The organism is Burkholderia sp. MSMB2157WGS (assembly GCF_001532755.1).
GTDB lineage: Bacteria > Pseudomonadota > Gammaproteobacteria > Burkholderiales > Burkholderiaceae > Burkholderia.
Map to the genome: position 1 here is coordinate 287,315 of NZ_LPJG01000021.1, position 53,868 is coordinate 341,182.

Genomic DNA, 53,868 nt, shown 5'->3' on the forward strand with positions numbered 1-53,868 from the left:
CGGCTGTCGCGCGGCAACGGATGCATGATCAGCGTGTCGGGCTTGCACACCGAGTCGACGAGCGCCTGGTTGATCTGGAAATCCGGCGTGTAGCCTTCGAACGACTCGTCGGTGAAGCGCTCCTTCTGGATCCGCGTCGCGTAGACGACGTCCGCTCCGCGCAGCCCGGCCGCGAGGTCGTTCGTCTGCTCGACCACATGGCCATTCGTCGCGATCTGGTCGACGATGTACGCCGGCATCTCGAGCGTCGGCGGCGACACGAGCGTGAACTTCAGCCCGCGGTACAGCGCGAGCAGCTTGACCAGCGAGTGCACGGTGCGGCCGTACTTCAGGTCGCCGACCAGCGCGATGTGCGCGCCGTCGACGATCTTGCCGAGCCGCGAAAACTCGCGCTGGATCGTATAGAGGTCGAGCAGCGCCTGGCTCGGGTGCTCGCCGGGGCCGTCGCCGCCGTTGATCACCGGCAGGTTGGTCGCGCGTGCGAATTCGGCCACCGAGCCTTTTTCCGGATGGCGGATCACGAGCGCGTCGACGTAGCCGGCCATCACGCGGCTTGTGTCGTAGATCGATTCGCCCTTGGCCATCGACGAGAACGTGAAGCCCGTCGTGTCGCACACCGAGCCGCCGAGCCGGCAGAAGGCCGCGCCGAACGACACGCGCGTGCGCGTGCTGGCTTCGAAGAACAGGTTGCCGAGCACGGCGCCTTCGAGCACCCGCGAAATCTTGTGGCGTCGCGCGATCGGCTGCATGACGTCGGCCACGCGGAACAGCGCCTCGACCGAATCCCGCGAGAACTGGTCGACCGAGATCAATTGCGGCTTGCCTTCGAACAGGAATTGCTTCGCGAGCCCTTGTTTGTCTACGCTTTGCGTATAGTTTTCGCCGTCCGGCGCCGAGCGTTCGACGATTTCCGACACGAAGCGCTCGACGATCTCCGGCATGCCGCGCGATTCCTGCGAATCGTCCGGAAGCAGCCAGGTATCCAGCGCGCGTCGGCTGACGCCGATGCGATTCGCGAATGCCTCGCGGGTCATGTTGAGGCGGCGCATCGCGTCGCGGAGGAAGGCTTGCTGGGGGACGGTCATCGGCGGCTCCTGGGCGGAAAATATACGCGATGCGTATATTAGTGGGTGGCGCGATGAAGTCAAGAAAAATCTGCGAGCGCGCGGGGCCGTACTGGCGCGCGCCTCCTTATAATCAGGTCAGGCCCCGTGTCCGGCAGCGTGCCGGGCGCCACGCCACAAACGATTCGCCCGGTCGGGCTTGTTAATTCGAAGGAGAATGAGAATGACGCGTACGATTGCTGCAATGCTGCTGGTGGTGACCGCCGCGCTCGCCGGTTGCAACACGGTCGCAGGCATGGGCCAGGATATTTCGAAGGGTGGCCAGGCGATCAGCGATTCGGCCGAAAAGGCGAAGTAAGCCGATCGGTTCCGGAATGCAGAAGGCGCCGGGTCTTTCCGCGATTGCGGGAAGGCCCGGCGCCTTTTTTGCGCCCGACGCGACGTCGGTGGCGTCAGGCGCGTTCCACGAACGCGTAGCGGCCTTCGACCTTGCGCGGCGTGAACCAGCCGTAGTCGGGGAACAACCGGTTGCGGACGAACCACACGTAACCGACGAGCACGGCCGTGATCGCGAGGCTCGGCAGCGCGGACGACGGATCGCGCCCGAGATCGGCGACGGTCTTCGGCATCTGCAGCAGCGACAGCAGGATGAACGCGTGATACGCACCGACACGATGGGTCGCGAAGCCCCAGATGAACAGCAGCGACAGCGGGACGGTCAACGCAAGGAAGACGGTGACGAGGACGCCGCCGGCGCCGGACGCGAAGAAGTAGTACGCAAGCATCAGGCTGATGACCAACTGGGCGACGCCGAGGCCGATCAGGATCCGGATGTGCACCTTGTTCTTGCGGCAGCGTTCGGGATCCGGGCGCGACGCGATCAACTGCGCGAGCACGCGATCCTTGAGCCCCTGTCCGGACAGTTCGGCCAGCGCGTCGGCCTTCCTCGTTCCCGCGGATAGCAGCACCGCGATTCTTGTTTTGGCTTCCTTCCTGTTCATTGCGTGGGGATTGTCGTTCGATGGTTGTCAAAGGGCCCGGCCACGCGAATATTGCATCTTGCGCAGTCGCGCGCAACGGTTTTGCGGTGCGCGGACACATTCCTACAGGCGCCGGCCGTGTCGCGCGAAGGCGGGATCGACCGGCGACGCGACGGGAGGGCCGCCGCCGTTTCCGCGGGCGCGATGAACGCGAGTCAGTCGGTGGCGGTCCGCGCGGCGAGCGTCGTGCGTGATTCGACGGGCCGCTCGCGCCGTCGCGTCGCGCCGACGAGCATGCCGGCGACGACGAGCGCGATGCCCGCGACACGCGTGCCGGTCAGCGTTTCGCCGAACAGGACGACCGCGAACAGCACGGCCGAAACCGGCGCGACCGCCGTGAAGAGGGCCGCCTCGGTGCCGCTCGTGCGCGCCGAACCCGCATACCAGCACAGATAGCCGAGCACGGTCGGAATCAACGCGTAGTACGCGATCGCCGACACCGCGCCGACGGTCCAGCCGCTCGCCAGCGCATGCCATTCGAACGCGGCCGGCACGAGTGCGAGCACGAAGCCGAGGCCCGACATCGCGGTGGAAAGCGCGAGCGGCGGCAACGGCGCGGCGAGCCGCCGGTTGAGCAGGATGAAGACCGCTTCGCATGCGACGGCCGCCAGCACCAGCGCATCGCCGGCAAGCGTCTGGAGCGACGGCATCGCGTGGCCCGGCGCGAACGTGACGAACAGCACGCCGGCCGTGGCGAGCGCGGCGGCCAGCCAGTCGCGCGGCGTCTGCCGCTCGCGCAGCACGACGGCCGCGATCAGCGTCGACATCGCCGGCAGCGTGCCGAGCATCACGCCCGCATCGAGCGGCGACGACAGCTTCGTGCCGCTGATCAGCAGCACCGTATAGCCGACGCCGCCCGCCGCGGCCTGGATCACGAGCAGCACGGCGTCGCGTGCGCAAATGCGCGGCCAGCGCATGCGCTGCGCGTGCATCAGCGCGAGCAGCAGCGGGGTCGCGATCAGGAAGCGCAGCGCGGTGGCCGCGAACGGCGGCAGGCCGCCGGCCGCGAGACGGCTCGCGATGACGGTGCTGCCGACGCCTGCCATCGCGGCGGCGAGATAGAGATAGCCGATCAGTCGTGTCTTCATGTGCCGCATCGTCGCGCACCGGCTAGCGCGCGTCTTGAACGAAATTGCAGCGCGGAGGGGTGTCGATGCGGTGTGCCGTCGATGTGGACGGACGCAATGGGGCGCGGCTGCCGTCGGAGCGGCAATCGCCTGCGAATGCAGGGCGCTCGACGGCCTCGAACTGCGCGGACGACAGCGCGACTCAGCCCGCCTGTGTGAACCGCCCCGGCGTGATCCCGAACTGGCGCGCGAACGCGCGCGTCAGGTGGCTCTGATCCGCAAAGCCGGCCTCGGCTGCGGCATCGGCGATCGGCAGGCCGCCGGCCAGCAGCGCACGTGCGAGCCGCGTGCGCTGCTGAACCAGATAGGCATGCGGCGTGATGCCGAGCTCGCGCGCGAAGCCGCGCAGCAACTGGAAGCGGCTGACGCCGCTCAGGTCGGCCAGCTCGGCGAGCGACACGGGCGCGCCCGGCGCTGCGTCGAGCCGCTCGCGGGCGACGCGGACCGCCGGCGCGACGCCCGCCGCCGGCAGCGTGCGGTTGGCATGCCGGGCGAGCAAACCGGCGACGAGCATCACGAGCGCTTCGTCGCGGGCCAGCGGCTGGGTTTCGCCTGCGACGATGCGCGCATGCAGCCGGCCGACCGCGGCGGCGAGCCGCGCATCGCGCACGGCCGGGTGCGCAAGCTCGACGCCGCCGAGGCCTTCTTCCGCCGCGATGCCCGCGACCAGCGCGGGGGCGAGGTACAGCATCCGCCAGCGCCGGCCGGCGCCGGCCTCAAGCGGCGAGCCGTCGTGCATCTCGCCGGGGTTGACCATGATCGCGTCGCCGGCCAGCGCGTCGACTTGCCCGCGGCCGCTCCACGACCGGTGCGCACCGCTGACGATCACGCCGACCCCGAATTCGTCGTGCGCGTGGCGCGGAAACGCGCGATCGGATTCGAGGCTGATTGCCTCGATGCCTTCATCGCTGCGTCGGTAATGGATGACACGGTGCATGTGCGCTCCTCGCGCCGGTCGCGGCGCGGATCACGTGCACTCTAGCGCGTTCCGGCGCCGCGCGCCCTTCATCCTTTTGGCGGATACCGCGCGGCGCACGCCGCCCGCACCATGTGCGCATGAGCAGCGTACACGGCCCGCCGGGCTTGAAGCTGCGCGGGAGACGGCAGGTGGAACGACAGGATCCGGTATTCATTCAGGTGGGCGCACTGGCGGACGGCTTCGCGCCGGAAGCGAACGTCCTCGCACCCGTCGACGCGCTCGTCGGGCGGACGCTGGCGCTCGGCGACGCAGCGGGCGTGTGGCGCGTCCATACGTTCGAGCCGGGTGCGCTGCAGTGGCGCGATCCGGCGACCGATACGCGCGGCCGCGCGCCGTGCCGCGTGACGCGGCTGCGCGACGGCCTGTACTTCGTCGACTACATCGATGCCACAGCTCGCGCGACATCGGTGAGTCTCGTGATCGATCTCGACACCGGCGTGTGGACGTCGGTCGTCGGGACCCTGCCGACGGAAGCCGACACGCGCATCGATGCGTTCACGCGCGTCGCGCGCGGGCTGCCGTTGACGGCCGTCGATGCGCAATTCCGGCACGGCACGCTCGGCGGCCACGCCCGGCCGGGGCCGCTGCATGCGCCCACGCGCGAGCTGATCGGCAAGCGGACGATGTACCGCTACAGCCCGACCGAATGCTACGAGCACATCTATCTGAACGAGAATTTCTACGCATGGCAGTGCCTGCAGGGCGTCGAACGCGGGCTGGCCGACGTCGACCGCTGTCATTACTTCAGGATCGCGGACGAGCTGTATCTGTTCGTGTGGCGCGAAAAGGTGGTGCCGACGCTCGGCGTCGTGCTGATCGATCTCGCGCAGCGCAAGACCGACGGCAAGATCTTCGGCTATCAGGGCGGCGATTTCGGCACGCTGTCGAATTTCCCGATCGGCGCTTACGCGCAGGTGCTGAACGAAACCGTGCACCCGCTCGGCGGCGAGGGGCAGCGATGACTGCCGTGCCGGGCAGCGGCCGCGTGCGTGCAGATTTCAGCGGGCGTGTCGTGCTCGTCACGGGCGCCGCACAAGGGATCGGCGCGGCGATCGCCCGCCGCTTCGCGGAATCCGACGCGTTCGTCGCGCTCGCCGACCTGAACGGCGACGCGGCAGCCGCGCAGGCCGACGCGCTGGCCGGTACGGGCGGCACGGCACGCGCGTATCGGGTCGATGCCGCGCGCCGGGATGAACTGGCTGCGCTCGTGGCGGCGGTCGAGCGCGATGGCGGCCGGCTCGATGTCGTCGTCCACAATGCCGCGTATTTTCCGTTGACGCCGTTCGCACGGATCGACGAACCGACGCTCGAGCGCACGCTGTCGGTCAACCTGTCGGCGCTGTTCTGGCTCGCGCAGGCCGCGTTGCCGGCGTTCGAGCGCGCGGGGGCCGGGCGGCTGCTCGTCACGTCGTCGGTGACGGGGCCGCGCGTCGCCTATCCGGGGCTTGCGCATTACGCGGCGTCGAAGGCCGGCGTGAACGGCTTCATTCGGGCGGCGGCGCTGGAGCTGGCGCGCCGCAACGTGACGGTCAACGGCGTCGAACCGGGAATGATCCGCACGCCGGCGGCCGCCAATCTCGGCGACGCGTCGGTCGCGGCGCAAATCGCGCGCGACATTCCGCTGGCACGGATGGGCGAGCCCGAGGACATCGCGAACGCAATGCTGTTTCTCGCATCGGCCGACGCGGCGTACATCACCGGGCAGACGATCGTCGTCGACGGCGGGGCGACCTTGCCGGAGAGCGGGGCGGTGCTGGGGGACGGGTAGCTGGCGGTGGTTGCGGCGAGGCCGCGCCGGCGTTGGCGTGCGGCCCGCGCGATGCGGGGCCGTGCCGGCCGCTGCCTCCGCCGCGACTACAGCCAGCCGTTGCGGATGAATTCGACGATCGAATAGCGACGTTGCTCGAGCTCGTGCTGCCGGACGGCCTCGACGATGCGCGATACGCCGTCCGCATAGGGCGTCGCACCGGATACGCGCGATTCGAACTGCAGGCTGCATGCGCCGTCGTCGATGCGTATCCGGTGAACCGCATGGCGGCCGAGCTGATCGTCGGGGATGCCGAATTCGCTGCGCTGCACGGCCGGGTCGCGCACGGAGCGGATGGCGGCCGGCTGCACGCCAAGTGCCTGGGCGATGCCGACGGCCGTGCCGGGGACGGACGTCTTGCCGGCCTGATGCGACTCGGTCACGCTGATTGCGCAGTCGCGAAACAGGTGGCCGCTGGTTTCCAGCATGCTCATGAACTTGAGCATCAGGATGTTCGTGTTCGGACACAGCACGACCGGAAAGCCGTACGTCCCGGTTTCGAGGTCGGAGCCGGTCGACAACTCGACGAGCGGCGACGCCGTGGCCTGGCAGAACGCGATCGCCACGGCGAGTTCGCGGCCGGAGCCGGCATGGACGACGATCGACCGGGCGTCGGTCCGCGTGCTGTCCGACCACGGCATCACGCGACAGGTGGCCGGGTCGAGCTGGTGCGAGCCGAGCAGCTCGTGGGCGAGCTTGCCGGTTCCGATGACGAGTACTTGCATGGGATTGACGGGTTGAGGTTCGGGATGCGAGAGCCGGCGGCGACACGGGCCGTCGGGCAGGCCGGCCCGGCTGTCGTGCCGCGCGCCGCGCGTGGCGGGCATCGCGCATTATGCCCGGCCGTCCGACTGCGCGCTTGTCGGGTTTCGCCGGCGATGCACGGGCTTGCGATCCGTCTCGCGATGCCGCAGCCGGCCGGTGCCCGATAATCACGGCGAAACGACGGCCCAACCGTATCGCTGCACCCTCGTCGCCGGGCGCACGAACGCGTGAACGGCGCTACGCTGTCGGCATTTGATCCAATCACCCTCGATCCGGGAGAACACATCGATGGAACACGACCTGAAAGGCAAGGCAGTCGCGATCACCGGCGGCTTCGGTCATCTGGGCATCGCGACGGCCGCGTGGCTCGGCGAGCGCGGCGCACGCGTCGCGCTGATCGGCCGCGGCGCGGCCCCGGCGGCGCAGGCGCTGCCCGGCGTGCCGGCCGATGCGCTGCGCATCGGCGGCATCGATCTCGTCGATCCGCAGGCCGCCGTGCAGGCGCTCGAAACGGTCAACCGCGAATTCGGCCGCGTCGACGCGCTGCTGAACATCGCCGGTGCATTCACGTGGCAGACGATCGCCGACGGCGACGCCGCCACGTGGGACCGCATGTACGAACTGAACGTGAAGACGGCGCTGAACGCGTCGAAGGCCGCGCTGCCGTACCTGGCGGCGAGCCGGGCCGGCCGCATCGTCAACATCGGCGCGGGCGCGGCATTCAAGGCCGGCGTGGGGATGGGCGCGTATGCGGCCGCGAAGGCGGGTGTCGCGCGGCTCACCGAGGCGCTGGCGGCGGAACTGCTCGATCGCGGCGTGACCGTGAACGCGCTGCTGCCGAGCATCATCGACACGCCGCCGAACCGCAAGGACATGCCCGACGCCGACTTCTCGCGCTGGGTGCGACCCGAACAGCTCGCGGCGACGATCGGATTCCTGCTGTCGGACGATGCGCAGGCGATCACCGGTGCGTCGATTCCGGTGAGTGGGCGCGTCGCGTAGCGCGCGGGGGAGGGGGCTCGCCAACGCCGGCCGTGCGTACAATGTCGCACCGGATTGCGCGACCCGACCCCGAGACCATGACTCAGCCCACCATTCTGATCGTCGAAGACGAACAGGCGATCGCGGACACGATCGTCTACGCCCTCGGCACCGACGGCATGCAGACCGTTCACTGCACGCTCGGGCAGGCGGCGCTCGACCGCCTGCGCGACACGCGTGTCGATCTCGTGGTGCTCGACGTCGGTCTGCCGGACCTCAGCGGCTTCGAGGTATGCCGGCGGCTGCGCACGTTCACCGATATTCCGGTGATTTTCCTGACCGCGCGGCACGACGAGATCGACCGGATCGTCGGGCTCGAGATCGGTGCCGACGATTACGTCGTCAAGCCGTTTTCGCCGCGCGAGCTGGCCGCGCGGGTGCGCGTGATCCTGCGCCGCTTCCACCGGGCGGCCACGCCGGAACCGGCGCCCGCATCTGCATCCGTATCCGCATCGGCGCATGTGTCTGCACCGGTCGCCACCGGCTTCGCGCTCGACGCCGACGGTGCGCGCGTGTCGTGGCTTGGCCACGCGCTGGACCTCACGCGCTACGAATTCGGGCTGCTGGCGCTGCTGGTCCGGCATCCGGGGCGCATCTATTCGCGCGAACAATTGATGGATCTCGTGTGGCACGAGGCGCTCGATTCGACCGACCGCACGGTCGACACGCACGTCAAGACGCTGCGCGCGAAGCTGCGTGCGATCGATCCCGAGCGCGACCCGATCCGCACGCATCGCGGGATGGGTTATTCGCTGCAACCGTAACGACCGGCACCGCCCATGCATATCGGCCTGCGCATCTTCTTCGGCTTTTTCCTGATCGTCGGCCTGGCCGCGCTGATCACGCTGCGCGTGTTCGTGCAGGAGGTGAAGCCCGGCGTGCGCGAAGCGATGGAGGACACGCTCGTCGATACCGCGCAGGTGCTGGCGACACTGGCCGCCGACGACATGGCGAACGGCCATATCGCCGACGGTGCGTTCGCACGGCAGCTCGGGAAACTGCACGAGCGCCCGGTCAGCGCGAACGTGTGGGGCATCCAGAAGAACGCGATCGGCTACCGTCTCTACATTACCGACGCACACGGCATCGTGCGCTACGACTCGGCCGGCCGCGCGGTCGGGCAGGACTATTCGCGCTGGAACGACGTGTACCGGACGCTGCGCGGCGAATACGGCGCGCGCAGCACGCGCAGCGATCCGAACGACGACAGCAGCACCGTGATGCACGTGGCGGCGCCGATCCGGCGCGGCAACGAGATCATCGGCGTGCTGACGATCGCGAAGCCGAACCAGACGGTCGCGCCGTTCATCGCGCGCAGCCAGCGCAAGATCATGCTGTACGGCGCGTTGCTGATGGGCGGCGCGATCCTGATCGGCGCCGCGTGCACGTGGTGGCTGGTGCTCGGGTTGCGGCGCCTGCAGCGCTATGCGCGGGCGATCGCGGCCGGCGAGCGCGCGTCGATGCCGCTGCAGGGCGCGAACGAGCTGGCCGAGCTCGGACGCGCGGTGGAAAGCATGCATCAGCGGCTGGAAGACCGGCAGTACGTCGAAACCTACATCCACACGCTCACGCACGAGATGAAAAGCCCGCTGGCCGCGATCAGCGGCGCGGCCGAGCTGTTGCAGGAGGACATGCCGGTCGCGAACCGCAGGCGTTTCACCGAGAACATCCGCCGTCAGGCCGGCCGCCTCGAACAGATGATCCGCAAGCTGCTCGCGCTGGCCGAGGTCGAGCAGAAGCAGCGCCTGTCGGTGCACGAGCCGGTCGCTCTGCGACCGGTGCTCGAGCAGCTCGTCGACGATATCGAGCCGCGCGCGCGGCAGCGCGGCGTGAGCCTGCGCATCGATGCGAACGATACGGCCGACGGGGGCGGTGCGGCGGTCGTCGACGGCGATCCGTTCCTGCTGCGGCAGGCGCTCGGCAACCTGCTCGATAACGCGCTGGATTTCGCGCCGCAAGGCAGCACGATCCGGATCGCGCTCGAGCGGCATCCGGCGGGCCGGGCGCACGTCGCGGTCGTGCGCGTCGCGGACGACGGTCCGGGCGTGCCCGACTATGCGCTGTCGCGCGTGTTCGAACGTTTCTATTCGCTGCCGCGCCCGGACGGGCAGGATCGCAGCACGGGCCTGGGGCTGTGCTTCGTCCGCGAAGTCGCGATGCTGCACCGTGGCCAGGTCGCGCTCGCGAACCGCGCGGAAGGCGGCGCGTGCGCGACGCTCACGTTGCCGTCGGCGGGCTGACCGCGCGCTTCACACCCGCCACACATTCGCTTCACGCCGGCTTCAATCGCGCTTCACCGGGGCCGCTCATGCTGGCCGTACCTTCCACTCCGGTACCTGCCAGCAATGAATCGAGTCCTGTTGTTCAAGTCCATGATTACCGCGCTTCTCGCGCTGGCGATCCTGATCCCGCTGCAGATGGTCCAGAGCATCGTGCGGGAACGCGCCGACTATCGGCAAAGCGCGCTGCAGAGTATCTGGGCGAGCTATGCGGGGCCGCAGACGGTGACGGGGCCGGTGCTCGTCGTCCATTACACGGAAGTCACGCGCGTGAGCGAAGACGTGCGCGCCGGCGGTAAGGCGAAAACCACCCTGAAAAGCGAGGAGAAACGGCTGCTCGTGTTCCCGAAGACGCTGAACGTCGACGGCACGCTGTCGGTCAGCGTGCGCTATCGCGGCATTCACAAGGCGCTCGTGTACGGGCTCGACAGCCGGATGACGGGCACGCTGCCGCTGCCGGACCTGAAGAAGCTGCCGCAAACCGACGGCCACGTGAGCTTCAAGGTCGACGACGCCTATGTCGCGCTCGGCATTGGCGACCTTCGCGGGCTGAAGGCGCAGCCCGATCTGCGTGTCGGCGGCAAGCGGATCGACGTGGAGCAGGGCACGCGGCTCGACGGCCTGCGCCAGGGCGTGCATGCGAACGTCGATCTCACGGCGCTGGCGGACGCAAACGCCGGGGCGACGGTCGTGCCGTTCAGCATCGGCCTGCCGCTAGCGGGCGCCGAATCGGTCGCGTTCGCGCCGGTGGGCGACCAGAACGACTTTTCGCTGAAATCGACGTGGCCGCATCCGAGCTTCGGCGGCGAATTCCTGCCGGCGGAGCGCACGATCGATGCGCGCGGCTTCGTCAGTAACTGGCACGTGACGTCGTTCAACACGAAGGCGCGCGAGCAGGTGGCGTCCGGCAACGGCGACGGCGGGATCGAGATGGCGTCGGTATCGGTGATCGAACCCGTGAACGTCTATCTGCAGGCCGAGCGCGCGACGAAGTACGGCGCGCTGTTCGTGATGCTCACGTTCGCGAGCTTCTTCATGTACGAGCTCGTGAAGCGGCTGCGCATTCACCCGATCCAGTACACGCTGGTCGGCCTGTCGCTCGCGCTGTTCTTCCTGCTGCTGCTGAGCTTGTCCGAGCACATTGCGTTCGGCTATGCGTATCTCGCGGCGAGCGGCGCATGCATCGGGCTGCTCGGCTTCTACCTGTCGTTCGTGCTGCACAGCGTGAGGCGCGGCGCGACGTTCGCCGCGCTGCTCGCGATGTTGTACGCGGCGCTCTACGGGCTGCTGCTGTCGGAGGACAATGCGCTGATACTCGGTTCGCTGCTGCTGTTCGCGATTCTCGCCGGCATCATGACGCTCACGCGCCGCGTCGACTGGTATTCGCTCGGCGCCGCGTGGCAGCCGCTGGCCGACAAGCCTGGGGCGGTGAAGCCGGGCGCGCCGGCGAAATAAGCGAGCGGGTTCCGCGCAAGCGCGCGCCGGTTGGAAATGCCGCGACCGGCGCGCGACTTCATGTGGGGCCGGCGTCTTTCACGCGGCCGTCTCGGGACGACGAAACCGCGCGAGCGGAATCTCGGCGATGGCCGCGATCTCGATCAGCAGGTCAGGATGGTAGAGACGCTCGACCTGGACGGTCGTCGTCACCGGATAGGGGGCGGCGAAGTACGTGTTGCGGAGGTTGCCGGTCTGCATGAACGTATCGATGTCGGTGGCGTAATGGACGAGCGAGATCACGTCGCGCATCTGCCCGCCCAGTGCGGCCAGCACGTCGCGGATGTTGTCGAGCGTTTGCCGAACCTGGGCGCGCATGTCGCCGGCGCCGACTACCTGCCCGTCGCGGTCGAGCGCGACCTGTCCCTTCAGATGCACGATCCGGCCATCGCCCTGGATCACGGCCATCGAGAACGCGCCGAACGGCGCCCAGACTTCCGGTGGATTTACGGCTTCGGCCATCGCGCAGCTCCTGTTGAACGGAAAATGGGGGCGAACGCAGCGGCGCACGGTACCCGACGAACGCACCATGACGGACGCGTTCGTCGTCGCCCGTCCGGCCTGCCGAATGGGGCGGCTACCCGGATCGCCCTATACTGACTACTCCACATTACCGGACCACGCCGTGCCGAACCAAGCTTCCGGAGATCCGTCCGTCGACGATCCCCGTCCGACCCCGCCTATCCAACCCGAACTGGAAGACTGCTGCAACAGCGGCTGCTCGCCGTGCGTCTTCGACCTGTACGACGAGGCGCTCGCGCGCTATCGCGTCGAGCTGGCCGAATGGGAGGCGCGGCAGGCGCAGCGCGAGCCTCACCGATGAGCCGGAGGCCGGCGCATCGCCGCGCATGCGCCGCGTTCGTTTTACGCGCCTCGACAGTACGGATTCCGTCGCGTGTCAGCGGTCACGCATCCGCATGCAGCCGCCGATGCAGCGGCCCGAGCGCCGTCGACAGCGCAATGCAGACCAGCAACACGACCGTCAGCGTGAACATCGACGTCCGGAATCCCTGCACGTAATCGAGCGCGGCCGGATGCACGCCGAGCCGCGCGAAGAACACGCCGCCGATCGTCGCGGCGCCGACCGCTGCGCCGATCTGCAGCATCGCGCTGACCATCCCCGACGCGACACCCGCGCGGGCCGCATCGACTTCCGCGAGCACGATCCGCACGACCGACGGCAGCACGAGCCCTTGCCCGATGCCGATCGCCGCGATGCCCGCATAGAAGCCGGGGCCCGGCGCGCCGTCGCGGGCGAGCGCGGCGGCGCTCGCGACGCCGGCCGCGAGCATCGCGAAGCCGAGCGTGAGCACACGATAGCCGCCGAAGCGGGCGACGAGGCGCGGCATCAGCAGCGGGCTCGCGAGGAAGCCGAGCCCGAGCGGCAGGATCGCGAACCCGGACGCGAGCGGCGACCAGTTCAGGCAGCCCTGCAGATAGATCCCGTAGCTCAGGAAGAACGCGCTCAGCATGTAGAACAGGAACGCGAGCAGCAGCCCGAGCGCGACGACCGGGTTGCGGAACAGGCGCACGTCGAGCAGCGGATCGTGGCCGCGCGCGAGCCGGCGCGCTTCGACCGTCAGCAGCGCGCCCAGCATCGGCAGCGCGCCGACGCCGCACGCGATCATCCACAGCGGCCAGCCGGCTTCGCGGCCGTGCGTGAGCGGGTACACGAGCATCAGCAGGAACAGCGACATCAGCACCGTGCCCGGCACGTCGATGCGCTGGCCGCGCGGCGCGCGGTTTTCCGGAATGAAGCGCCAACTGCCGATCAGCGCCAGGATGCCGATCGGCAGATTGACGAGGAAGATCGCACGCCAGCCGAGCCCGAACGGATGCAGGCTGATCAGTGCACCGCCGCCGAGCTGGCCGATCACGGCCGCGAGGCCGAACGCGAACCCGTAGAAGCCCATCACGCGCACCTGCTCCTGCGGGCTGAACACGCTGCGGATCGTCGCGAGCACCTGCGGCGCGAGGATCGCGGCGAACAGGCCCTGCAGCACGCGGCCGCCGACGAGCACCGTGCCGTTGCCGGCGAGCCCGCACAGCGTCGACGCGAGCACGAAGCCGGCCATGCCGATCATGAACATGCGTTTGCGTCCGTAAAGGTCGCCGAGGCGCCCGCCGGTGATCTGGACGACCGCGTTCGCGCACGCATAGGCCGACACGACGAGTTGCAACTCGGCCTGACGTGCGCCGATGCCGTCGCGAATGGCCGGGAGCGCGAGGTTCACGATGAAGTAGTCGAGCGGCGGCAGAATGGCGCCGACCAGCAGGACCACGAGCGCCCAGCCGTGGTGGCTGCGCGGCGTCGCGGCAGCCGCGCCGGCCGGCGCGCAGGGGGCAAGGGTGTTGTTGGTCATGGAAGCAGAATCCGAAAAAATGAGGGCCCGATGGATGAGGGACCCAGGCAGGCCATTGCCCCATTATTCTGAGCATCGGTCATGGTTCGGAAAAGCGGGAAAGAGTGGTAGCATCCATCGGGTTAATCGATGGATAAGGAATGACGATGCGCGGTTTCGATCTGGATCAGTTGCGCACTTTCGCGGCGGTCGCGGATGCCGGCAGCCTGACCGCCGCCGCGCCGCTGCTGCACCTGTCGCAATCGACGGTCAGCGAGCAGGTGCGCAAGCTCGAATCGCGCGCCGGCGTGCCGTTGTTCGTGCGGAGCAAGCGCGGCGTCGAGCCGACGCCGGCCGGCTCGCGGCTGCTGCAGCACGCGCGACGCATCGTCGCGTTGAACGAGGCCGCGTTCGACGAGTTGCGCGGGCAGGCGATCAAGGGCGAACTGCGTGTCGCGATCACCGACTATTACCGCACGAATGAAGTGGCGGGCATGCTGGCGCGGCTGCGCGAGTGCTACCCGCAGTTGAGCCTGCACGTGAGCGCGATGAAGAGCGTCGATATCGAAGCGGCGCACGCGCGCGGGCAGATCGACCTCGGCGTCGTGATGAACATGTCGAGCGGGCCGTTCCGGCCGGCGTCGGCCGACACGCGTTGGGTGCTGCGGCGCGAACCGCTGTCGTGGGTCGCATCGCCCGCGCTCGCCGAACAGTTGCCCGAACCGCTGCCGCTGGTGCTGCTGCCGGACGACTGCATGATGCATCAGGTCGCCGTGCGTTCGCTCGACGAACGACACACGCCGTACGTGCTCGTGCACAGCGCGTCGGGTGTCGCGGGCTTGCAGTCGATGCTCGCGGCGGGGCTCGGGGTCGGCTGCCTGTGCGCGTCGGCGATCGGCGACGGCCTGATGCGGCTCGGCACGAAATACCGGCTGCCGCCTTTGCCCGACACGGTGTTTTCGCTGACGCCGCCGTTGCCGGGCGAGCGCGAGACCGTCACCCAGGCGCGCGAGGTGCTGTCGCGTCAGTTGCTGATGTAACACCATGCCGCGCGTCACCTACGGGCGCGCCAGGGGGCTACGGGCATGAACGACGACGAACTGAAGAACCAGATGGCCGCGAAGCTGCAGCATGCGCTGGAGCGCGTGGTCGACGAGCGCTCGCTGGTCCACTTCCTGCGTGTGCTCGGCCATGACTGGCGCACGGAGCGGCAGCTCGAGGCCGATGCGCTGCTGTCGCCGTATGCCCACGCGGCGCTCGGCTGGGAAAACCGTTCGATCGGCGAATACCTGGAGGCGATGATCGACTGGGCCGAGGCGTCGGAAGACGGGCTGGGCTGCTACGACATGCCCGAGAACCCGTGGCGGCGCATCGCCGACATCCTGTTCGCCGGGAAAACCCACGAATGACGCGGCTCGCGCGATTCACGCACGCCGCTTTCTACTCGGCGACTTCATCGGCCGCGGACGCATACGCACGCAACCCGTTGGCCAGTGCATCGAACACGGCCCGGCAGCGCGGGCTCGTCCGCAGGTCTTCGTGCATCACAACCCAGGTTTCCAGCCGCATCGCGGGCCCGCCCGGCAGCACGCGCACGAGCCGCGCGTCGCGTTTCGCGAGCGCCGTCTGGCAGAAGCCGATCCCGTAGCCGGCACGGATCATCGCGAGCTGCGCGAGATTGCTGTCGGTGCGCAGCGCGAACGCGTCGCGCTTCCACATCGGCATTGCGCGCCCCGCGGAACGAATGAACGGCGTGACCGTATCGAAGCCGATCAGCGCGTGATGCGCGAGCGCGTCGATCGTCGCGGGCGCGCCGTGGTGCGCCAGGTAATCGTCGCGCGCGTACAGCCCGACCTCGATTTCGCCGACGCGCCGCGCGACGAGCGCGTCCTGCGCGGGCGGCGCCATCCGGACCGCGATATCGGCCTCGCGCTTCAGCACGTCCTGGATGCGGTCGGTCGGCACCAGCTCGATCACGAGCCCCGGATGATCGCGTCGCAATTGCGCGAGCATCGGCGGCAGCACCTCGACGGCGATCACGTCGCTGGCCGAGATCCGCACGATGCCGCGCACGCCCGCGCCGTGGCTGGCCGCCGCACGCTCGAACGCGGCCGCCGCGCTGCGCAGCGCCTCCGCATGGCCGCGCAGCGCGAGCGCGGCCTCGGTCGGCAGCAGGCCAGACGGCGAGCGTGTGAACAGCGTCTGGCCGAACGCCGCTTCGAGCGCCGCGACATGGCGGCCGGCCGTCGGCTGCGTGATGCCGAGCGCGCGCGCCGCGCCGGACAGCGAGCCTTCCGTCAGTACCGCTAGGAAGGTGCGGTAGCGTTCCCAGTTCAGGTCGGTGGTCATGCATAAATGTATAGCCGATCGTTTGGGTTAGGCAATTCCTTGATAGTCGCCGGCGCGCCAGAATGCGTGTCGTGATGGTTCCATTCAAGGGGAGCGGCAATGGCGAAGAACACAGGCGGGACGCAACGGCTGGCACTCGTGCTCGGCGCGAGCGGCGGAATCGGCGGGGAAGTCGCGCGGCAGTTGCGCGATGCGGGCTGGCAGGTGCGTGCGCTCAAGCGCGGGCTCGCTGCCGAGACCGTGGCGCGCGAAGGCATCGCATGGGTGCGCGGCGACGCGCTGGATCGCGATGCGGTGGTGCGCGCCGCACGCGGCTGCAGCGTGATCGTGCATGCGGTGAACCCGCCCGGATACCGGAACTGGGCTACGCAGGTGTTGCCGATGGTCGACAACACGATCGCGGCGGCCCGGGCCGCGCAGGCAACCGTCGTGCTGCCGGGCACGGTCTACAACTTCGGCGCCGATGCGTTTCCGGTGCTGCGGGAAGATGCGCCGCAGCATCCGGCGACCCGCAAGGGCGCGATCCGCGTCGAGCTGGAGCGGCGGCTGCAGGACGCCAGCGCGCACGGCGTGCGGGCAATCGTCGTGCGCGCCGGCGATTTCTTCGGGCCGCAGCTCGGCAACAGCTGGTTTTCCCAGGGGTTGGTCAAGCCGCGGCGGCCCGTCGCGACCGTCCGCGTGCCGAGCCGCGGCGTCGGCCATCAGTGGGCGTATGTGCCCGACGTGGCCCGCGTGATGGTCGAGTTGATCGAGCGGCGCGAGACGCTGGAGCCGTTCGCGCGATTTCATCTGGGCGGGCATTGGGACGAAGACGGCATGCAGATGGCGCTGGCCGTGCAACGCGTCGCGCAGCGGCACGGCATGCGGCCGGCGCTGCGCGATTTCCCGTGGTGGCTCGTGTGGGCAGCCGCGCCGTTCGTCACGACGCTGCGCGAATTGCTCGAGATGCGTTACCTGTGGCGCGAACCGATCCGGATGGACAACGCGCGCGTGACCGCGGTGCTCGGCCGGGAGCCGGTGACGCCGCTCGATACCGCGGTGGAGGCGACGCTGGCGGGGCTCGGGTGTCTCGGGTGAGCACGGGCGGGCAGCCCGGGCTGCGCCCGTGCACGGCAACGTGTCACGGCGAACCCGAGAACGCCCGGGACCACAATTCTCCACATACCCGCGTGCGTCCGATGCGCATCATGTCGATCGACACAGATCGGGCGGAAACGGGGGCGCGATGCGGTATTTCGGATGGAAAATGTCGGTTGCGGGGGCAATCGTGTTCACACTGAGCGGGTGTGCGAACCTGGCCGGTGTGCTGTACTGCGACAACTCGCAGTTCAACTTCCCGGACTACCACTGCTTCGAGTCGTACCGGTAGGAACGGGCGCGACGGCTGAAAGCCGTCGTGCCCGTGTTCCATGCGCTTTCCGCTCGCCGTTACGCGACGACCGGCAACACCTCGACCGCATACCGGTGTCGCAAGCTGCGTCGGAGCACCGGATCGTGCAACTCCATCTCGAATGCATCGCCGTCGTCCATCGCCGCGATCGCGCCGTGCACGGCGACCGTGCCGCCGTACATCGCGCAGCGTGCGGGCATCGTGCGGCGATCGTCGAACCGCTGCCACAGCACGTCGGGCGCGAGCAGGCCGCTGACCGCGCCGTGCTGGTACGCCACCCGTTCGCCATCGCGCGCAATCAGCCACGAACGCATCTCGAGCGTATCCCAGTGATCGGCGACATCCGCATAACGCCACGCGTCGCGGCCGAGCGGCTTCGCGCACACCTGCTTCGACACGGCGACGCCGTACGCTTCGACTTCGCGATCCGTGTGATCGGAGCCGACCGTGACCAGCGTGCCGGCCGGGCTGTCGACCAGCACGCATTCGATTTCGCCGCCCGAGCGCGCGCCGAGCACGCCGATCGAAGGCGCCTGCGTGAGCAGCGCGGACGACACGCGATAGAAGCACGGCGTGGTCGACGGCGGTGCGACGCCGAGCGCCGCGAGTTCGTCGATGTGCGCGCGGATCGCGGCCGGGTCGCGGCCGGCCCAGCCGGCGATCACGACGCGTTCGACGTCGGCGTCGACGGCGGCCGGCGTGCGTTGCGGGGAAATCACGTTGAACGACAGGGTTGGCATGCGGCTATCCGTTTGAAGTGCGAAGGAGTGAATCGGGGAGCGGCTGCGTTCAATCCTCGAGCGGCCGGTGCGCGGTCTCGCGCGCGGCGACGAGTGCGATCGACGTGACGACGAGCGCGGCGGTGACGTACAGCGACACGGCCGTCGTCGTGCCCGTCTGCCGGAACAGCGCGGCGATCACGAGCGGCGCGAAGCCGCCGCCGACGATGCCGGCGAGCGTGTACGCGAGCGACGCGCCCGCATAGCGCACGCGCGTCGGGAACTGTTCGGTCACGAACGCGCCTTGCGGGCCGTACATCACCGCATGTATCACGAGGCCGATCGCGACGGCCGCGACGATCGCCGCGGGGCGCGCCGAATCGAGCAGCGCGAAGAACGCGAACGCCCAGACGATGCCGGCAAGCGCGCCGGCGAGATACACGGGCCGACGGCCGAAACGGTCCGACAATGCGCCGAAGAACGGCACCGAGAGCGCGTTGCAGGCCGTGCCGATCATCACGGCCGTCAGCGCCACGGGGCGCGACAGGTGCAGCACGGTCGTCACGTAGGTCAGCGTGAACACGACGATCAGCGCATACAGCACGTCCGAGCCGATCCGCGAGCCGCCCGCGATCAGCAGGCGCTTCCAGTGGTACTTCAGCACGTCGGCGACGGGCACGTCGGCGGTCGCGTGCGATTCGGCGAGCTGCTCGAACTGCGGCGTTTCGTCGACGCCGCGCCGCAGCCAGAAGCCGAACACGACGAGCAGCGCGCTGGCCGCGAAGGGCAGGCGCCAGCCCCACGACAGGAACGCGTCGGACGTGGTGGACAGTGTGACGAGCGCGATGCAGCCGGTGCCGAGCAGCGTGCCGAACGACGGGCCGATCTGTGTCCACGACGCGGACAGCCCGCGCCGTTTCTGGTCGCCGTGCTCGACCGACAGCAGCACCGCGCCGGCCCATTCGCCGCCGAGCGCGACGCCCTGTACGAAACGCAGCGCGACGAGCAGGATCGGGCTCAGGATGCCGGCCTGCGCATAGGTCGGCAGCGCGCCCATCAGCGCGGTCGTCACGCCCATCAGCACGAGCGTGAGCATCAGCACCGCGCGGCGGCCGATGCGGTCGCCGAGGTTGCCGAACACGAAGCCGCCGAGCGGGCGCGACACGTAGCCGACCGCATAGGTCGAGAACGCGAGGATCGTGCCGGCCAGCGGATCGACCGACGGAAAGAACAGATGGTTGAAAACGAGCGCGGCGAGCGTGTTGTAGATCGTGAAGTCGTACCACTCGAGCGACGTGCCGATCATGCTCGCGGTCGCGAGTCGGCTGTTGCGGACACGGCGGGGCGCGTGGGCGGCGGGCTGGACGAGAGTGCTCATGGTATCGGGCAGGTCGTGACGGATGACGGGATGAAGCGCGGGGCCGGCGTGGGCGTCGGCGTCGAGCGTTCAGGCAGGCAGGGCGGCAGCGGCGGCCGGGTCGGCTGCGGTGTCGCGTCGCCGCGCAGGCAGCGGCGCGGCGGCGCGCCACAGCAGGTCGAAGGTGCGCACGTCGTCGTGCCCGGCGAGCGTCGCAGCCACGCGACGCGTGGCCGCCGCGTCGCTGCCTTCGATCAGCACGAGCGCATCGGCGGCCGGGCGGGCAGCCGCCGCGGCGCCGATCGGCGCGGACAGGTCCGGCGACGTGCGGAACAGCCGCGCGGCGTGGATACCCGGTTCGCGCAGCGCGGCGTCGAAGCGCGCGCGCAGATGCGGCACGTCGATGCGGTCCGGCGGCAGCACGAACAGCGCGAGATGCGCGCCTTCGCCGTCGCCGGCCTCGATCGTCAGCTCGCCGACGCGCCGCTGCGTGCCGGTCATGCGCTCGAAGTTCGCCATCGACCACGCGGTCTGCTGCGTGAACGCGCGCCGGTACGCGTCGCCGCGGAACACATCGAGCGCGTCGGTCACGTACAGCGCGAGGTATCGGCGCGGGCCGCCGTCGGTCGCGCGAAACCGCCGCGCATGCGTGAAGCCGGGAATCGCGACACGCTCCTGCATGTGCTCGCGGTCGTACCACGCGTTGAAATCGGCTTCGTGCGCGGGGTCGATATCCGTCCAGACGCAAAGCTGGCCGTGCGGAAGGGAAAGGCGGGTCATCGCGGGGTGCCTCGTGACGGGGGTGTCGGGAACCCCAGTGTCCCGAAGACGGGCCGCGCCCGTCCAACAAGAAAACAAATTCGCGGTGAACAGGTTTTCTTATGAGCGGCGCGGGCGGCGTTTCGCGGCAGGTATGGCAGGCGAGGCGGCCTTCGCCGTGCGCTTCGTTTTCGCCGACGTGCTCGTCGTCGTCCCGGTTGCGTTGCGCGTGGGCGCTGCGTCGACGCGATCGGAGGCGGCCGGCTTCGCGAGGTTCGCGGCGGCCGCCGTCGGGCGCGCGACTTCGCTCGCGAGTTCCGCGATGCGCGCGGCGACCGGCAGCCCCTGGCTGCGGTACGTCGCGACGAGCGGTAGCGCCGGGAACTCGGGCTCGACGTCGAGCAGTTCGAGCGTGCCTTCGTGCAGTTCGCGCCCGATGATCGCGGGCGGCAGCGCGGCCACGCCGAAGCCGTCCGCGACGAGGCGGATCATCGCGGCGACCGACGTGATGCAGTTGATGCTGGCCGGCCGTTCGACGGCTGCGAACAGCCGCTCGATCGTCGCGTGCGGTCCCGAGTGGCGCGAGAAGCTGATGATCGGAAACCCGGCCAGACGCGCGACGTCGAGCGGCTGGCCGCCGAGCCCGAGGCGCGGGCTCGCGGCCCAGCGCACCGGGAATTCGCACAGCGGCAGGTTCGTGAAGTCCGGCCCCGGCACCGGGTCGGTCTGCAGAATCAGGTCGACGCCGTCGGTGCTGAGCAGGCGGATCAGGTGCAGCGTCGTGTCGCTCGTGATCTCGACGTCGAGGCGCGGATAGCGCTCGCGCAGTTGCGCCATCAGCGCGGGGAACCAGCTGTGCACGATCGATTCGATCACGCCGATCCGGATCAGGCCCGCATCGCTCGCCGCGTCGATGTCGCGCCGCATTTCGCCGTCGAGCCGCACGATCCGCTCCGCGTAGGCCAGCATGCGCCGGCCCGCGGGCGTGAGCGTGGCCGAGCGCGTGTTGCGGTCGAACAGGCGCACGTCGAACGCCTCCTCGAGCGATGCGATGCGGCTCGACACGGCGGCCTGCGTCGTGTGCAGTTTCTCGGCGGTGAGCCGGAAGTTTTCCAGCTTCGCGAGCCAGACGAAGGTTTCCAGAAACCGGATGTTCATCGCATTCCGAACGGTGAGGCGGTGCCGCGCCAGGCGGCGGATCGGGACGATGTTAATGGATTCGGGCGCGGGCCGGCGCGTGCGACGCCTTCCGGTGGCGTCAAGGCCGGTCGAACGCGAGCGTCGGTACGTCGACGCTCGTCGCGCCGCCGTCCGCGACGAGCGTCGCGCCGGTCACGAACGAGGCGTCCGGCGACGCCAGGAATGCGCAGACGGCCGCGATCTCGTCGGGGTCGGCCGCGCGCCGCAGCGGCACGTCGGCGCTGACGCGGGCATACGCAGCGTCGAGCGAATCGCCGTGCGCGGCCATCAGCGGTGCCATTTCCGCATCGGCCATCGGCGTGCGGACCCAGCCGGGGCAGACGGCGTTCGCCCGCACGCCGTGCGGGCCGTAGTCGCGTGCGAGCGATCGCGCCAGCCCGAGCAGCGCGTGCTTGCCGACCGTGTAGCCGCATACGCCCGGCCCGGCCGCGAGCGCCGCGATCGACGCGACCAGCACGATATTGCCGCGCTGCGCGATCAGGTCGGGCAGGCACGCGCGCGCGCTGACGAATGCTGTGTCGAGGTTCGCGCGCATCGCGTCGCGCCACTGCGCGTCGTCGGTTTCGTCCGCGCGGCCGATGCCGTGGCCGCCCGCGCATGCGACGAGCGCATCGACGCGGCCGAAGCGTTCCGCGATGCGCGGCAGGAAGCCGGCCCAGTCGGCGGTGCCGGCGGCGTCGCCCGCGAGCGCGAGGCCGCCCGTTTCGGCCGCCAGCGCGTCGAGCGGTGCCTGGCGGCGCCCGATCAGCACGACGCGGTCGCCGCGACGGGCGAAGCGGCGCGCGCATGCGGCGCCGATGCCGGTGCCTGCGCCGGTGATCGCGATCGTGCGGGGGGGCGGGTGCGTCATGTCGTTCTCCGGAAAAGGGGGCGTTCCGGCCACTTTATGCGGCGCGGGCGCACACCGGTATCCGCCGAAAGGATGAATGCCGGCCGTCCGGTCGTCCGTCTGGCTGGGCGCGGCGGCCGTCGCGCATTTTGCAAAGGCTGACGATGTTTGCCGTCGAATCGTTCTATCCTCCACATTTTTGAGATAAGTCGCGAAAGCCCGGCAAAATAGCGCGGGCGGATGCACGCAACGGCGCGCGGCGCGTCGGCCTGCCGATTCCGTCGTACGAATCGGGCGGCAGGCGGGATCGGCGCGAGCGGGCGTCCGATGCGCAGGCAGCGCGTCCGCCGACGGCTCGTGTCGCCACGGCGTATCGCCCGGTTGCGCGTTCGCGCGGCCGGACCATCGACAAAAGAACAGGGAGGGGCCGGCAATGAGGCTGGACGACGAAAGAGAAAGCGTCAACGTCGAGGATCGACGCGGCGCCGGCGGGTTCGGCGGCGGGCGCGCGACGATCGGCATCGGTACGATCGTGGTCGCGCTCGCCGCATCGTATTTCTTCGGCATCGACCCGCGCGTCGTGCTCGAAGGCGCGTCGGCGCTGCAGGGCCGCCAGCAGCAGGCGCAGCCCGCGCCGACCCAGCGCCAGGGTGCGCCGGCCAACGATCCCGGCGCGGTGTTCACGCGCAAGGTGCTCGGCAATATCGAACGCACGTGGACGGATGTGTTCAACACGCAGCTGCACGCGCAGTACGAACCGCCGAAGCTCGTGATGTTCACGAACTCGACGCCGACCGCGTGCGGCACCGGCCAGACCGCGATGGGGCCGTTCTACTGTCCGGGCGACCGCAACGTGTATATCGATCTCGGCTTCTACGACGAGCTGCGCAAGCGTTTCGGCGCGGGCGGCGATTTCGCGCAGGCCTATGTGATCGCGCACGAAGTCGGCCATCACGTGCAGAACCTGCTCGGCATCGCCGACAAGGTCGACGCCGCGCGCCGGCGGTCGAGCCAGGCGCGCGCGAACGCGCTGTCGGTGCGCATGGAGCTGCAGGCCGACTGCTTTGCCGGCGTGTGGGCGAACAACGCGCAGCGCGCGAACCAGCGGCTGATGGAGCCGGGCGATTTCGAGCAGGGGCTGAAGGCCGCCGCGGCGATCGGCGACGACCGGCTGCAGCAGCAAGGGCAGGGCTACGTCGTGCCCGAAAGCTTCACGCACGGCACCAGCGAGCAGCGCGTGTACTGGCTGCGGCGCGGGATGGAGTCGGGCGAGGTGAGCGCCTGCGACACGTTCGCCGCGAACGCACGCTGAAACGACGCGCGCGCAGCGTCGCGCGCCGATATCGTCCCGGTTGAACCGGCCACCGCGGCCGGGGCCGGGACGATTTGCCGATTTGTGCTCACCGGCGCTTTTCGGCGCCGGTAGGCTGGGCCGGACTTCGAGATTCGCATCCGCCCGCCGGCCGATTCCCCATGCCCGTCTTGTCCGTTCCAGCCGACCACGCTCCCGCCGACTGGCAACGCGCGCTGCGCGCGTGCGTGGAGGCGTTCGACGCGTTTGCGAGCCCGTCGGCGATCGTGTTCTACCGGCTCGACCAGAGCGGCGAGCCGGCCGATTTCGAGCTGTTCGGGATGCCGGAATCGATGCATCGCACCTACGTCGCCCGCTACCGGATGCTCGATCCGCTCCATCCGTCGCGCTGCGCGGCGGGCGAATGCGCGGTCGTCACGCTCGCGTCCCAACTGCCCGACGAGCGACGTGACGCCTCCGCGTACTGGACCCGTTTTCTGCTGCGCCACGACGTGGCCGACGTCGTCGAGATCTGGCTGCGCGACGCGGGCCGGACGATCGGCGCGTTCTCGCTGCTGCGCTTCGGCATCGGCGACGCGAACGGCAACGGCAGCGCCGGCCGGTTCGCACCGGGCGAGATCGATGCGCTCGCGCGGCTGCAGCCGGTCGCCGAAGCCGCGCTGAGCCCGCTGCTGCGCGCGCGGCGCGGCATCCACCGGATCGGCTGCGAAGAACGCCTGACCTACCGCGAGGAGCAGATCGCGCGGCTCGTGCGCGACGGCCGCTCGAACAAGGAGATCGCACGCGATCTCGCGCTCGGGCAGCCGACGATCAAGACGCACCTGATGCGCATGTACCGCAAGCTCGGCGTATCGAACCGCACGGAGCTGGTCGGGGCGTTGTTCCTGTAATTCAGCGGATAATCGTGGTCCGGACATCGAACCTTTCACGATCGCGGATTCATGAATACCAAACCGCTGCTGGCCGTGCTCCTCGCCTTGCTGGGTTCCTCCACGGCCTTCGCGCAAGAAGGCGACCGCGACGCCTGCGTCGTACTGCAACCGACCCGGGCATTGGCCGACGACGTCGGCGTGGCGGGCGGCTATCCCGGCGACGGGTGGCTTGGACTGGCGCCGGACGGGAACCACTGGAAGCTGGCGCTGGCGCGTATCCGGTTCGAACCGGCGCAGCCGGACGGCGAAGTGGTGGACATCACGTCCGACGTGAAGAACGCCATTGCGCTGCTTCACTGCAAACCGCTCAGGCAGGGCAAGGTCGACGCGGCGAACCTGGCGTTCTCGAACGACGGGAGGACGATCGAGGCTGGTGACAAACCGCTGCGTTTCGGCTTTCATGGCCGCGAGTACGATCTGCGCTACACCGCGTCCGGTTCGGTGATTGCCGAAGGCGGCGGAAAGCGGTCGGTTCTGCGCGACTTCGGCGGCGGCACACCGCCGTTCCGCGCGTCCCTGGTATGGGTGGGCGACCTCGACCGCGACGGCCGGCCGGACTTCCTGATGGAATTCGGGAGTGAGATCGGCTCCAGCTTCTGCCTGTTCACATCGGGCCGCGCCGAGCAAAACGAGCTGGTCGGGCACGCAGGCTGCATGGACGCCAGCGGCTGACCGGCAAATGACACGGATGCCGGCTGACTGAATACGCCGACGGGTCGTTCGTTCCCGTCAAGTGCGCGCCCCTGTACCTGCCTGCCGGCGCTGAATGCCGGTGCCGGCACCCACCTCCGCGGTTCCCACGCGCTGCCAATTTGCGCTCACCGGGCGCGATTCCCCGTCGATACAGTGGTCCGACGCCCGCGTGCCGCACCGGCACGCGGTCCAGCCACGACCATCAACGAGACGCCCATGAGCAACACGAACTTCGTCGCCGTCAGCGACACCGTGCGCACTTTCGTCGCGCGCGATTTCGGCCTCTTCATCGACGGTGCAATGCAGCCCGCGCACGCGGCCGCGCGGCTCGACGTGTACGACCCGGCCACGGGCGAGCGGCTCGCGACCGTCGCCGATGCGGACGCGCACGACGTCGACCGTGCGGTCGCGAGCGCGAAACACGCATTCGACGCGCGCGTGTGGAGCGGGCTGCGGCCGGCCGACCGCGAACGCATCCTGCTGAAACTCGCGGACCTGATCGAAGCCGATGCCGAAACGCTCGCGCAGCTCGAAACGCTGAACCAGGGCAAGTCGATTCACGTGTCGCGCGCGATCGAGGTCGGCGCGAGCGTCGAATACGTGCGCTACATGGCCGGCTGGGCGACCAAGATCACCGGCCAGACGCTCGACGTGTCGATCCCGTTCCCGCCCGGCGCGCGCTATACGGCCTATACGCGCAAGGAGCCCGTGGGCGTGGTCGCCGCGATCGTGCCGTGGAATTTCCCGCTGATGATCGCGGTGTGGAAGCTGATTCCCGCGCTCGCGGCCGGCTGCACGATCGTGCTGAAGCCGTCGCCGGAAACGCCGCTCACCGCGCTGCGCCTGGCCGAGCTCGCGCTCGACGCCGGCGTGCCGCCCGGCGTGTTCAACGTGGTCACGGGCGGGCGCGTCTGCGGCGCGGCGCTCGCGAGCCATCCGTCGATCGCGAAGATCTCGTTCACCGGATCGACCGCGACCGGCAAGCTGGTCGGCGCGGCGGCCGTGCAGAACATGACGCGCTTCTCGCTCGAACTCGGCGGCAAGAACCCGATCGTGATGCTCGACGACGTCGACGTCGCGCAGGCGCTCGACGGGGTGGCCGCCGGCGCGTTCTTCAACCAGGGGCAGGTATGCGCGGCCGCGTCGCGCATCTACGTGCATCGCAGCAAGTTCGCGTCGCTCGCGGAGGGCCTCGCGGGCGTCGCGCGGTCGATGAAGCTCGGCGCGGGCCTCGACACCACCGCGCAGATCAACCCGCTGGTCTCCGCGCACCATCGCGACAAGGTCGTCGAGCACATCGAAGGCGCGCGCCGCGCGGGTCTCACGTTCCTCGCGGGCGGCACGCCGGCCGACGATCTGCCCGGCTATTACGTGAAGCCGGCCGTGATCGCCGATCCGCATCCGGACAGCGCGATCGTGCGCGACGAGGTCTTCGGCCCGGTGATCGTCGTCGTGCCGTTCGACGACGCGGCCGACGCGGTGCGCCTCGCGAACGCGTCGCCGTACGGCCTCGCCGCGAGCATCTGGAGCAACGACCTGACACGCGTGATGAACCTGGTGCCGCGGATCGAGGCCGGCACCGTGTGGGTGAACTGCCATATCCCGCTCGATCCGTCGATGCCGTTCGGCGGCTACAAGCAATCGGGCATCGGCCGCGAATTCGGTCAGTACGCGATCGAAGGCTTCACCGAAACCAAATCCGTCTGCATCGCGCACTGAACGCGCGGCGCTCGAACCCGAACGAACCGATTCAACCGATCCGACCATGGAGACTGCAATGAGCTACAACGAAGCGAAGTTCTGGCATCCGATGCTGCACCCGAACGAAATGAAACAGCGCAAGCCGATCCGTATCGTGCGCGGCGACGGCTGCTACGTGTTCGACGAGGAGGGGCGCAAGCTCGTCGACGGCGTCGCGGGCCTGTGGAACGTGAACGTCGGCCACAACCGCCAGGAAGTGAAGGACGCGATCGTGCGTCAGCTCGACGAGCTCGAATACTTCCAGCTGTTCGACGGCATTTCGCATCCGCGGGCCGAGGAGCTGTCGAAGAAGCTGATCGACATGCTCGAACCGGAAGGGATGCGCCGCGTGCTGTACAGCTCGGGCGGCTCCGATTCGATCGAGACCGCGCTGAAGATCGCCCGCCAGTACTGGAAGGTGCGCGGCCAGGCCGATCGCACGAAGTTCATTTCGCTGAAGCAGGGTTATCACGGCACGCATTTCGGCGGCGCGTCGGTGAACGGCAACACGGTGTTCCGCCGCAACTACGAACCGAACCTGCCCGGCTGCTTCCACGTCGAGACGCCGTGGCCGTACCGCAACCCGTTCACGCAGGACCCGGACGAACTCGGCCGGATCTGCGCGGAAATGCTCGAGCGCGAGATCCAGTTCCAGAGCCCGGACACCGTCGCCGCGTTCATCGCGGAGCCGATCCAGGGCGCGGGCGGCGTGATCGTGCCGCCGGCCAATTACTGGCCGCTGGTGCGCGAGGTGTGCGACCGCTACGGCGTGCTGCTGATCGCCGACGAAGTCGTGACGGGCTTCGGCCGCAGCGGCAGCCTGTTCGGCAGCCGCGGCTGGGGCGTGCGCCCGGACATCATGTGTCTCGCGAAGGGGATTTCGTCGGGCTACGTGCCGCTCGGCGCGACGGTCGTGAACGCGCGGATCGAGGACGCGTTCGCCGCGAATGCCGATTTCGGGGGAGCGATCATGCACGGCTACACGTACGCCGGCCACCCGGTCGCATGCGCGGCCGCGATCGCGAGCCTCGACATCGTCGTGAAGGAAGACCTGCCGGCGAATGCGGCGAAGCAGGGCGCGTATCTGCTCGAAGCGCTGCAGCCGTTCGCGGAACGCTTCGCGGCGGTCGGCGAGGCGCGCGGCAAGGGGCTGATGCTCGCGCTCGATCTCGTCGCGAACAAGGACACGCGCGAGCCGATCGATCCGCTGTCGGGCTATGCGAACGCGGTCGCGGAAGTCGCGCGCGAGAACGGCGTGCTGGTGCGTCCGGTCGGCACGAAGATCATCCTGTCGCCGCCGCTCGTGATCCAGCGCGAACAGCTCGACCGGATCGTCGATGCGCTCGCGGCCGGCTTCGAGGCCGTACCGTTCGCATGACGGCGTGACCGCATGACGGCAAACCCGCGGCGGAGGGTAAACGCCATCGCGGGTTTGCCGATTTGCGCTATGACCGGATTATTTTGCCTGCGTATTTTTTCGACATCGGATCACGCCGTGATCGACAAGGGGCCCGGGTCTCGTCGTGCTGAAGCACCGCCCGCCCGGGGCCAACCGCAGAGCATCCGGCCCCGGCCGCCGACGAAGCGCCGGTTCGGGCCCACCTACGAAGGAGACAACGATGTCGGGATGGTCGGGAATGACCGGCGCCGCGGGCGATACGCCCGCCGGCTCGCCGGCTGAAGCGGGCGGCGGCGCCGCATTGAAGGCCGGTGCGGTCGGTTTCCCGACCGCGCTGGCGAGCGCCGTCGGCCTCATCATGGCGAGCCCGGTGATCCTCACCGCGACGTCGGGCTTCGGGATGGGCGGCTGGGCGTTCGCGGTCGCGATGATCGTCGCGTTCGTGATGATGCAGGCGCAGGCGACCACGTTCTCCGAAGCCGCCGCGATGCTGCCGACGGCCGGCTCGGTTTACGATTACCTGTCGTGCGGGCTCGGCCGCTTCTGGGCGATCACCGGCACGATTTCCGCGTATTTCCTCGTGCACGTGTTCGCCGGCACGGCGGAGACGATCCTGAGCGGCATCATGGCGCTCGTAAACTTCGAATCGCTGAACGCCGCGTTCGAGAAGCACAACAGTTCATGGCTCGTCGGCGTCGGCCTCGTGATCACGTTCGCGATCACCAACATCGTCGGCATCAAGGTGTTCAGCAAGCTCGAGATCGTGCTGACGGCAGGCATGTGGCTGTCGCTGATGATCTTCGGGATCCTCGGGCTCGCGGCCGCGCCGGCCGTGCATCTCGACGGCTGGTTCGGCGGCTCGGAAGTCGGCACGTCGATCCCGGCCGTGCTGTCGCTGGTCGGGATGGCGATGTTCATGTTCGTCGGCTGCGAGTTCGTCACGCCGCTCGCGCCGGAAATGAAGGCGCCGGGCCGCACGATCCCGCGCGCGATGGCGCTCGGCCTCGTCGGCGTCGCGATCTGCATGTTCCTGTACGGCGCGGCGATCCGCCGCCAGGTCGCCAACGTGCCGGTGAGCCCCGACGGCCTCACGCACCTGCTCGACACGCCGGGCGCGATTCCCGCGTTCGCGCTGCAGGTGCTCGGGCCGTTCGGCCGCGTGTGGTTCGGCATCGCGTTCCTGTGCGCGGGCGCCGCGACGATCAACACGCTGATGGCCGGGCTGCCGCGCATCCTGTACGGGATGGCGATCGACGGCGCGCTGCCGCGCTGCTTCGCGTACCTGCATCCGCGTTTCAAGACGCCCGTGGTCGGCATCGTCGCGTCGGCGATCGTGCCGATCTTCCATGCGTGGCTGATCAACGGCAATCTCGACAGCATCCTGCATCTGGTGCTCGCCGCGACCTGCGCGTGGGGCACCGCGTACCTGCTCGTCACCGCGTCGGTCGTGATGCTGCGTATCCGCCGCCCGGACCTGCCGCGGCCGTACCGTTCGCCGCTGTTCCCGCTGCCGCAGATCGTGTCGAGCGTCGGTATCGTGCTCGCGATCTGGTACATCACGCCGCCCGGCATGAACCCGCGCGACATCTACGTGCCGTTCGGCGCGATGCTCGGGCTCACCGCGCTGTACGCGCTGTTCTGGACGCTCGTCGTGCAGCGCCGGCATCCGTTCAAGCCGGTGCCAGTCGAGGACGTGCTGCGCAACGAGCACGTCGCGCCGTGAAGGCCGTGCTCGCCCGGTGGCGCGCGGCGCCCGATGCGCCGCCGCCCGGTCACCGCCCCGGCGCGATCGCCGCGCGCGTGCTCGCCGATCTGCGGGCCGTGCGCGATGCCGACGGCGGCGTCGGTGGCGTCACGGCGCGGCTGTCGAACGGCGTGCGCGTGAGCATCGACGAGTGCGTCGAGCGCCAGTTCCTGATGCATACGGTCGGCGTGAAGGTGACGGCAGCCGCCGACGGCCCGGCCGCGCGGGGCAGCGCGCGCGTGCGACAGACCGGCTGGCTGCGTCGCACCGGCATCGAGGCGGCGCCCGCGCCCGGATGCGACCCGCGCTTCGTCGACGCGCTGGCCGCATTGATCGCCGAGCCGGCGCTGGCCGACGCGCTGCGGCCGCTGCACCTGACCGACTGCGCGATCGACGCGCGCGACGGCCGCTGGATGCTCGCGATCATGCCGTTCGGCGGCAGCGAGGTCGTGAACCGGATGCCGTCGTTTCGCCGCTATGTCAGGCTGATCGACGAGCAGGCCGCCGCGCTGTCGGCGGCCTGTCTCGCGTTCGAAACCGCACTACGCAGGATTTTGCGAGGGTAAGCTATGGCGATGCGTGCCGCGCGAACCCGGCGGCCGCGTCCAGCACCCGAGGGTTTTACCGGAGACGCCGATGCTGTTCCAGTCACGCTCGCACGAAGACGTGCACGATCACGGGCTCGCGATCGCGGGCTGGCATCAGGTCTATCGTCAGATGACGCCGGGCCGCTTCAAGGGCACCGTCACGCAGGTGCTGTACGACGATTTCCACTTCTTCCGCGAGACGACCAACCGGCGGGTCGCGCAAACGGGGCTCGCGCCGCTCGGGCGCACGTCGCTCGCGGTGCCGCTGTCCGTGCCGCTCGCGGGTACGTTCCAGGGGCAGCCGGTCGACGGCTATGCGCTGCTCGCGCTGCGCGCCGGCGAGGATTTCGAATTCCACACGCCGGAAGGGATGGGGCTCGTCGGGATCAGCGCGGCGTCCGACATGGTCGACGAGCTGTGCGAAGCCGAATTCGGCGCGGCCGCCGCGCGCAGGCTGCGGCACGTGACACGGCTGTCCGATGCGCAGGGCGTCGCGCTCGGCATGCGGTTGTCGGCGCTGATCGACGATGCCCAGCGCAACCCGGGCTGCCTCGAATACGCGGCCACCCGCAAGATGTTTCGCGACGCGATGCTCGGCATGTTCCTCGATGCGCTCGAACAGGGCATCGGCGTCGAGCGCCGCGACATCACGCACGCCACCTACAGCGATATCGTGAGCCGCTGCGAGAAGCATCTGCGCGAGCGGCCCGAAGAACCCGTCACCGTGCTCGAACTGTGCCGCGCGCTGCGCTGCAGCCGCCGCACGCTGCAAACGAGCTTTCAACGCGTGGCCGACGTCACGCCGGTCGGCTACCTGCGCACGATCCGGCTGAACGCGGTGCGTCGCCTGCTGCGCACGACGCCGGTGCAGCAGCTCGGCGTCGGCGAAGCCGCCGCGAGCTGGGGCTTCACGCATCTCGGCTATTTCGCGCGCGAGTATCGCGACCTGTTCGGCGAGCTGCCGTCGCAAACCTTGCGCCCCGAATGACGTTCTCCTGCCGCGACGGCGCCGTCGTGCGTCGCCCGTCCTCGTCACCGTTTGCTGATTTGGGATAGGGGTCCGGAATTTTCGCTGGATAAAGTCCTGCCACCCATATCGACAACGCCATCGATTTGCACTGCGAACCGATGAACATGGAGGGGCGGGACATGAAGAACGGACGACGACTGACCGCGGCCGCGGTCATGCTGGGTTGCGTGCACGCGCACGCGCAGACTTCGGGGAGCGTGACGCTGTACGGCACCGTGGACACCGGCATCATCTATTCGACCAACCAGCAGTTCACGCGCGCCGACGGCAGCACGGGCGGCGGCCATGCATGGCAGATGGGCGGCGGCAATCTCGTGCCGTCCCGCTTCGGCTTCCAGGGCGCCGAGCCGCTCGGCGGCGGCCTCGATGCGGTATTTACGCTCGAGCAGCAGTTCCTGTCGGCGAGCGGGCAGGCGCTGCAGGGCGGCACCGCATTCAGCCGGCAGGCATGGGTCGGGCTGCGCCAGGACGGGATCGGCACGCTCGGCCTCGGCCGGCAATACGACTCGTACACCGACATGCTCGGCGCGTACGTGTCGAGCAACAACTGGGCGACGCCGTACGGCTCGCATCTCGGCGACGTCGACAACCTGAACGCCGCATTCAACTTCAACAACGCGGTGAAATTCACCAGCGCCGATTTCAACGGGCTCACGTTCGGCGGCACGTTCAGCTTCGGTGGGCAGGCCGGCGATTTTTCCGCGAAGCGCGGCTATGCGGTGGCCGCGACGTACACGCGTGCGCCGGTGGCGTTCTCGGTCGGCTACCTCGACCTGCATCAGCCGCTCGACGCGGCGCTCGGCGGCGCGAGCGGCTATATCGGCGATTTCGCGTGCAGCAACGCGGGCGCGATGTATTGCCTGCTGCAGGATGCCGGCTCGATGCGCGCATTCGGCGCGGGCGGGTCGGTCACGTTCGGCGCGGCGACGCTCGCGCTGACCTACACGCATACGCGCCTGGGCGACAGCCGCTATTTCTCGAGCGCCGCGCAGCCGCGCACGCAGGCGTTCACGTTCGACGTCGGCGAGCTGAACGTCACGTACATGTTCACGCCGGCGCTGCAAGGCGGCGTCGCGTACCTCTTCAACGCCGCGCATACGGACGGGCGTGGCACGACGCGGTTCCATCAGATCAATCTCGGCACGAACTACAGCCTGTCGAAGCGCACGGCGCTGTATGCGGTCGCGATCGGGCAGATCGCGAGCGGCACGGGGCTCGGCACCGACGCGAACGGCAACGCGGCGAACTATGCGCAGATTCCGGTGCTCGCGAACAGCAATTCGAGCCGGCAGTTGGCGGTGATGGCCGGGATTCGCGTGAACTTCTGACGGCCGCGGCCGCGGGCATGAGGCGGGCGACCGGGCGAGCATGGCGCGCCGGGCCGCCCCCCGACCTCCGTCGCGTCGCGGCGCGATCGATACGGCCGGCGCGAGCGGTACGACGGCACATGCCGCGCATCGGCATTCGCCGTATGCCACAAATTCTTAACGATCGGCGTGAACAATGGCGTTCGCATCAGGCGGCCAGCCGCGTCCCCCGCGTTGCACACGTGTGCAACGCCTGGCCGTCCCGCCACCACGCCGAACGAGAGAGACCTCATGACCTTGCCGAGCCGCCTGCGCGCGCTGTCCGTCGCCCTTGCGCTGTCCTTCGCCGCCATGCACGCCGTGGCCGCCGATCTCGTCATCGCAGGCCGCGACGACATCTACGGCAAAGGGCTGACCGACGCCATCGCCGGTTTCAACAAGCTGCATCCGGGCACCGAGATCGAACTGCTCAAGCTGCCGAACGCGAACCTGTACCAGAAGCTCAAGCTGTCGATGCGCGAAGGCACGGGCGCTTACGATCTCGTGATGATGGACGACACGTGGGCGCCCGAATTCATCGGCAACGGCTGGCTGAAGCCGCTGCCCGCGTCGCTCGCGGACGCCGATCTCGTGCCGTCCGCCGTCGCGCTCGGCCGCAATGCGGCCGGCGCGCTGTACGCGCTGCCGATCGTCGGCAACGTCGAGATGTTCGCGTACCGCAAGGATCTGCTCGCGAAGTACAAGCTGCAGCCGCCGCGCAACTGGGACGACGTGCTGAAGATCGCGCAGACCGTCGGCGGCGCGGACAAGAGCGTCTCGGGCGTCGTGTTCCGCGGCACGAAGGGCAATCCGGTCGTCACGGGGTTCCTGCCGATCCTGTGGGCGTACGGCGGCGACGTGTTCGACCATGCCGGCAACGTGACGATCGATTCGCGCGAAGCGCAGGCTGCACTGAAGACGTTCCTCGCGCTGAAGGCGTTCGCACCGAAGGACGTCGACGTGTACGGGGCGGCCGAAGTGCGCGACGCATTGCAGCGCGGCACGGCCGCGCAGTCGATCGAGGTATGGCCGGCGTGGGTGCCGGCGCTCGACGATCCGAAGCAGTCGCGCGTGGTCGGGCAGATCGCGCTGCAGCCGCCGCCGGGGCAGACCGCGGGCCCGGCGCCGATGCTCGGCATCTGGCAGATGGGCATTCCGAAGGACGCGCCGCACGCGAAGCTGGCGCAGGACTTCCTCGCTTACCTGAGCGCGCGCGATACGCAGACGCGCCTCGCCGGCATCGGCATTCCGCCGACTCGCCGCAGCGTCTTCAACGATCCGGCGCTGGTGCGTCAGTACCGCTGGTATCCCGATCAACTGAAGGCGCTCGAGGCGGGCCGCGCGCGGCCGCGCGTGAAGGACTGGCAGCAGGTCGAGAGCATTCTCGGCGATCAGTTGCAGCTCGCGTTGACGGGGCAGGCCGCGCCCGATGCCGCGCTGCGCCAGGCGCGGCAGAAGATCGCGCAGGCGACGGCCGCGGCCGGCAAGTGAGCGCGCCCGTCGATCCGTTGGCCGGGCGTTCCGCATGAGAGCGTTCGGCCGCAGCCTGCCGTTCGTCGCGCTGCTCGGGCCGGCGCTGCTGGTGCTCGCCGCGCTCGCGCTGTATCCGGTCGCGCAGGTGCTGATCGACTCGTTCTGCCGGGTCGATTACGCGGCCGGCCGCCGCGCGTTCGCGGGGCTCGCGAATTATCGCGCGGTGCTCGGCGACGATGCGTTTGCGGCCGGCTTCGGCAACACGCTGCGCTTCACGCTCGTCGCGTCGCTCGCCGAAGTCGCGCTGGGCTTCGGCCTCGCGATGCTGTTCGTGCGCGCGTTTCCGGGGCGGCGCATCGCGCTGCCGCTCGCGATCCTGCCGATGATGCTGTCCACGCTCGTGTGCTCGGCGATCTGGCGCAACTGGCTGAACTTCGACGGTTTCCTCAACGCGCTGCTCGCGGCGTTCGGCGTCGACGGCGTGCGCTGGCTGTCCGATCCGCACCTCGCGCTGTGGTCGCTCGCGCTCGTCGACGTGTGGCAGTGGACGCCGATGGCGTTCCTGATCGTGCTGGCCGGGCTGCAGTCGATCCCGCAGGAACTGTACGAAGCCGCACGCACCGACGGCGCGAGCGAGTGGCAGTGCCTGCGCGACATCACGCTGCCGCTCGCGGCGCCGCAGATCGGCCTTGCGTTGCTGCTGCGCTCGATCGACACGTTCAAGCTGTTCGACAAGGTCTATGCACTGACGGGCGGCGGCCCCGGCAATGCGACGCAGACGCTGTCGACCTATATCTACGACACGGGCTTCCGCTTCTTCAACGTCGGGCCGGCGAGTGCCGCGTCGGTGCTGATGCTCGCGGCGTCCGCGCTGCTGGTCTCGGGGTACGTATGGCAGACGGTTCGCAAGCGGCGCGCATGACGACGCGATCGGCGGGCATATCTCGCGCGCGAACGGGCGCCGTATTCGGTTGCGTGGTGCCGTGGGCGCTGCGCATCGTCGCGCTCGCGCTGTTGCTGCTGCCGTGTCTGTGGATGGCAGGCGCCGCCTTCATGCCGACGCTCGAACGCCTCGATCATCCGTTGCGGATCTGGCCGGCCGCACCGACGGTCGAGCATTTTTCGTCGGTGTGGTCCAACGGCATCGGCGCGCCGCTCGCCAATTCGCTGCTGGTCGGCTTCGGCACGACGCTGCTCGCGCTGGCGCTCGCGTTTCCGGCCGCGTATGCGCTCGTGCGGCTGCGGTTTCCGGCGCGGCTCGACCTGCTGTTCCTGGTGCTCGTGCTGGCGTTGAAGCTGATGCCGCCGATCACGATCGCGGTGCCGCTGTTCGCGCTCGCGAAGCGGCTGCACCTGCTCGATTCGACGCTCGGCCTGATGCTCGCGTACCAGCTCTACGCGTTGCCGATGGCGATCTGGATGCTGCTCGCGTTCGTGCGCGACGTGCCGATCGAATACGAGGAAGCGGCGTGCATCGATGGCGCGGGGCTTGCACGGCGGCTCGTGCAGATCGTGCTGCCGCTGTGCGCGCCGGGGCTGATCGCGACCGCGATCTTCGTGTTCATCGCGGCCTGGAACGAATTCCTGATCGCGCTGCTGTTCGTGTCGACGCCGAGCCGCTTCACGCTGCCGCTCGCGATTGCCGGCTACGTGACGGAGAACGGCATCGACTGGGGCGACCTGATGAGCGCGGGACTGATGGCGTCGCTGCCTACGCTCGCCGTGGCCGGCTATGTGCAGCGCTATCTGTTGCGCGGGTTCGCGGGCGGGTTGAAGTGACGCGCGGCGCAGCCGTGCCCGGTTCCGCGCCGTCACGCGCAACTGGCCCGCACCACCTGCGTGACCGGTACGACGCAGGTGCGCGACGGGCCGTCGAACGTCTGCATCCGGTCGGCGAGCAGGTCGATCGCCGCGTGCGCGAGGCCGCGCGTGTCCTGTTGCAGCGTCGTCAGCCGATATGCGTCGTATTCGGCGGCGGGGATGTCGTCGAAGCCGATCACGCGCAGGTCGTCCGGCACGCGCAAGCCGAATTCGCGGCGCGCGACGTCGATCACGCCGAGCGCGAGCAGGTCGGACGAGCAGAACACGCCGTCGGGCCGTTCGCCGGTCGCCAACAGTTGCCTCGCGGCGTCGATGCCGCTGGCATGGGTGTCGGACGGCGTGTCGAGCACGCGTACGAGCGTCGCGTCGATCGCGTCGCGTTGCCCGATCGCCTGTTCGAACGCCGCGGCACGCGACCGCGCGCTGTAGCTCGCGCTGCGCGGCCCGACGAACGCGAGCCGGCGCGCGCCGGCCCGCACGAGCCGCTGCGCGGCGTGGACGGCGCCCACCGCGTTGTCGCTGACGACCACGTCCGCGCCCGGCAGATTCGCTTCGCGGTTGATCATCACGACCGGAATCCGGTGTTCGAGATACTGCTGCGCGACCGACAGCGGCGGCGATGCGGACGTCATCACGAGGCCAGCGATCCGGTAGCTGAGCAGTCGTTCGAGCGATTGCCGGACCTGGCGCGGATCTTCCGCATTGGTCACGAGCGGCGTGAGCGCGCGCTGCCCGAGCGCGGCCATCAGGTCCGACAGCAGCCGCGCGCGGAACGGGTTCTCGAACCCGGCCGTCACGACGCCGATCATGCTGCTGCGCTGCGTGATCATGTCGCGCGCGATCAGGTTGACCTGATAGCCGAGCGCACGCGCGGCGACCATCACGCGCTCGCGGGTTTGCGGTGCGATGCTTGCCGTCGGCGAGAACGCGCGCGACACTGCGGAGCGCGACACGCCGGCCCGCGCCGCGACATCCGACGCCGTCACCCACGGTTTTCTTTCCTTGTCACTCATCGATTCATGATTCCTTCGCGCCACGATACGTGCATGCCGCCTGCCGACTGGATGTCGGCGCTCGACGACGCGCGGCCGCTGCATACGCTGACCCTACCGGGCAGCCATGACACCTGTGCGTATACGGTCGACGATCGGCTGGTGCGCACGCAGCGTGCGCCGCTCGATGCGCAGCTCGCGCATGGCGTGCGGCTGCTCGACATCCGCTGCCGGCACGTGCGCGATGCGTTCGATATCCATCACGGCGGCATCGCGCTCGGCATGACGTTCGACGACGTGCTCGCGACCTGTACGCGCTTTCTCGATGCGCATCCGCGCGAATGCATCGTGATGTCGGTGAAGGACGAGTGGCCGGCGCATGCGTGCACGCGCGGTTTCGATGCGACGTTCGACGTGCATCGCGCGCGGCATCCGCGGCTGCGCTGGCATGCCGGCGGCACGCTGCCGACGCTCGGCGACGTGCGCGGCGCGGTCGTGCTGTTGCGGCGCTTTCGGAGCGGCCGGCCGCTCGGCATCGACTTGACCGCGTGGCCCGACAACGCGACGTTTACGATCGACCATCCGGACGGCGCCTTCGTGATCCAGGATGAATATCGCGTGCCGGTGGCCGCGTCGATCGCATGGAAGTGGCGCGCGATCGACGCGCTGCTGACGCATCTGCCGTTGCCGGACAGCGGCCGCTGGGCGCTCAGTTTCTGCAGCGGAACGGGGATGGGGGCGAATCCGTCGGTGGTCGCATTCGGCGATGGCCGGGTGCAGGGAATTCATGCGCGACTGGCCGAGCGCTTGCGCGAGCAGCGCGGCCCGTACGGCGCGGTGCTGCTCGATTTCTGCGACGACGACAACTGGGCGCTGGTGCGTGCGCTGATCGAATGCAACGATCGCGCGCCGGAGCAGGGCGGCTGGCGCAAGGCGTTTCGCTGCTAGTCAGCGAAGATTCGCGTTGAAGAACGCGAGTGCCTTGGCGTCGAGCGTTTCGTGGAACGCGGCGCGATCGAATCCCTTCGCGTCGGTGCAGATGTCGGGTGCGTCGTGGGCCAACCGTTCGGGGCATGGTGCGAGAAACGCGAAGTGCGCTGAATTCGGCACGACATGGAATTCAGGCCGTTGCGGTAGTAGCGCGGCCAGCGCGGGGGCCGTATCCGGCGTCACGCCGTCGCCGCCTTCCTCCGATGCCCAGAGTTGGATCGGCGCACGGATGTTCTTCACCGTATCCGAGGTTGGAAATTCATCGAGCGGATCGGCCAGCACGTACGCCTTGATGCGCGAGTCGTGCATCAGCGGCGCCTTCGGCAGGTCACCGGCCCGGATCTGCTTGCAGATCGGCCAGGTCGGATCAGGGCAGGCGACCGGCGCATGAGCGAAATCCGGATTGCCGCCGGCCAGCACGAGGCCGGTATAGCCGCCGCGCGAAAAGCCGAAGAAGCCGATACGTGCCGGGTCGATGTGCGCGGCATCCGGCGCGTGAGCGAGCATGTAGTCGACCAGTCGCTTGATATCTGCCGGACGCTCGACGAAGTTCTGCAGGTCGGCCGCGCGGCTCATGTCGGAGAACGTGTCGCCCGGATGGTTGATCGCCGCGACGACGTACCCCGCATCGGCAAGCGTTTCGGCGAGATCGTGATGGCCGACGAACGTGCCGCCATGACCGTGCGAGATCACGACGAGCGGCAGCTTGTCGCCCGCGGTCGGGCAGTCGCGACGTCCTTTCAGCGTGTAAGGGCCGATCGTGAGCGTTTGCATCGCCTCCGCGCACGGCGTCCACACGATCGCACGCAGCTCCGGGCCGGATGCATCGGCGGGGATCCGGACGAACTTGACACCGGCCGCGTGCGCGACCGTTGTGCACAGGCAGAGCAGGACAGCCGATAGCCAGGTTTTCATGTCGATTCCCGAGGCGACGGAGAAAGGGACGCGCGATGCGCGCCGGGCGGCGGCTTACCGCGTCGCGATCGCCACCGCCGCACCGGTCATCGCGGTCGCGCTCGTGCGGTTCGCGATCCGCTTCGCGCGTGCCGACGTGAGCAACGCACGCGCACGCGAAGCGAGCAGCGACCAGAAGCAGTCGGCAAGAATCAGGACCACGAGCATCGTGCCGACGAGTTCGGCCCAGGCGACCACGCCGACATGCGTCAGATCGACGATCGTCGGCAGCAGCGCAAGATAGAACAGCATGATCTTCGGGTTGCCGAGCGTGACCAGCATGCCGGCCACGAACATGCGCCACGGCGACTGGCCGGTCGGCAGCGCGTCCGTGCCCGCCGACGTGGGCGCGGTCCACATCTTCCATGCCAGGAACAGCAGATACGCGACGCCGAGCAGCTTGAGCACGATCAGGCCGGTCGCGAACGTGCGCACGAACGCGGACAGCCCCGCGACCGCGAGCGTGAGCCACAGCGCTTCGCCGAGCCACATCGCGGCGAGAAACGGCAGCACGTCGCGCACGCCGTTCGTCAGCACGCGGGCGACGAGCGCGGCGACGCTCGGGCCGGGCGTGCCGGCGGTGACGAGCAACGCGAAGGCGAAGACGGCGAGGGCGGACAACGTCATGGCAGGCCTCGTGGGGGGCGTTCGAAACGTCTGAGGTTTCGATTATAGTGACGGCCGTTCCAGACTGCCTGACTGAATTGTCGTCATGCCTGCATCGATCCTGATTCGCCCCGCCACGCGGGAAGACGCGGCCGCGATGGCCGCCGTGGAAGTCGCCGCCGCGCAGCGGTTTCGCGCGATCGGCATGGCCGATATCGCCGACGGCGAGCCGACCGATGCGGCTGCCGTGCTCGAGCGGATCGACGGCGGTCGCGCGAATGTGGCGGTCGATCCGCAAGGCGCGTGCGTGGGATTCGTGTTCTACCGGCTACTCGATGCGCAGCGGCTGTATCTGGAGGAACTGGATGTCGCGCCGTCGCATGCGGGGCAGCGGATCGGCGCGCGCCTGATCGAGCAGATCATGACGCGCGCCGCGCAAGACGGCATCGTTGAGGTCGTGCTGTCGACGTTCCGCGACGCGCCGTGGAACGCGCCTTATTACGCGCGCCTCGGTTTTCACATCATCGACGACGCATCGCTCGACGACGCGCTGCGCGCGATCCGCGCACACCACGTCGCGCTCGGTCTCGACGAAACGCGGCGCGTGTTCATGCGGCGCGCCGTGGCGGCCTGATGCTCGGTACGGACCGATTCCGTCAGCGCCGCGTGTCGCTCCCGAACGAACGCGACGCGAACGCAGCTTCGATGTACGCGAGAAAATCCGTCGCGGGGCGCGTCAACTGCAATCCGGGCGGCGTGAGCCGATAGAGCTGCAGCGGTGGTGGCGACAGCGGCAGCGCGAGCGGCGTGAGCGCCTGGCCGAACACGGTTTCCGACAGCGAGTGCCGGGTCCACGAGAAGATGGCATCCGTCGTGAGAAGCAGGCTGTAGAACAGCGCATACGACGTGCAGCGCGTGATGCAACGCGGCGCCGGCAGGCCCGCGTGCGCATGGAGCGCGCGAATGTGCGCCGGAAAATTGTCGCTCGGATCGGTGTGGATCCACTCGGCATCGCGTAGCGCGTCCAGGGATGTCGCGCCGGCGAAACGCCCGTTCTCGCGGGTGACGAATGCCGTGTCGAAGGTGCGGATCGGCTTCACGTCGGCGGACTCGGCGACCTCGCCGGTGATGGCCGCGAACGCGAGATCGAGGGTCCGGCTGTGCAACTGCTCGGTCAACTGGCTGAACGACAGTTCGCGCAGTTCGCACTCGACATGGGGCCAGTGGCGTCGAAATTCGGCATAGGCGTGGGCGAACCCCGTGACCGCGACGATCGGCGTGAAACCGAGCACCAGCCTGCCTTCGCGCAGCCCTTTCAGATGCGCGATGTCGTCGCGTGCGCGCTCGATCTCCCGCACGACCGCATGCGCGCGGCCGAGCAGGACGTCGCCTTCCGGCGTCGGCACGACACCCCACGGCTTGCGTTCCAGAAGCGCCACGCCGAATTCGCTTTCCAGTTCCTGAATCGCCTTGCTGACGGCCGGCTGGCTGACATGCATGGTTTTCGCGGCAGCTTTGATGCTGCCTGCGGTGGCCACTGCGACCAGCGCGCGCAATTGATGGGTTTTCATGATGCGGAGGATATAACCAAATCTTATCCGTATCAAAATTGATGTGTTTTTTGACCCGGCGCGTCTCTCCATACTTGGCCGCAGCGGTTGCGATGCAGCCGATCCAATGGAGCCAGACATGACGCAGGACTTTGCCCGGACGCTCGCGGCGATCCGTGAAACCGCCCCCCGCTTCGTCGCGATCCGACGCGACATCCATGCCCACCCGGAACTCGGTTTTGCCGAAAGCCGCACCGCGCGGATCGTCGCCGCGCAATTGACCGAGTGGGGCTTCGACGTGACGACCGGTATCGGCGGCACCGGGGTGGTCGGCCGGTTGCGGCGCGGTACGTCGTCGCGCACGCTCGGCCTGCGCGCCGACATGGACGCGTTGCCGATCCGGGAAGAAACGGGCCTGCCTCATGCGAGCACGGTCGCCGGGACGATGCACGCATGCGGTCACGACGGCCATACCGCGATCCTGCTTGCGGCCGCCCATCATCTGGCCGCACAGGGACGCTTCGACGGCACGCTGAACGTGATCTTTCAGCCCGCGGAGGAAGGGCTCGGCGGCGCAAGGCGCATGATCGAGGAGGGCTTGTTCGAGCGCTTTCCGTGCGAGCGCGTTTATGCGCTGCACAACGCGCCTGGCGTACCGGTCGGTCATTTCGCGTTGCGCTACGGCGCGATGATGGCGTCGTCCGATTCGGTGACGGTCACTGTGACGGGCAAGGGCGGGCACGGCGCGATGCCGCAGCACGCGTGCGATCCGATCGTTGCGGCGGCGAACATCGTGACTGCGCTGCAATCGATCGTCGCCCGCAACATCGATCCGGCCAAGGCGGCAGTGGTGACCGTCGGTACGTTCCATGCCGGCACGGCCCCGAACGTGATTCCCGAGACGGCGACGCTGCAACTGTCGGTCCGCTCGCTCGACGCGGCCACGCGCGACGAGGTCGAGGCGCGGATTCGCAGGATCGCCGACGCGCAGGCGCAGGCCTACGGGGCCGTTGCGCAGGTCGATTATCAGGCCATCTCGCGCGTGGTCGTCAACGATGCCGCCGCCGCGGATCTCGCGGTCGAGACGATCACGGCGCTGGCCGGCGCCGGCGCGCTCACGCTGCTTCCCGACGGTGTGATGGGCAGCGAGGATTTTTCATGGATGACGGAACGCGTGCCCGGGTGCTACGTGATGCTCGGCAACGGTATCGATTCGCACGGCGGCTGCTCGGTTCACAACCCGGGCTACGACTTCAACGACGAGGCGCTCGGCTGGGGCGCCGCCTATTTCGTCGGCATCGCGGAACGCTTCCTGGCCACGGTCTGACGAGCGCGTCGGCCAGTCGCGGCAATTCGGAATTTTCTCGCTGAAAAATAAGGAAAACGAATGAAGAAGAGGCTGGCATGGGGTGCGGCGTGTCTGGCGCTGGGTGCCGGAAGTGCCTGCGCGGTGCCGTATCAGGACGTACTGCTCGCGGCGGTGCCGGAGTTCAACGGCGGATTGAAGGAGGGCGTGGCGCTGTACGGCTCCGTCGACATGGGGATCAACTACCAGTCGGTGGGTGGGCGGTCGACGTGGCAGACCCAGAGCGGCGGCGAGTGGACGTCGAAATTCGGCTTCTTCGGGCGCGAGAATCTCGGCGGCGGGTGGCGCGCCGAATTCAATCTCGAAAGCGGCTTTCTCGCGAACAACGGCGCGCAGCAGGATACGCAGTCGTTCTTCAACCGGCAGTCGTGGATCGGCCTGATGTCCGACCGCTATGGCCGGCTGCGAGTCGGCAAGCAGATCGGCACGGGGTTGCCGCTGTTCATCGACGTGTTCGGCACCGTGGGCACCAATTCGGTTTACACGTGGCTCGGCGCGGCCGCCGTGCAGACCGCGCGCGGCGTCGGCTACAACAGCGACCTCGGACCGGGCGCGACACAACTGCCGGCACGCGTCGACAATGCGATCACCTATCGCACGCCGATCGTGGCCGGCACCACGATGCTGATGCTGATGTACGCGCCCAGCAACGTCGCGGGGCGCGCACCGGCGGCGTCCGCGCAGGGCGCACTGCTGCAGTGGTACAACGGCACGACCTATCTGGCGGCGAGCTACAACCAGGTGTGGGGCATCAACGGCGCGAGCACGGTCCGCAACGACCTGTACGGGCTCGGCGCCGTGTACGACACGGGGCGGCTCGTGCTGTCCGCGTCGTTCAATCAATATGCGCCGAAACTGGCCGGCGACGGGATCGCACGCGTGTACACCCTCGGCACGATCGTGCCGTTCGGCGTGAATGCGGTTCGCGCGTCGGTCGTCTATCGCGATACGTCGGGCGTACGCGATGTCGCCGGCCGGCCGGTGAAGGATTCGGCGCTTGGCGTCATGCTCGGCTACGACTACCTGTTGTCGAAACGTACCGGTCTTTACGCGCGGGCGGGGTTCATCCGCAACTACGGCGTGTCGACCGTTCTGCTGAACGGCAATCCGTTGCCGACCGACCCCGGCGGCACGACGCCGCGTACCGGCACGACGCCCGTGACGATGTCGCTCGGCATGTATCACAACTTCTGAACGAGGGCTTCGGATGAGCACCCTGAATCGCGCGGCTGCCGCGCAGACCATCGACGAACGACGCGCGATGCGGCGAACCGTCGCCGCGGCTGCGCTCGGCAACGGACTCGAATTCTTCGACTTCACCGTATACAGCTTCTTCGCGGTACTGATTGGCCGGCTGTTCTTTCCGGCATCCAGCGATGCGGGTGCGTTGATGCTGTCGTTGGCGACCTTCGGCGTCGGTTTCGTCGCACGGCCGCTCGGCAGCGTCGCGATCGGCGCGTATGCGGATCGCGTCGGGCGCAAGCCCGCGCTGGTGCTGACCGTCGCGCTGATGGCGCTCGGCACCGGCATCATCGGATTCGCGCCGACCTACGCGCAGATCGGCATCGCGGCGCCGCTGCTGATCGTGATCGGCCGGCTGCTGCAGGGTTTTTCGGCAGGAGGCGAGGTCGGGGCCGCGACGACGTTGCTGATGGAGTCGGGCGGCGCCCGCCGCAGGGGTGAACTGGTCAGTTGGCAGATGGCCAGCCAGGGCGGCGCGGCGCTTGCCGGCGCGCTCGTCGCGTTGACGCTGTCGCGCTGGCTGCCGCCCGATGCGCTGCAAGGCTGGGGTTGGCGTGTGCCGTTCGTGCTCGGCCTGCTGATCGGGCCGGTCGGGTTTTATCTGAGACGCCATCTCGACGACACGCTGCCGCACCCGGCTGCGGGCGCGCCGCGTGTCAGCCGCCGCATTCCGTGGCGGCAGGTCGCGGCCGGCACGTTGCTGGTGATCGGCGGCACGTCGACGATGTATACGATCGTGTTCTTCCTGCCGTCGTTCCTGACGCTGACACTCGGCATGCCGGCTTCCGTCTCGTTGCTGTCCGGCTGTACGGCGGGCGCGGTGATGCTGGCCGGCTCGCCGTTCGCCGGTCGGTTCGCGGACCGCCTGCGCCGCCGCAAGCCGATGCTGCAAACGGTGTGCGCGATCTCGACGGCACTCGTGCTGCCGGCGTTTCATGCGATGCGCACATGGCCGTCGGTCTTCACCGTGCTGGCGGTCGTGGTCGTGCTGATCGGTCTGATGACGCTGTCGAGCCCTGCGGGCTTCGTGATGATTCTCGAAGCCTTGCGACCGGAAGTCCGTGCGACGTCGCTCGGGATGATCTATGCGCTGGGCGTGACGATCTTCGGCGGTTTCGCGCAGTTGATCGTCAGCGCGCTGTGGCGTGCGACGGGCAGCTTCTATGCGCCGGCCTGGTACGTGCTCGGCGGCGGGGTGGCCAGTTTCGTCGGCCTCGCATTGTTTCGCGAGGAGACGGCACGCTGAAGCAGCGTGCCCAGGCGACGGGAAGGGCGCGGCGCACGGTCCGTGCGCCGCGCGTGTCGCCGGCCGTCAGGCCGCGTCGCTCAGCGCCGGGTAGTCGGTGTAGCCCGTTTCGCCTTGCGCGTAGAACGTCTCCGGCACCGGCGTGTTGAGCGGCGCACCGATTTCGAGGCGGCGCGGCAGGTCAGGGTTCGCGATGAACAGCTTGCCCCACGCGATCGCGTCGGCGCTGCCGTTCGCGAGCGCGGCCTGCGCGGTATCGAGCGTGAACTGCTCGTTCGCGATCAGCGGACCGCCGAACGCTTCCTTCAGACGCGGGCTCAACTGGTCGCCCGAATACGATTCGCGCGTGAAGATGAACGCGATCTTGCGGCGGCCGAGTTCGCGCGCGACGTAACCGAACGTTGCCGCCGGATCGGAGTCGCCCATCGTATGCGCGTCGCCGCGCGGTGCGAGGTGCACGCCGACGCGGCCGGCGCCCCACACGTCGATCGCCGCGTCGACCACTTCGAGCAGCAGGCGAGCGCGATTCTCGATCGGGCCGCCGTACGCGTCGGTGCGGCGATTGGTGCTGTCCTGCAGGAACTGGTCGAGCAGGTAGCCGTTCGCGCCGTGAATCTCCACGCCGTCGAAGCCGGCGGCCTTCGCATTCTCGGCGCCCTTGCGGTACGCGGCGACGATGCCCGGGATTTCGTCGAGTTCGAGCGCGCGCGGCGTCACGTACGGGCGCTGCGGACGCACGAGGCTCACGTGGCCGCCCGCGGCGATCGCGCTCGGCGCGACCGGCAGGTCGCCGTTCAGGAACATCGGATCGGAGATCCGGCCGACGTGCCAGAGCTGCAGCACGATGCGCCCGCCGGCCGCGTGCACGGCCTGCGTGATCTGCTTCCAGCCTTCGACCTGTTCGTCGGACCAGATGCCGGGCGTGTCGGCATAGCCGACGCCTTGCGGCGTGACCGACGTCGCTTCGGTAATGATCAGGCCGGCCGACGCGCGCTCGGCGTAGTAGCGCGCCATCAGCGCGTTCGGCACGCGCGTCGCGCCCGCACGGGAGCGGGTGAGCGGCGCCATCACGATGCGGTTCGGCAGGGTCAGTTCGCCGAGGGTAACGGGATCGAACAGCGTGGGCATGGCAGATAACCTCTTACGAAAGGCGGGAAAACCGTCGCGTCGTGTGCGGCGGCGCCCCGGATGGCCGGTTCGGCCGTTGGCTAGAGTTCGCGGCGCAGAGCGTCGAGAAATGCGTCGATGACGGCCTCGTTGCGCTGGAAGAACGCCCATTGGCCGATCCGCGTCGACGTCACGAGCCCCGCGCGCTGCAGCGTGGCGAGGTGGGCGGACACGGTCGACTGCGACAACCCGCAGCGCGCGTCGATCTGGCCCGCGCAGACGCCGTGTTCGTACGGCAGCGTCTGCTGCGGAAAATGCTCGCCGGGCGTTTTCAGCCAGACGAGGATTTCCCGGCGCACGGGGTTCGAGAGCGCTTTCAGGATCGCGTCGATGTCGAGTTCGGTCGGCATGGAAAGGCTGGGGTGTTTCGATCAGGCAACGGGTATCGTCGATGGGCGAATCTTATATCGTCTTTTTGCGATATGCTTGAAAGCACTGTCGGCAATGGGGTTGATAGCGTGCGCCGATCGCGGGGGCGGATCACGACGAGGGCACGTTCGACGCAGGGCGCCGGTGTCTGGCCATCGCGTCGACGATCTCGTATCGCCGCCCGCGTAACATACGTGGCATCGTGCTTTGCTTACGGAGTCTTTGATGCCAGTCCGGGCCGTGATATTCGATTTCGACCTGACGCTGGCGGATTCGTCCGCCGCGATCATCGCGTGCACCGAGCATGCGCTGGACCGGCTCGGCGCCGCCGGCCCGACGCCCGCGCAGATCGGCGCAGTGATCGGGCTGCCGCTGCCGGACATGTTCCGGTCGTTGACGGGAGAAACCGGCGCGGCGCGGGCCGATGCGTTCGCGCGGCACTTCGTGGCGCGCGCCGACGAGATCATGGTGTCCGGCACCCGCATCTATCCCGAAGTGCCGCCGCTGCTTGCGGCGTTGCGCGAGCAAGGGCTCGCCGTCGCGATCGTGTCGTCCAAGTTTCGCTACCGGATCGACGCGATTCTCGAACGTCACGGCTTGCAATCGCTGATCGACGTGCTGATCGGCGGGGAAGACGTGCAGCGCCACAAGCCGGACCCCGAAGGGCTCGTGCAGGCCCTCGCGCGGCTGGGCCTGCCTGCCGCGGCGGCGATCTACGTCGGCGACCACGCAGTGGACGCGCAGGCGGCCGAGCGCGCCGGCGTGCCGTTCGTCGGCGCGGTGAGCGGCATGACGTCGTTCGATGCGTGGGCGCGCGCCGGCAAGCAGGCGGTGCCGACGCATATCGGTGAACTGGCCGCCATCGTGCAGCAGATGCAGCGCCGCTCGGGCGACGCGTGCGCCGACGTCGAACCGGGTGCGCAACCGGCCGGCTGACCCGTTTTCCGCAACGGGCCGGCAGTGCGCGACGGATTCTGCGACCATCGCCGTTCAACCCATATCCGCCACCCGAGCCGCCGCCAATTCCGCCATGTCCGTCATATCCGTCGCCTTTGCCCGCCTCCGACGCGCGCGTGCGCTGTGGGCCGCCCGAGCCCTTTCATCTGCCGTTCCGCTTGCGCTCGCCTGCGCCGCGGCCGGCATGCTGGCCGGCGCGCAGCCGGCCGATGCCGCCACGCCCACGCAGCGCGAACGTCTCGAAGCGCCGGTCAAGGCCGTCGCCGACCAGCGGATGGCCGTCGACACGCCGCAGGGCCGCGCGATGCTGCCCGTCTACGCCGATCGTCCGCTCGACCAGGCCGCGCCCGACGTCACGCGCGTGTTCATCGTGATTCACGGCACGCTGCGTAACGCCGACGCGTATTACGCAGCGGGGCGCAAGGTCGTCGAAAAGGCCGGTGCGCTCGGCGCGGGCACGATGGTGGTCGCGCCGCAGTTCCTGACACGCGCCGACGTGCGCGCGTTTTCGTTGCCCGCACCGACGCTCGCGTGGACGCAGGAAGGATGGAAGGGCGGCGAACCGGCGCGCGAGCCGGGCCCGCTCAGCTCTTTCGCGGCGCTCGACGCGTTGCTCGCGCATTTCGCCGACCGCAGCCTGTACCCGTCGTTATCCACGGTCGTCGTGATCGGCCACTCCGCCGGCGCACAGTTGCTGCAGCGCTATGCGGTGGCCGGGCGCGAAGGCGACGCGCTCGCGCGGGCGGGCATCGCCGTGCGCTACGTGGTCGCGAACCCGTCGAGCTACCTGTATTTCGACGACGAGCGGCCGAATGCCGACGCGCTTGCAGGCGGCGTCTGTCCGCGCGCGACCGAATGGAAGTACGGGTTGAAATCGGCGCCGCCTTACGTTGCGTCGCAGGACGTGGGCGATCTCGAGACGCGCTACGTCACGCGCCATGTCGTGTACCTGCTCGGGCAGGCCGACACGAATCCCTACACGCATTTCATCGACCGCTCGTGCGCGGCGATGGCGCAGGGGCCGTACCGGTTGGCGCGCGGGCTCGCCTATTTCGAATACCTGAAGAAGCGGCATCCGGCCGATCTCGCGCAGCAGGTCGTCGAAGTGCCGGGTGTCGGGCATGACGGCCTCGGCATGTTCACGTCCGCTTGCGGGCTGGCCGTGTTGTTCGGGCAGGCGTTGCCGCCGTCGTGTCCGGTCGTCGCCGGCACGGCGCCGGACCTGCGCGCAGCGGGGCAGTGAGCCTGCATGCAACGCTCGCCCGTGACGAAAATCGATCGGGAAAATATCGGGAGAAGCCTGCGCACGGCTACGTGGTCCGCCGCCATACGCCGGGCGGCGATGGAGACGACGCCGGCCGTGCGCGACTGCGGGCCGGGCGGGTGTGGCCGGCGCAGGCGTCACGCGTCCGGGTACGGCGTGCCGTCCTTGTGCAGAAACCGGCCGTCGCGGCTCGGGCTCATCATGTCGATGTCCGGGCAGGTGATCACGTCGTCCGGCGAGCGCGAGCCGACCTCGAGATAGACGGCGACCGCACTCGATCGGTTGACCAGGTGATGACCGTTACCGGAATTTTTCGGAAAAGCCGCGCAGTCGCCCGCGCGCAGCACGGTCTCGCCGCCGTCCTCGATCAGCACGAGTTCGCCTTCGAGCACGTAGACGAATTCGTCCTCGTCGGAATGCCAGTGCCGCTGGGCCGACCAGCCGCCGGGCGGCACGCGCATCAGGTTGACGCCGAAATCGCGCAGGCCGCCGGCGTCGCCGAGACGCTGGCGGATACGCCGCGCGCACGGCGCGTCGAACGGCTGCGGATAGCCGCTGCCGCGGCGTTCGGGCACGGCATCGAGATCGATTTTTGGCATGAGCGACTCCATCTGACTCGCGGGCAAAGAGGGCGACGTTCATTGTAGGCGGCAGCCGCCCGTCGTTCGCCCGCGCGTGTCGTAGCGGGCCGCGTCATTCGACGGTGATCGTCTCCTTCATGTACGGATGAATCCCGCAGAACACCTTGTAGACGCCGGGCTTGTCGAAGCGGAACGCGTACGTCTCGTCCTGGTCGAGCGCCTTCGAATGAAAGATGCCGGCGTCGTTGACGACGGTATGCGGCTCCGCGTCGAGGTTCTTCCACGTGATCGTCGTGCCGGCCTTGATCGTGGTCGACATCGGCGAAAACATGAAGTTGCGGATCGTCACGAGCGGGCCGCTCGGGGCCTGCGCGAATGCGGCGGGCGGCGTGCCGGCGGCCGCGCCGCACAGGATCAGCATCGCGACGATTCGAGCGCGTTGGAAGCGGATCATGTCGTTCTCCTTATGTTTTGATCAGGCGAGCGTCGCATCGTGCAGCGACGACGCGACCGGATGGCCGGCGAATTCGACGGTCGTCACGCCGAGCATCGACGGCAGCCGGTCGTGCGGCACCGTGAGCGGGACGGGGCCCGGGCCGTTGCCGGCCGTCGGCTGCGGGAACGCGGTCGAGCGGGCGGTATGAAACGTCACGTTGCCCTCCACCTTCGACACGATCTGGTGGATGTGCCCGTTCAGGACGGTGACCGAGCCGAAGCGGCGCAGCAGCGCCATCGTCTGCGGCGCGTCGCCGGTGCCCCAGCCCCACGGTTCGTAGATGGTCCACATCGGCATGTGCGAGAACACGACGATCGGCGTGCTCGACGAACGGCCTTTCAGATCCTGTGCGAGCCATGCGAGCTGCTCGTCGCCGAAGCTGCCGAGTCCGTTCGGCTTGAAGTGCATCACGTTGACGAGGCCGATGAAGTGCACGCCCGCATGGTCGAAGCTGTAATAGCCGCGGTTGTCCGACGCCTTGCCGAACCGGCCGAAATATTCGGCGCCCGAACCGTCGGTGACGTCGTGTTCGCCGGGCACCGTATGCAGTTCCGGCACGCGCAGCGCGGACAGCAACTGCGACGCGCGATCGAATTCTTCCGGCTTCGAGAGATGCGTGATGTCGCCGGTATGGATCGTCAGCGCGGGCAGCGCAGGCATCCCGTTGACGAGGTCGATCGTCTGCTTCAGCGTGGCCGACACGTCGGGATTCGCGTCCTTGTTGAAACCGATGTGCGTATCGCTGATCTGCACGAACAGCGGCCGGCCCGCGTCGGCCGGGCGCGCGTCGCCGGTCTGCGCGAGCGCGAGGTCGAACGGGGTGAGGATGCCGCCCGACAGCGTGAACAGCGTGCCGAGCCCGCCGAAGGCCATGCACTGCAGGGCCTTGCGGCGCGACGGGCGGGTGGGGGTCGATGAAGACATGTGAGCCTCGCATTCGTGTGACGAAACCGGACGGCCGGATCGTCCTGGAATAAGCCGGCGCCTTCGCATGCGATACCGGCGAGGCGGCGCATTTATTCCCGACCGTTGCGAGATCGAATCCCCGTGTCGGCGGCCGACGGGTCGAGGCACGACACCCGCCGGATGACCTGTCAATGTCCTGTAAGTGACACGTCACATTTGCGTCACGACCGCCCGATAGCCTCCCACTCCGAATCACCTCTCCGGAGCCCTTCATGCCGAACCTCGCGGCAACGGACACGGTCGGTGCGGTCGGTCACCGCATGCGCACCTTCGGCCTCGCGCCGTTTTTTCCGATCATTGCCTGCGGCATCGCCGATGCCGGCATTCATCCCGGTGCCGATTTCCGCTTCGTCAAGGCGGGCTCGGTGCTGCCGTTCGCGCGGCCGGCCATCCCGGACCGGGCGCCGCACGGGCTGTCCTGATTCGCGCCGCGAGTGCGCCGCCCGGCCGCGCGGCACGCGACCGGACCCATCGATTTTCAATTCGACACAAGACGCTACCGATGGATATCAGTTTCGATCCGAACCGCACCGCCAACGCCTCCGCGTGGCGCGTGCTGCCCAACCGCTGGGATGCCGTCGCGTTTCCGCTGATCATCTGCGTGCTGGCGATGGCGATCGTCGGTTTTCACCAGACGATGGCGCCGATCGGCGTGCTGCAGACGCAGAAGATCTCGCTCGATCCGGCGAGCCTGCCCGAATATGCGTTGCGCACCACGCTGCGAATGCTCGCCGCGATGGTCGCGTCGCTCGTGTTTACGCTCGTCTACGGCACGCTCGCCGCGAAAAGCCGCCGCGCGGGCATGGTGCTGATCCCGATCCTCGACATCCTGCAGTCGGTGCCGGTGCTCGGCTACATCTCGTTTACGGTCACGTTCTTCCTCGCGCTGTTTCCGGGGCGCGTGCTCGGTGCGGAGCTGGCCGCGATCTTCGCGATCTTCACGAGCCAGGCATGGAACATGACGTTCAGCTTCTACCAATCGCTGCGCACGGTGCCGCGCGACTTGAGCGAAGTGTCGCGCGGTTTTCACCTGACGGCGTGGCAGCGCTTCTGGAAGCTCGAAGTGCCGTTCTCGATGCCGAGCCTGATCTGGAACATGATGATGTCGATGTCGGGCGGCTGGTTCTTCGTCGTCGCATCGGAGGCGATCACGGTCGGCAACCAGACGATCACGCTGCCGGGCATCGGCGCGTATCTCGCGCAGGCGATCTCGGACAAAAATCTCGGCGCGGTCGGCTGGGTGATCGTCGCGATGTCGGTCGTGATCCTCGCCTACGACCAGTTCCTGTTCCGCCCGCTGGTCGCGTGGGCCGACAAGTTCCGAATGGAGAACACCGCGTCGGGCGATGCGCCGCAATCGTGGCTGCTCGACATGATGCGTCGCACGCACCTGATCCATCAGTTGCTCGTGCCGGCCGGCTGGCTGCTGTCGCAGGCCGCCCGGATTCCGCTGCGACTGCCGGCGCTGAAGGGCACGCGTGCGCGCGGCGCATCGTCGCGCCGTTCGTCGCGTATCGGCGACATCGTGTGGGGCGCGTTCGTGATCGTGCTGACGGTGTACGTCGTGTGGCGCGTCGTCAGTTTCGTCGCGACCGGCGTGACGATGGCCGAGGTCGGCCACGTGCTCGTGCTCGGGCTCGTCACGCTGCTGCGCGTGCTGGTGCTGATCGCGATCGCGTCGGCGATCTGGGTGCCGCTCGGCGTGCTGATCGGGCTGCGCCCGAAGCTGGCCGAGAAGGTCCAGCCGCTCGCGCAGTTCCTCGCCGCGTTTCCGGCGAACCTGCTGTTCCCGGTGTTCGTGATCGTGATCGTCCGCTTTCACCTGAACGCGGATATCTGGCTGTCGCCGCTGATCGTGCTCGGCACGCAGTGGTACATCCTGTTCAACGTGATCGCGGGCGCGATGTCCTATCCGAACGACTACAAGGAAGCGACGAAGAATTTCCGCATCCGCGGCTGGCAGTGGTGGCGCCAGGCGATTCTGCCGGGCATTTTCCCGTACTACGTGACGGGCGCGATCACCGCATCGGGCGGCGCGTGGAACGCGAGCATCGTGTCCGAGTTCGTGCAGTGGGGCGACACGAAGGTCGTCGCGCACGGTCTTGGCTCGTATATCGCGCAAACGACCGCCGCCGGCGATTTCCCGAAGATCATCCTCGGCATCGCCGTGATGTCCCTGTTCGTTACCTTGTTCAACCGCCTGCTGTGGCGTCCGATGTACGCCTATGCGGAATCCCGGCTCCGTCTCGATTGAGAGTAAGCGCGATGCAAAATCCGACCGTTATCAACGCCCCCGTCAAGACGTCCCAGCCGCTGCAGCCGCCCCGGCTCGGCGAGGAAATCCTGCGCGTCGAGCACGTGAACCGCGGCTTCAACAAGACGCAGGGCGAGCTGCTCGTGCTCGACGACGCGAATCTGTCGCTGCGAGAAGGCGAGATCGTCGGCCTGCTCGGCCGATCGGGCTCGGGCAAGTCGACGCTGCTGCGCATCATCGCCGGCCTGAT

55 protein-coding genes (1 of these 55 running past the window's edge) are annotated in these 53,868 nt (G+C 68.7%); 33 read left to right on the plus strand and 22 right to left on the minus strand.

The annotated features are described in order from the left end of the window. Positions 1-1,085 carry the 5' portion of an aspartate carbamoyltransferase gene (locus tag WT53_RS14690; protein ID WP_059780605.1) on the minus strand. Its footprint begins 211 nt before the window's first position, so only the first 1,085 of its 1,296 coding nucleotides appear in the window; its start codon is at positions 1,083-1,085; its stop codon lies beyond the left edge, outside the window. 202 nt (positions 1,086-1,287) lie between these two features. Between WT53_RS14690 and WT53_RS14695 the strand changes: the two genes are divergently transcribed. Next, positions 1,288-1,422 (plus strand): entericidin A/B family lipoprotein, encoded by a 135-nt coding sequence (locus WT53_RS14695; protein ID WP_034204471.1) that lies wholly within the window; start codon positions 1,288-1,290, stop codon positions 1,420-1,422. 94 nt (positions 1,423-1,516) lie between these two features. Here WT53_RS14695 and WT53_RS14700 read toward each other — a convergent pair whose 3' ends face one another. From WT53_RS14700 to WT53_RS14710, 3 genes are all read right to left on the minus strand, one after another. After that, on the minus strand, positions 1,517-2,065 hold the full coding sequence (locus tag WT53_RS14700; protein ID WP_034204472.1) for a hypothetical protein: 549 nt from the start codon (positions 2,063-2,065) through the stop codon (positions 1,517-1,519). A 194-nt stretch (positions 2,066-2,259) separates the two neighbouring features. After that, complete coding sequence (locus WT53_RS14705; protein ID WP_059832157.1) at positions 2,260-3,192, minus strand: DMT family transporter; 933 nt, start codon at positions 3,190-3,192, stop codon at positions 2,260-2,262. Between the two features lie 181 nt (positions 3,193-3,373). After that, positions 3,374-4,168 (minus strand): AraC family transcriptional regulator, encoded by a 795-nt coding sequence (locus WT53_RS14710; protein WP_060260347.1) that lies wholly within the window; start codon positions 4,166-4,168, stop codon positions 3,374-3,376. Positions 4,169-4,338: 170 nt separating this feature from the next. On the opposite strand from WT53_RS14710, the gene WT53_RS14715 reads away from it, so the two are divergent. Both WT53_RS14715 and WT53_RS14720 read left to right on the plus strand, forming a co-directional pair. Next, positions 4,339-5,172, plus strand: a complete 834-nt coding sequence (locus tag WT53_RS14715; protein ID WP_060260407.1) for a molybdenum cofactor biosynthesis F family protein — start codon at positions 4,339-4,341, stop codon at positions 5,170-5,172. Continuing rightward, the gene (locus WT53_RS14720) at positions 5,169-5,978 is read left to right on the plus strand and encodes an SDR family oxidoreductase (RefSeq protein WP_060260351.1); all 810 of its coding nucleotides are present in this window, start codon (positions 5,169-5,171) and stop codon (positions 5,976-5,978) included. Before WT53_RS14715 ends, WT53_RS14720 begins: the two co-directional genes overlap by 4 nt. Positions 5,979-6,064: 86 nt before the next feature. On the opposite strand, the gene WT53_RS14725 is transcribed toward WT53_RS14720, so the two are convergent. Next, complete coding sequence (locus WT53_RS14725; protein WP_060260354.1) at positions 6,065-6,742, minus strand: dihydrodipicolinate reductase C-terminal domain-containing protein; 678 nt, start codon at positions 6,740-6,742, stop codon at positions 6,065-6,067. A 328-nt stretch (positions 6,743-7,070) separates the two neighbouring features. On the opposite strand from WT53_RS14725, the gene WT53_RS14730 reads away from it, so the two are divergent. The 4 genes from WT53_RS14730 (at position 7,071) to creD (ending at position 11,557) form a co-directional block, all read left to right on the plus strand. After that, positions 7,071-7,784 carry an SDR family NAD(P)-dependent oxidoreductase gene (locus WT53_RS14730; RefSeq protein ID WP_059780601.1) on the plus strand — a complete coding sequence of 238 codons (714 nt, stop codon included), beginning with the start codon at positions 7,071-7,073 and terminating at the stop codon, positions 7,782-7,784. Positions 7,785-7,861: 77 nt separating this feature from the next. Then, positions 7,862-8,587 carry a two-component system response regulator CreB gene (gene creB / locus WT53_RS14735; protein WP_059780600.1) on the plus strand — a complete coding sequence of 242 codons (726 nt, stop codon included), beginning with the start codon at positions 7,862-7,864 and terminating at the stop codon, positions 8,585-8,587. Positions 8,588-8,602: 15 nt separating this feature from the next. After that, positions 8,603-10,063 carry a two-component system sensor histidine kinase CreC gene (creC, locus tag WT53_RS14740; protein ID WP_060260357.1) on the plus strand — a complete coding sequence of 487 codons (1,461 nt, stop codon included), beginning with the start codon at positions 8,603-8,605 and terminating at the stop codon, positions 10,061-10,063. A gap of 105 nt (positions 10,064-10,168) precedes the next feature. Then, positions 10,169-11,557, plus strand: a complete 1,389-nt coding sequence (gene creD / locus WT53_RS14745) for a cell envelope integrity protein CreD (RefSeq protein ID WP_059780598.1) — start codon at positions 10,169-10,171, stop codon at positions 11,555-11,557. A 78-nt stretch (positions 11,558-11,635) separates the two neighbouring features. Here creD and WT53_RS14750 read toward each other — a convergent pair whose 3' ends face one another. Further along, entirely contained in the window at positions 11,636-12,058 is a 423-nt protein-coding gene (locus WT53_RS14750; protein WP_060260358.1) for a RidA family protein, read from the minus strand. A 163-nt stretch (positions 12,059-12,221) separates the two neighbouring features. Here WT53_RS14750 and WT53_RS32415 point away from each other — a divergent pair, with 163 nt between their 5' ends. Next, positions 12,222-12,419, plus strand: coding sequence for an oxidoreductase-like domain-containing protein (locus WT53_RS32415; protein WP_080747639.1), 198 nt, complete (start codon positions 12,222-12,224; stop codon positions 12,417-12,419). Positions 12,420-12,501: 82 nt separating this feature from the next. Here WT53_RS32415 and WT53_RS14760 read toward each other — a convergent pair whose 3' ends face one another. Next, positions 12,502-13,959 (minus strand): MFS transporter, encoded by a 1,458-nt coding sequence (locus WT53_RS14760; RefSeq protein ID WP_034204479.1) that lies wholly within the window; start codon positions 13,957-13,959, stop codon positions 12,502-12,504. A gap of 146 nt (positions 13,960-14,105) precedes the next feature. Here WT53_RS14760 and WT53_RS14765 point away from each other — a divergent pair, with 146 nt between their 5' ends. Together WT53_RS14765 and WT53_RS14770 are read left to right on the plus strand one after the other, a co-directional pair. Beyond that, on the plus strand, positions 14,106-14,978 hold the full coding sequence (locus WT53_RS14765; protein ID WP_060260410.1) for a LysR family transcriptional regulator: 873 nt from the start codon (positions 14,106-14,108) through the stop codon (positions 14,976-14,978). A gap of 45 nt (positions 14,979-15,023) precedes the next feature. Further along, entirely contained in the window at positions 15,024-15,347 is a 324-nt protein-coding gene (locus WT53_RS14770; protein WP_060260364.1) for a hypothetical protein, read from the plus strand. A gap of 31 nt (positions 15,348-15,378) precedes the next feature. Here the strand turns inward: WT53_RS14770 and WT53_RS14775 are convergent, their stop codons facing one another. Further along, positions 15,379-16,287 carry a LysR family transcriptional regulator gene (locus tag WT53_RS14775; protein WP_059780596.1) on the minus strand — a complete coding sequence of 303 codons (909 nt, stop codon included), beginning with the start codon at positions 16,285-16,287 and terminating at the stop codon, positions 15,379-15,381. Positions 16,288-16,386: 99 nt separating this feature from the next. On the opposite strand from WT53_RS14775, the gene WT53_RS14780 reads away from it, so the two are divergent. Then, positions 16,387-17,364: an NAD-dependent epimerase/dehydratase family protein gene (locus tag WT53_RS14780; protein WP_060260368.1), complete on the plus strand. Its 978-nt coding sequence runs from the start codon at positions 16,387-16,389 to the stop codon at positions 17,362-17,364. 351 nt (positions 17,365-17,715) lie between these two features. On the opposite strand, the gene WT53_RS14785 is transcribed toward WT53_RS14780, so the two are convergent. The 5 genes from WT53_RS14785 to WT53_RS14805 all read right to left on the minus strand — a co-directional run bounded on the left by WT53_RS14785 (position 17,716) and on the right by WT53_RS14805 (position 22,562). Continuing rightward, positions 17,716-18,417, minus strand: coding sequence for a DUF2848 domain-containing protein (locus WT53_RS14785; RefSeq protein WP_060260371.1), 702 nt, complete (start codon positions 18,415-18,417; stop codon positions 17,716-17,718). A gap of 49 nt (positions 18,418-18,466) precedes the next feature. Beyond that, positions 18,467-19,774 carry an MFS transporter gene (locus WT53_RS14790; RefSeq protein WP_373558449.1) on the minus strand — a complete coding sequence of 436 codons (1,308 nt, stop codon included), beginning with the start codon at positions 19,772-19,774 and terminating at the stop codon, positions 18,467-18,469. A gap of 69 nt (positions 19,775-19,843) precedes the next feature. Continuing rightward, a complete protein-coding gene (locus WT53_RS14795; protein WP_060260374.1) occupies positions 19,844-20,533 on the minus strand; it encodes a DUF4286 family protein in 690 nt (229 codons plus the stop codon). Positions 20,534-20,632: 99 nt separating this feature from the next. Further along, positions 20,633-21,670 (minus strand): LysR family transcriptional regulator, encoded by a 1,038-nt coding sequence (locus tag WT53_RS14800; protein WP_060260377.1) that lies wholly within the window; start codon positions 21,668-21,670, stop codon positions 20,633-20,635. Between the two features lie 100 nt (positions 21,671-21,770). After that, the gene (locus WT53_RS14805) at positions 21,771-22,562 is read right to left on the minus strand and encodes an SDR family NAD(P)-dependent oxidoreductase (protein ID WP_060260382.1); all 792 of its coding nucleotides are present in this window, start codon (positions 22,560-22,562) and stop codon (positions 21,771-21,773) included. A gap of 412 nt (positions 22,563-22,974) precedes the next feature. On the opposite strand from WT53_RS14805, the gene WT53_RS14810 reads away from it, so the two are divergent. The 12 genes from WT53_RS14810 (at position 22,975) to WT53_RS14865 (ending at position 36,576) form a co-directional block, all read left to right on the plus strand. Beyond that, on the plus strand, positions 22,975-23,853 hold the full coding sequence (locus WT53_RS14810; protein ID WP_034204488.1) for a neutral zinc metallopeptidase: 879 nt from the start codon (positions 22,975-22,977) through the stop codon (positions 23,851-23,853). Positions 23,854-24,014: 161 nt separating this feature from the next. After that, entirely contained in the window at positions 24,015-24,743 is a 729-nt protein-coding gene (locus WT53_RS14815) for a LuxR C-terminal-related transcriptional regulator (protein WP_060260385.1), read from the plus strand. Positions 24,744-24,794: 51 nt separating this feature from the next. Further along, complete coding sequence (locus tag WT53_RS14820; RefSeq protein ID WP_060260388.1) at positions 24,795-25,457, plus strand: hypothetical protein; 663 nt, start codon at positions 24,795-24,797, stop codon at positions 25,455-25,457. Between the two features lie 237 nt (positions 25,458-25,694). After that, the gene (locus WT53_RS14825) at positions 25,695-27,197 is read left to right on the plus strand and encodes an aldehyde dehydrogenase family protein (RefSeq protein ID WP_060260392.1); all 1,503 of its coding nucleotides are present in this window, start codon (positions 25,695-25,697) and stop codon (positions 27,195-27,197) included. Positions 27,198-27,255: 58 nt separating this feature from the next. Then, positions 27,256-28,596, plus strand: coding sequence for an aspartate aminotransferase family protein (locus WT53_RS14830; protein WP_059502710.1), 1,341 nt, complete (start codon positions 27,256-27,258; stop codon positions 28,594-28,596). Between the two features lie 241 nt (positions 28,597-28,837). Next, positions 28,838-30,340 (plus strand): APC family permease, encoded by a 1,503-nt coding sequence (locus tag WT53_RS14835; RefSeq protein ID WP_059823116.1) that lies wholly within the window; start codon positions 28,838-28,840, stop codon positions 30,338-30,340. Further along, complete coding sequence (locus WT53_RS14840; protein ID WP_034204493.1) at positions 30,337-30,927, plus strand: DUF3156 family protein; 591 nt, start codon at positions 30,337-30,339, stop codon at positions 30,925-30,927. Before WT53_RS14835 ends, WT53_RS14840 begins: the two co-directional genes overlap by 4 nt. 70 nt (positions 30,928-30,997) lie before the next feature. Continuing rightward, positions 30,998-31,936, plus strand: coding sequence for a helix-turn-helix domain-containing protein (locus tag WT53_RS14845; protein WP_034204494.1), 939 nt, complete (start codon positions 30,998-31,000; stop codon positions 31,934-31,936). 161 nt (positions 31,937-32,097) lie between these two features. Further along, positions 32,098-33,306, plus strand: a complete 1,209-nt coding sequence (locus WT53_RS14850) for a porin (protein WP_034204495.1) — start codon at positions 32,098-32,100, stop codon at positions 33,304-33,306. 270 nt (positions 33,307-33,576) lie between these two features. Continuing rightward, complete coding sequence (locus tag WT53_RS14855; protein ID WP_034204496.1) at positions 33,577-34,815, plus strand: ABC transporter substrate-binding protein; 1,239 nt, start codon at positions 33,577-33,579, stop codon at positions 34,813-34,815. 34 nt (positions 34,816-34,849) lie between these two features. Beyond that, the gene (locus tag WT53_RS14860) at positions 34,850-35,719 is read left to right on the plus strand and encodes a carbohydrate ABC transporter permease (RefSeq protein WP_034204497.1); all 870 of its coding nucleotides are present in this window, start codon (positions 34,850-34,852) and stop codon (positions 35,717-35,719) included. Then, positions 35,716-36,576: a carbohydrate ABC transporter permease gene (locus WT53_RS14865; protein WP_034206143.1), complete on the plus strand. Its 861-nt coding sequence runs from the start codon at positions 35,716-35,718 to the stop codon at positions 36,574-36,576. The genes WT53_RS14860 and WT53_RS14865 overlap by 4 nt, the downstream gene beginning before the upstream one ends. A 32-nt stretch (positions 36,577-36,608) precedes the next feature. Here WT53_RS14865 and WT53_RS14870 read toward each other — a convergent pair whose 3' ends face one another. Next, entirely contained in the window at positions 36,609-37,631 is a 1,023-nt protein-coding gene (locus WT53_RS14870; RefSeq protein WP_034204498.1) for a LacI family DNA-binding transcriptional regulator, read from the minus strand. Positions 37,632-37,637: 6 nt separating this feature from the next. Here WT53_RS14870 and WT53_RS14875 point away from each other — a divergent pair, with 6 nt between their 5' ends. Continuing rightward, positions 37,638-38,558 carry a phosphatidylinositol-specific phospholipase C gene (locus WT53_RS14875; protein WP_155294367.1) on the plus strand — a complete coding sequence of 307 codons (921 nt, stop codon included), beginning with the start codon at positions 37,638-37,640 and terminating at the stop codon, positions 38,556-38,558. Here WT53_RS14875 and WT53_RS14880 read toward each other — a convergent pair whose 3' ends face one another. Further along, positions 38,559-39,515 carry an alpha/beta fold hydrolase gene (locus tag WT53_RS14880; RefSeq protein WP_034204499.1) on the minus strand — a complete coding sequence of 319 codons (957 nt, stop codon included), beginning with the start codon at positions 39,513-39,515 and terminating at the stop codon, positions 38,559-38,561. Between the two features lie 54 nt (positions 39,516-39,569). After that, positions 39,570-40,181, minus strand: coding sequence for a LysE family translocator (locus WT53_RS14885; RefSeq protein WP_034204500.1), 612 nt, complete (start codon positions 40,179-40,181; stop codon positions 39,570-39,572). Between the two features lie 85 nt (positions 40,182-40,266). On the opposite strand from WT53_RS14885, the gene WT53_RS14890 reads away from it, so the two are divergent. Beyond that, positions 40,267-40,794, plus strand: a complete 528-nt coding sequence (locus WT53_RS14890) for a GNAT family N-acetyltransferase (protein WP_034204501.1) — start codon at positions 40,267-40,269, stop codon at positions 40,792-40,794. Positions 40,795-40,816: 22 nt separating this feature from the next. Here the strand turns inward: WT53_RS14890 and WT53_RS14895 are convergent, their stop codons facing one another. After that, positions 40,817-41,926 carry a LysR family transcriptional regulator gene (locus WT53_RS14895; protein ID WP_230624755.1) on the minus strand — a complete coding sequence of 370 codons (1,110 nt, stop codon included), beginning with the start codon at positions 41,924-41,926 and terminating at the stop codon, positions 40,817-40,819. On the opposite strand from WT53_RS14895, the gene WT53_RS14900 reads away from it, so the two are divergent. Genes WT53_RS14900 through WT53_RS14910 form a run of 3 tightly spaced genes read left to right on the plus strand, consistent with a single transcriptional unit; the run spans position 41,850 to position 45,564 of the window. Then, positions 41,850-43,037: a M20 aminoacylase family protein gene (locus WT53_RS14900; RefSeq protein WP_034204503.1), complete on the plus strand. Its 1,188-nt coding sequence runs from the start codon at positions 41,850-41,852 to the stop codon at positions 43,035-43,037. The genes WT53_RS14895 and WT53_RS14900 overlap by 77 nt on opposite strands. A gap of 60 nt (positions 43,038-43,097) precedes the next feature. Continuing rightward, positions 43,098-44,270, plus strand: a complete 1,173-nt coding sequence (locus WT53_RS14905; protein WP_034204504.1) for a porin — start codon at positions 43,098-43,100, stop codon at positions 44,268-44,270. A 13-nt stretch (positions 44,271-44,283) separates the two neighbouring features. Next, positions 44,284-45,564: an MFS transporter gene (locus WT53_RS14910; protein WP_034204505.1), complete on the plus strand. Its 1,281-nt coding sequence runs from the start codon at positions 44,284-44,286 to the stop codon at positions 45,562-45,564. A gap of 66 nt (positions 45,565-45,630) precedes the next feature. On the opposite strand, the gene WT53_RS14915 is transcribed toward WT53_RS14910, so the two are convergent. Together WT53_RS14915 and WT53_RS14920 are read right to left on the minus strand one after the other, a co-directional pair. Continuing rightward, positions 45,631-46,692, minus strand: coding sequence for an alkene reductase (locus WT53_RS14915; RefSeq protein WP_034204506.1), 1,062 nt, complete (start codon positions 46,690-46,692; stop codon positions 45,631-45,633). 80 nt (positions 46,693-46,772) lie between these two features. Then, positions 46,773-47,081: a helix-turn-helix transcriptional regulator gene (locus tag WT53_RS14920; protein ID WP_011547377.1), complete on the minus strand. Its 309-nt coding sequence runs from the start codon at positions 47,079-47,081 to the stop codon at positions 46,773-46,775. A 244-nt stretch (positions 47,082-47,325) separates the two neighbouring features. Between WT53_RS14920 and WT53_RS14925 the strand changes: the two genes are divergently transcribed. Together WT53_RS14925 and WT53_RS14930 are read left to right on the plus strand one after the other, a co-directional pair. Then, positions 47,326-48,036, plus strand: a complete 711-nt coding sequence (locus tag WT53_RS14925) for an HAD family hydrolase (protein ID WP_034204507.1) — start codon at positions 47,326-47,328, stop codon at positions 48,034-48,036. Positions 48,037-48,130: 94 nt separating this feature from the next. Beyond that, positions 48,131-49,300, plus strand: coding sequence for an alpha/beta fold hydrolase (locus tag WT53_RS14930; RefSeq protein ID WP_034204508.1), 1,170 nt, complete (start codon positions 48,131-48,133; stop codon positions 49,298-49,300). 158 nt (positions 49,301-49,458) lie between these two features. Here the strand turns inward: WT53_RS14930 and WT53_RS14935 are convergent, their stop codons facing one another. The 3 genes from WT53_RS14935 to WT53_RS14945 all read right to left on the minus strand — a co-directional run bounded on the left by WT53_RS14935 (position 49,459) and on the right by WT53_RS14945 (position 51,322). Further along, the gene (locus WT53_RS14935) at positions 49,459-49,920 is read right to left on the minus strand and encodes a cupin domain-containing protein (protein ID WP_034206145.1); all 462 of its coding nucleotides are present in this window, start codon (positions 49,918-49,920) and stop codon (positions 49,459-49,461) included. Between the two features lie 94 nt (positions 49,921-50,014). After that, complete coding sequence (locus WT53_RS14940; protein ID WP_034204509.1) at positions 50,015-50,356, minus strand: cupredoxin family copper-binding protein; 342 nt, start codon at positions 50,354-50,356, stop codon at positions 50,015-50,017. 21 nt (positions 50,357-50,377) lie between these two features. Then, positions 50,378-51,322, minus strand: a complete 945-nt coding sequence (locus tag WT53_RS14945) for a metallophosphoesterase (protein WP_034204510.1) — start codon at positions 51,320-51,322, stop codon at positions 50,378-50,380. Positions 51,323-51,576: 254 nt separating this feature from the next. On the opposite strand from WT53_RS14945, the gene WT53_RS14950 reads away from it, so the two are divergent. The 3 genes from WT53_RS14950 to WT53_RS14960 form a co-directional block, all read left to right on the plus strand. Beyond that, positions 51,577-51,786, plus strand: coding sequence for a phosphate transporter (locus WT53_RS14950; protein WP_034204511.1), 210 nt, complete (start codon positions 51,577-51,579; stop codon positions 51,784-51,786). Between the two features lie 80 nt (positions 51,787-51,866). Continuing rightward, on the plus strand, positions 51,867-53,618 hold the full coding sequence (locus WT53_RS14955; RefSeq protein ID WP_034204512.1) for an ABC transporter permease subunit: 1,752 nt from the start codon (positions 51,867-51,869) through the stop codon (positions 53,616-53,618). 11 nt (positions 53,619-53,629) lie between these two features. Then, positions 53,630-53,868 (plus strand): ATP-binding cassette domain-containing protein (locus tag WT53_RS14960; protein ID WP_156447881.1); only part of this gene is annotated, 239 nt, incomplete at its 3' end.

Coding starts and splice junctions, on each gene's coding strand:
- WT53_RS14855 (WP_034204496.1), top strand. CDS start 33,577: ATGACCTTGCCGAGCCGCCTGCGCGCGCTGTCCGTCGCCCTTGCGCTG.
- WT53_RS14825 (WP_060260392.1), top strand. CDS start 25,695: ATGAGCAACACGAACTTCGTCGCCGTCAGCGACACCGTGCGCACTTTC.
- WT53_RS14895 (WP_230624755.1), bottom strand. CDS start 41,926: ATGTCGCGTCGGATCGCGACGAAGCGGGGGGCGGTTTCACGGATCGCC.
- WT53_RS14785 (WP_060260371.1), bottom strand. CDS start 18,417: ATGCCAACCCTGTCGTTCAACGTGATTTCCCCGCAACGCACGCCGGCC.
- WT53_RS14695 (WP_034204471.1), top strand. CDS start 1,288: ATGACGCGTACGATTGCTGCAATGCTGCTGGTGGTGACCGCCGCGCTC.
- WT53_RS14915 (WP_034204506.1), bottom strand. CDS start 46,692: ATGCCCACGCTGTTCGATCCCGTTACCCTCGGCGAACTGACCCTGCCG.
- WT53_RS14815 (WP_060260385.1), top strand. CDS start 24,015: ATGCCCGTCTTGTCCGTTCCAGCCGACCACGCTCCCGCCGACTGGCAA.
- WT53_RS14770 (WP_060260364.1), top strand. CDS start 15,024: ATGAACGACGACGAACTGAAGAACCAGATGGCCGCGAAGCTGCAGCAT.
- WT53_RS14730 (WP_059780601.1), top strand. CDS start 7,071: ATGGAACACGACCTGAAAGGCAAGGCAGTCGCGATCACCGGCGGCTTC.
- WT53_RS14820 (WP_060260388.1), top strand. CDS start 24,795: ATGAATACCAAACCGCTGCTGGCCGTGCTCCTCGCCTTGCTGGGTTCC.
- WT53_RS14725 (WP_060260354.1), bottom strand. CDS start 6,742: ATGCAAGTACTCGTCATCGGAACCGGCAAGCTCGCCCACGAGCTGCTC.
- WT53_RS14885 (WP_034204500.1), bottom strand. CDS start 40,181: ATGACGTTGTCCGCCCTCGCCGTCTTCGCCTTCGCGTTGCTCGTCACC.
- WT53_RS14830 (WP_059502710.1), top strand. CDS start 27,256: ATGAGCTACAACGAAGCGAAGTTCTGGCATCCGATGCTGCACCCGAAC.
- WT53_RS14930 (WP_034204508.1), top strand. CDS start 48,131: ATGTCCGTCATATCCGTCGCCTTTGCCCGCCTCCGACGCGCGCGTGCG.
- WT53_RS14810 (WP_034204488.1), top strand. CDS start 22,975: ATGAGGCTGGACGACGAAAGAGAAAGCGTCAACGTCGAGGATCGACGC.
- WT53_RS14940 (WP_034204509.1), bottom strand. CDS start 50,356: ATGATCCGCTTCCAACGCGCTCGAATCGTCGCGATGCTGATCCTGTGC.
- WT53_RS14710 (WP_060260347.1), bottom strand. CDS start 4,168: ATGCACCGTGTCATCCATTACCGACGCAGCGATGAAGGCATCGAGGCA.
- WT53_RS14920 (WP_011547377.1), bottom strand. CDS start 47,081: ATGCCGACCGAACTCGACATCGACGCGATCCTGAAAGCGCTCTCGAAC.
- WT53_RS14860 (WP_034204497.1), top strand. CDS start 34,850: ATGAGAGCGTTCGGCCGCAGCCTGCCGTTCGTCGCGCTGCTCGGGCCG.
- WT53_RS14890 (WP_034204501.1), top strand. CDS start 40,267: ATGCCTGCATCGATCCTGATTCGCCCCGCCACGCGGGAAGACGCGGCC.
- WT53_RS14795 (WP_060260374.1), bottom strand. CDS start 20,533: ATGACCCGCCTTTCCCTTCCGCACGGCCAGCTTTGCGTCTGGACGGAT.
- WT53_RS14950 (WP_034204511.1), top strand. CDS start 51,577: ATGCCGAACCTCGCGGCAACGGACACGGTCGGTGCGGTCGGTCACCGC.
- WT53_RS14750 (WP_060260358.1), bottom strand. CDS start 12,058: ATGGCCGAAGCCGTAAATCCACCGGAAGTCTGGGCGCCGTTCGGCGCG.
- WT53_RS14845 (WP_034204494.1), top strand. CDS start 30,998: ATGCTGTTCCAGTCACGCTCGCACGAAGACGTGCACGATCACGGGCTC.
- WT53_RS14800 (WP_060260377.1), bottom strand. CDS start 21,670: ATGAACATCCGGTTTCTGGAAACCTTCGTCTGGCTCGCGAAGCTGGAA.
- WT53_RS14805 (WP_060260382.1), bottom strand. CDS start 22,562: ATGACGCACCCGCCCCCCCGCACGATCGCGATCACCGGCGCAGGCACC.
- WT53_RS14935 (WP_034206145.1), bottom strand. CDS start 49,920: ATGCCAAAAATCGATCTCGATGCCGTGCCCGAACGCCGCGGCAGCGGC.
- WT53_RS14910 (WP_034204505.1), top strand. CDS start 44,284: ATGAGCACCCTGAATCGCGCGGCTGCCGCGCAGACCATCGACGAACGA.
- WT53_RS14780 (WP_060260368.1), top strand. CDS start 16,387: ATGGCGAAGAACACAGGCGGGACGCAACGGCTGGCACTCGTGCTCGGC.
- WT53_RS14700 (WP_034204472.1), bottom strand. CDS start 2,065: ATGAACAGGAAGGAAGCCAAAACAAGAATCGCGGTGCTGCTATCCGCG.
- WT53_RS14850 (WP_034204495.1), top strand. CDS start 32,098: ATGAAGAACGGACGACGACTGACCGCGGCCGCGGTCATGCTGGGTTGC.
- WT53_RS14705 (WP_059832157.1), bottom strand. CDS start 3,192: ATGAAGACACGACTGATCGGCTATCTCTATCTCGCCGCCGCGATGGCA.
- WT53_RS14720 (WP_060260351.1), top strand. CDS start 5,169: ATGACTGCCGTGCCGGGCAGCGGCCGCGTGCGTGCAGATTTCAGCGGG.
- WT53_RS14870 (WP_034204498.1), bottom strand. CDS start 37,631: ATGAGTGACAAGGAAAGAAAACCGTGGGTGACGGCGTCGGATGTCGCG.
- WT53_RS14875 (WP_155294367.1), top strand. CDS start 37,638: ATGATTCCTTCGCGCCACGATACGTGCATGCCGCCTGCCGACTGGATG.
- WT53_RS14925 (WP_034204507.1), top strand. CDS start 47,326: ATGCCAGTCCGGGCCGTGATATTCGATTTCGACCTGACGCTGGCGGAT.
- WT53_RS14905 (WP_034204504.1), top strand. CDS start 43,098: ATGAAGAAGAGGCTGGCATGGGGTGCGGCGTGTCTGGCGCTGGGTGCC.
- WT53_RS14955 (WP_034204512.1), top strand. CDS start 51,867: ATGGATATCAGTTTCGATCCGAACCGCACCGCCAACGCCTCCGCGTGG.
- WT53_RS14945 (WP_034204510.1), bottom strand. CDS start 51,322: ATGTCTTCATCGACCCCCACCCGCCCGTCGCGCCGCAAGGCCCTGCAG.
- WT53_RS14865 (WP_034206143.1), top strand. CDS start 35,716: ATGACGACGCGATCGGCGGGCATATCTCGCGCGCGAACGGGCGCCGTA.
- WT53_RS14880 (WP_034204499.1), bottom strand. CDS start 39,515: ATGAAAACCTGGCTATCGGCTGTCCTGCTCTGCCTGTGCACAACGGTC.
- creB (WP_059780600.1), top strand. CDS start 7,862: ATGACTCAGCCCACCATTCTGATCGTCGAAGACGAACAGGCGATCGCG.
- creC (WP_060260357.1), top strand. CDS start 8,603: ATGCATATCGGCCTGCGCATCTTCTTCGGCTTTTTCCTGATCGTCGGC.
- WT53_RS14765 (WP_060260410.1), top strand. CDS start 14,106: ATGCGCGGTTTCGATCTGGATCAGTTGCGCACTTTCGCGGCGGTCGCG.
- creD (WP_059780598.1), top strand. CDS start 10,169: ATGAATCGAGTCCTGTTGTTCAAGTCCATGATTACCGCGCTTCTCGCG.
- WT53_RS14760 (WP_034204479.1), bottom strand. CDS start 13,959: ATGACCAACAACACCCTTGCCCCCTGCGCGCCGGCCGGCGCGGCTGCC.
- WT53_RS14790 (WP_373558449.1), bottom strand. CDS start 19,774: ATGAGCACTCTCGTCCAGCCCGCCGCCCACGCGCCCCGCCGTGTCCGC.
- WT53_RS14835 (WP_059823116.1), top strand. CDS start 28,838: ATGTCGGGATGGTCGGGAATGACCGGCGCCGCGGGCGATACGCCCGCC.
- WT53_RS14900 (WP_034204503.1), top strand. CDS start 41,850: ATGACGCAGGACTTTGCCCGGACGCTCGCGGCGATCCGTGAAACCGCC.
- WT53_RS14775 (WP_059780596.1), bottom strand. CDS start 16,287: ATGACCACCGACCTGAACTGGGAACGCTACCGCACCTTCCTAGCGGTA.